The sequence below is a fragment of the Bacteroidota bacterium genome (assembly GCA_036522515.1).
In the GTDB taxonomy this organism is placed as follows: Bacteria; Bacteroidota; Ignavibacteria; order UBA10030; family SZUA-254; genus VBOC01.
Map to the genome: position 1 here is coordinate 230687 of DATDFQ010000056.1, position 57671 is coordinate 288357.

51 protein-coding genes (2 of these 51 running past the window's edge) are annotated in these 57671 nt (G+C 59.2%); 28 read left to right on the forward strand and 23 right to left on the reverse strand.

Going from position 1 to position 57671, the window contains the following annotated elements:
- The 6 genes from VI215_11535 to VI215_11560 form a co-directional block, all read right to left on the reverse strand.
- Positions 1–1615: the 5' portion of a PBP1A family penicillin-binding protein gene (locus VI215_11535; protein ID HEY6192943.1), read on the reverse strand. 608 nt of this gene lie to the left of the window's left edge; the window shows 1615 of its 2223 coding nt (coding positions 1–1615); the start codon lies at positions 1613–1615; its stop codon lies off the left edge, out of view.
- Entirely contained in the window at positions 1612–2349 is a 738-nt protein-coding gene (locus VI215_11540) for a UDP-2,3-diacylglucosamine diphosphatase (GenBank protein ID HEY6192944.1), read from the reverse strand. The genes VI215_11535 and VI215_11540 overlap by 4 nt, the downstream gene beginning before the upstream one ends.
- 6 nt (positions 2350–2355) lie before the next feature.
- Positions 2356–2814, reverse strand: coding sequence for a hypothetical protein (locus VI215_11545; GenBank protein HEY6192945.1), 459 nt, complete (start codon positions 2812–2814; stop codon positions 2356–2358).
- 188 nt (positions 2815–3002) lie between these two features.
- Complete coding sequence (locus VI215_11550; GenBank protein HEY6192946.1) at positions 3003–4274, reverse strand: MFS transporter; 1272 nt, start codon at positions 4272–4274, stop codon at positions 3003–3005.
- Positions 4275–4279: 5 nt separating this feature from the next.
- Entirely contained in the window at positions 4280–4786 is a 507-nt protein-coding gene (gene nusB, locus VI215_11555; GenBank protein HEY6192947.1) for a transcription antitermination factor NusB, read from the reverse strand.
- A 58-nt stretch (positions 4787–4844) separates the two neighbouring features.
- Positions 4845–5963 (reverse strand): Glu/Leu/Phe/Val dehydrogenase, encoded by a 1119-nt coding sequence (locus VI215_11560; GenBank protein ID HEY6192948.1) that lies wholly within the window; start codon positions 5961–5963, stop codon positions 4845–4847.
- Between the two features lie 250 nt (positions 5964–6213).
- Between VI215_11560 and VI215_11565 the strand changes: the two genes are divergently transcribed.
- The 3 genes from VI215_11565 to pgi are packed head-to-tail and all read left to right on the forward strand — an operon-like array spanning position 6214 to position 10827.
- On the forward strand, positions 6214–6837 hold the full coding sequence (locus VI215_11565) for an HAD family hydrolase (protein HEY6192949.1): 624 nt from the start codon (positions 6214–6216) through the stop codon (positions 6835–6837).
- Positions 6838–6877: 40 nt separating this feature from the next.
- Positions 6878–9205: a phosphoketolase family protein gene (locus tag VI215_11570; protein HEY6192950.1), complete on the forward strand. Its 2328-nt coding sequence runs from the start codon at positions 6878–6880 to the stop codon at positions 9203–9205.
- Positions 9190–10827, forward strand: coding sequence for a glucose-6-phosphate isomerase (gene pgi / locus VI215_11575; GenBank protein ID HEY6192951.1), 1638 nt, complete (start codon positions 9190–9192; stop codon positions 10825–10827). Before VI215_11570 ends, pgi begins: the two co-directional genes overlap by 16 nt.
- 1 nt (position 10828) lies before the next feature.
- Here the strand turns inward: pgi and VI215_11580 are convergent, their stop codons facing one another.
- The 4 genes from VI215_11580 to VI215_11595 form a co-directional block, all read right to left on the reverse strand.
- Entirely contained in the window at positions 10829–12220 is a 1392-nt protein-coding gene (locus tag VI215_11580; GenBank protein HEY6192952.1) for a VWA domain-containing protein, read from the reverse strand.
- Positions 12221–12420: 200 nt separating this feature from the next.
- Complete coding sequence (obgE, locus tag VI215_11585) at positions 12421–13419, reverse strand: GTPase ObgE (GenBank protein HEY6192953.1); 999 nt, start codon at positions 13417–13419, stop codon at positions 12421–12423.
- 13 nt (positions 13420–13432) lie between these two features.
- Positions 13433–14542, reverse strand: a complete 1110-nt coding sequence (locus tag VI215_11590) for a hypothetical protein (protein HEY6192954.1) — start codon at positions 14540–14542, stop codon at positions 13433–13435.
- 14 nt (positions 14543–14556) lie between these two features.
- Positions 14557–18201 carry a tetratricopeptide repeat protein gene (locus tag VI215_11595; protein HEY6192955.1) on the reverse strand — a complete coding sequence of 1215 codons (3645 nt, stop codon included), beginning with the start codon at positions 18199–18201 and terminating at the stop codon, positions 14557–14559.
- 179 nt (positions 18202–18380) lie between these two features.
- On the opposite strand from VI215_11595, the gene VI215_11600 reads away from it, so the two are divergent.
- The 4 genes from VI215_11600 (at position 18381) to VI215_11615 (ending at position 26252) form a co-directional block, all read left to right on the forward strand.
- Complete coding sequence (locus VI215_11600; protein HEY6192956.1) at positions 18381–18860, forward strand: hypothetical protein; 480 nt, start codon at positions 18381–18383, stop codon at positions 18858–18860.
- A gap of 24 nt (positions 18861–18884) precedes the next feature.
- Positions 18885–22142: a FlgD immunoglobulin-like domain containing protein gene (locus tag VI215_11605; protein HEY6192957.1), complete on the forward strand. Its 3258-nt coding sequence runs from the start codon at positions 18885–18887 to the stop codon at positions 22140–22142.
- A 70-nt stretch (positions 22143–22212) separates the two neighbouring features.
- Positions 22213–25611 carry a two-component regulator propeller domain-containing protein gene (locus tag VI215_11610; GenBank protein HEY6192958.1) on the forward strand — a complete coding sequence of 1133 codons (3399 nt, stop codon included), beginning with the start codon at positions 22213–22215 and terminating at the stop codon, positions 25609–25611.
- A complete protein-coding gene (locus VI215_11615) occupies positions 25608–26252 on the forward strand; it encodes a response regulator transcription factor (protein ID HEY6192959.1) in 645 nt (214 codons plus the stop codon). Before VI215_11610 ends, VI215_11615 begins: the two co-directional genes overlap by 4 nt.
- Positions 26253–26793: 541 nt before the next feature.
- Here the strand turns inward: VI215_11615 and VI215_11620 are convergent.
- From VI215_11620 to VI215_11680, 13 genes are all read right to left on the reverse strand, one after another.
- Positions 26794–27876: a 3-dehydroquinate synthase family protein gene (locus VI215_11620; protein ID HEY6192960.1), complete on the reverse strand. Its 1083-nt coding sequence runs from the start codon at positions 27874–27876 to the stop codon at positions 26794–26796.
- A 9-nt stretch (positions 27877–27885) separates the two neighbouring features.
- Complete coding sequence (locus VI215_11625; GenBank protein HEY6192961.1) at positions 27886–28437, reverse strand: shikimate kinase; 552 nt, start codon at positions 28435–28437, stop codon at positions 27886–27888.
- 3 nt (positions 28438–28440) lie between these two features.
- Positions 28441–29145: a hypothetical protein gene (locus tag VI215_11630; GenBank protein HEY6192962.1), complete on the reverse strand. Its 705-nt coding sequence runs from the start codon at positions 29143–29145 to the stop codon at positions 28441–28443.
- A 34-nt stretch (positions 29146–29179) separates the two neighbouring features.
- Positions 29180–31276, reverse strand: coding sequence for a peptidylprolyl isomerase (locus VI215_11635; protein ID HEY6192963.1), 2097 nt, complete (start codon positions 31274–31276; stop codon positions 29180–29182).
- Between the two features lie 139 nt (positions 31277–31415).
- Entirely contained in the window at positions 31416–31847 is a 432-nt protein-coding gene (locus tag VI215_11640) for a hypothetical protein (GenBank protein ID HEY6192964.1), read from the reverse strand.
- 288 nt (positions 31848–32135) lie between these two features.
- Complete coding sequence (locus tag VI215_11645) at positions 32136–33494, reverse strand: DUF4340 domain-containing protein (GenBank protein ID HEY6192965.1); 1359 nt, start codon at positions 33492–33494, stop codon at positions 32136–32138.
- A gap of 3 nt (positions 33495–33497) precedes the next feature.
- Positions 33498–35093 (reverse strand): Gldg family protein, encoded by a 1596-nt coding sequence (locus VI215_11650; protein HEY6192966.1) that lies wholly within the window; start codon positions 35091–35093, stop codon positions 33498–33500.
- Positions 35093–35824 (reverse strand): ABC transporter permease subunit, encoded by a 732-nt coding sequence (locus VI215_11655; protein ID HEY6192967.1) that lies wholly within the window; start codon positions 35822–35824, stop codon positions 35093–35095. Before VI215_11655 ends, VI215_11650 begins: the two co-directional genes overlap by 1 nt.
- Positions 35821–36774, reverse strand: a complete 954-nt coding sequence (locus tag VI215_11660) for an ATP-binding cassette domain-containing protein (protein ID HEY6192968.1) — start codon at positions 36772–36774, stop codon at positions 35821–35823. The genes VI215_11655 and VI215_11660 overlap by 4 nt, the downstream gene beginning before the upstream one ends.
- A 95-nt stretch (positions 36775–36869) precedes the next feature.
- Positions 36870–37340, reverse strand: coding sequence for a YbhB/YbcL family Raf kinase inhibitor-like protein (locus VI215_11665; protein HEY6192969.1), 471 nt, complete (start codon positions 37338–37340; stop codon positions 36870–36872).
- A gap of 27 nt (positions 37341–37367) precedes the next feature.
- On the reverse strand, positions 37368–37718 hold the full coding sequence (locus VI215_11670; GenBank protein HEY6192970.1) for an STAS domain-containing protein: 351 nt from the start codon (positions 37716–37718) through the stop codon (positions 37368–37370).
- A 298-nt stretch (positions 37719–38016) separates the two neighbouring features.
- On the reverse strand, positions 38017–39192 hold the full coding sequence (locus VI215_11675; protein ID HEY6192971.1) for a threonine synthase: 1176 nt from the start codon (positions 39190–39192) through the stop codon (positions 38017–38019).
- A gap of 444 nt (positions 39193–39636) precedes the next feature.
- Complete coding sequence (locus VI215_11680) at positions 39637–40503, reverse strand: hypothetical protein (GenBank protein HEY6192972.1); 867 nt, start codon at positions 40501–40503, stop codon at positions 39637–39639.
- A gap of 306 nt (positions 40504–40809) precedes the next feature.
- On the opposite strand from VI215_11680, the gene VI215_11685 reads away from it, so the two are divergent.
- The 21 genes from VI215_11685 to atpE all read left to right on the forward strand — a co-directional run.
- On the forward strand, positions 40810–41589 hold the full coding sequence (locus tag VI215_11685) for an NTP transferase domain-containing protein (protein HEY6192973.1): 780 nt from the start codon (positions 40810–40812) through the stop codon (positions 41587–41589).
- 2 nt (positions 41590–41591) lie between these two features.
- Entirely contained in the window at positions 41592–42377 is a 786-nt protein-coding gene (locus VI215_11690; protein ID HEY6192974.1) for an ABC transporter permease, read from the forward strand.
- Positions 42378–43142 carry an ABC transporter ATP-binding protein gene (locus VI215_11695; protein ID HEY6192975.1) on the forward strand — a complete coding sequence of 255 codons (765 nt, stop codon included), beginning with the start codon at positions 42378–42380 and terminating at the stop codon, positions 43140–43142.
- Positions 43142–44104, forward strand: coding sequence for an MlaD family protein (locus VI215_11700; GenBank protein ID HEY6192976.1), 963 nt, complete (start codon positions 43142–43144; stop codon positions 44102–44104). The genes VI215_11695 and VI215_11700 overlap by 1 nt, the downstream gene beginning before the upstream one ends.
- Before the next feature lie 5 nt (positions 44105–44109).
- Positions 44110–45114, forward strand: a complete 1005-nt coding sequence (locus VI215_11705) for a lysylphosphatidylglycerol synthase transmembrane domain-containing protein (protein ID HEY6192977.1) — start codon at positions 44110–44112, stop codon at positions 45112–45114.
- Positions 45111–45578, forward strand: a complete 468-nt coding sequence (locus VI215_11710) for a hypothetical protein (GenBank protein ID HEY6192978.1) — start codon at positions 45111–45113, stop codon at positions 45576–45578. The genes VI215_11705 and VI215_11710 overlap by 4 nt, the downstream gene beginning before the upstream one ends.
- A gap of 8 nt (positions 45579–45586) precedes the next feature.
- Positions 45587–46228: a CDP-alcohol phosphatidyltransferase family protein gene (locus tag VI215_11715; GenBank protein ID HEY6192979.1), complete on the forward strand. Its 642-nt coding sequence runs from the start codon at positions 45587–45589 to the stop codon at positions 46226–46228.
- A complete protein-coding gene (locus VI215_11720; GenBank protein ID HEY6192980.1) occupies positions 46225–47052 on the forward strand; it encodes a hypothetical protein in 828 nt (275 codons plus the stop codon). The genes VI215_11715 and VI215_11720 overlap by 4 nt, the downstream gene beginning before the upstream one ends.
- Before the next feature lie 180 nt (positions 47053–47232).
- On the forward strand, positions 47233–48591 hold the full coding sequence (locus VI215_11725; protein ID HEY6192981.1) for an aspartate aminotransferase family protein: 1359 nt from the start codon (positions 47233–47235) through the stop codon (positions 48589–48591).
- On the forward strand, positions 48566–49483 hold the full coding sequence (locus VI215_11730; GenBank protein HEY6192982.1) for a CDP-alcohol phosphatidyltransferase family protein: 918 nt from the start codon (positions 48566–48568) through the stop codon (positions 49481–49483). The genes VI215_11725 and VI215_11730 overlap by 26 nt, the downstream gene beginning before the upstream one ends.
- Positions 49483–50499 carry a Gfo/Idh/MocA family oxidoreductase gene (locus tag VI215_11735; protein HEY6192983.1) on the forward strand — a complete coding sequence of 339 codons (1017 nt, stop codon included), beginning with the start codon at positions 49483–49485 and terminating at the stop codon, positions 50497–50499. The genes VI215_11730 and VI215_11735 overlap by 1 nt, the downstream gene beginning before the upstream one ends.
- Positions 50496–51179, forward strand: coding sequence for an HAD family hydrolase (locus VI215_11740; GenBank protein ID HEY6192984.1), 684 nt, complete (start codon positions 50496–50498; stop codon positions 51177–51179). The genes VI215_11735 and VI215_11740 overlap by 4 nt, the downstream gene beginning before the upstream one ends.
- A 20-nt stretch (positions 51180–51199) precedes the next feature.
- Positions 51200–52552: an inositol-3-phosphate synthase gene (locus VI215_11745; protein ID HEY6192985.1), complete on the forward strand. Its 1353-nt coding sequence runs from the start codon at positions 51200–51202 to the stop codon at positions 52550–52552.
- A gap of 12 nt (positions 52553–52564) precedes the next feature.
- On the forward strand, positions 52565–53104 hold the full coding sequence (locus tag VI215_11750; protein HEY6192986.1) for an NUDIX hydrolase: 540 nt from the start codon (positions 52565–52567) through the stop codon (positions 53102–53104).
- The gene (locus VI215_11755; protein ID HEY6192987.1) at positions 53101–54333 is read left to right on the forward strand and encodes a DUF1343 domain-containing protein; all 1233 of its coding nucleotides are present in this window, start codon (positions 53101–53103) and stop codon (positions 54331–54333) included. The genes VI215_11750 and VI215_11755 overlap by 4 nt, the downstream gene beginning before the upstream one ends.
- Positions 54334–54621: 288 nt before the next feature.
- Positions 54622–55530 carry a M23 family metallopeptidase gene (locus VI215_11760; protein ID HEY6192988.1) on the forward strand — a complete coding sequence of 303 codons (909 nt, stop codon included), beginning with the start codon at positions 54622–54624 and terminating at the stop codon, positions 55528–55530.
- A gap of 16 nt (positions 55531–55546) precedes the next feature.
- Positions 55547–55969 (forward strand): polymer-forming cytoskeletal protein, encoded by a 423-nt coding sequence (locus tag VI215_11765; protein HEY6192989.1) that lies wholly within the window; start codon positions 55547–55549, stop codon positions 55967–55969.
- Between the two features lie 6 nt (positions 55970–55975).
- The gene (locus VI215_11770) at positions 55976–56278 is read left to right on the forward strand and encodes an AtpZ/AtpI family protein (protein HEY6192990.1); all 303 of its coding nucleotides are present in this window, start codon (positions 55976–55978) and stop codon (positions 56276–56278) included.
- Complete coding sequence (locus tag VI215_11775; GenBank protein HEY6192991.1) at positions 56275–56658, forward strand: hypothetical protein; 384 nt, start codon at positions 56275–56277, stop codon at positions 56656–56658. Before VI215_11770 ends, VI215_11775 begins: the two co-directional genes overlap by 4 nt.
- 15 nt (positions 56659–56673) lie before the next feature.
- The gene (gene atpB / locus VI215_11780; GenBank protein ID HEY6192992.1) at positions 56674–57582 is read left to right on the forward strand and encodes a F0F1 ATP synthase subunit A; all 909 of its coding nucleotides are present in this window, start codon (positions 56674–56676) and stop codon (positions 57580–57582) included.
- A 25-nt stretch (positions 57583–57607) separates the two neighbouring features.
- A protein-coding gene (gene atpE / locus VI215_11785) for an ATP synthase F0 subunit C (GenBank protein ID HEY6192993.1) crosses the window boundary here: on the forward strand, positions 57608–57671 show its 5' end (the start). The gene runs 164 nt beyond the window's last position; only the first 64 of its 228 coding nucleotides appear in the window; its start codon is at positions 57608–57610; its stop codon lies beyond the right edge, outside the window.

The following is a 57671-nucleotide window of genomic DNA, read 5'->3' on the forward strand; positions in this document are numbered from 1 at the left end:
AGGCGGCGGTGATTTCAAGCGGCTGCACTTCTCCCGTGCCGATGGCAAGCGACTCGTAGGGCGGGAGGTCGGACTTGATCCCCATCCGGCGGGCGTATTCGATCACCTGTTTCACCGGCGCGATTTCCATGATCGCCCTGATCGCGACGAGGTTGATCGACATCTTGATCCCCTCCCGGAGCGTGCTCTTGCCGCCGAAGAGGTGGTCGAAGTTTTCGGGAGTCCACCGTTTGCCGTTCGCCATCACAAGCGTGACCGGCTGATTGAGGAGCTCGAAGCAGGGAGGATAGCCGTTGTCGATCGCCACTGTATAAACGAACGGCTTGAACGCCGACCCCGGCTGGCGGTGGATCTGGGTGACGTGATTCAGGCCGTACTTGAAGTTCTTGACGTTCGCTCCCCCCACCATCGCCACGATATTCCCGTTGTGGTGATCGATCGCGACGAAACCGACTTCAATCCGGGCGGCGGCCTTCTTCACCGAATCGATGAACGCAGGATTTTTTCGAAAAGCGCGCGCAATGCTGTCGCGTTCGCCCGCATCCGCATCCCGGTATTCCTCGGAGGTCCGGATCGCCATCGAGACCGCCTGGTCGGCTTCGGGCTTGTGCGCCTTCCAATCCCATTGCTTGTTGAACGATCCCTGGTACTCCGGGATGTGCTCCCGGACCGCCCGATTGGCGGCCCGTTGCATCCGGCTGTCGAGCGTGGTATAGACCGAGAGCCCGTCCCGGTAGATGTCGAACCCGTATTGGTCCGCCTTCTGGAGGAGCTGCTGCCGAATCCACTCCACGAAGTGGGGGGCGATGCCGGCCGTCAATTCTTCGTCGAAGGGACGGAACTCTATCGCGTCGTCCTTGGCGGCCTGGGCTTTTTCGCTCGTCAGGTAGGAGTATTTCACCATCTGATCCAAGACGGTGTTGCGGCGCTCGATGCATCTCTGGTAATGCCGAAGCGGATCGAACGTCCCCGGGCCTTTCAGCATTCCGATCAGCAACGAGCCCTCGGCAAGCGTCAGGTCGGAGGGATTCTTTCCGAAGTAAATCTGCGCCGCGGAGGCGATGCCATAGGCGCTTCGCCCGAAATAGGCGACGCTCAGGTACATCTCGAGGATTTCCTCCTTCGTGTAGTTTCGTTCGATCTGGATCGCCGTGATGAACTCGCGGATTTTCCGGGTCCCCTTCCCGAAGACCGATTCATTCGGATCCTTGAGGTCGTAGAGATTCCGCGCGAGCTGTTGGGTGATCGTGCTCGCCCCCTCTCTCAACCGGAGCGAGAAGACGTTTTTGACCATCGCGCGGACGAACCGGGGCAGATCGACACCCCAGTGGTCGTAGAAGTTCTTGTCCTCGGTCGCCACGAGCGCATCGATCAGCTCCTTGGGGAGGTCCTTGTAGGCGACGCGGGTCCGGTTCTTGATGAAGAACTGATCGAGGATTTCACCGTCGCTCGAATAGACCTTGGTCGCCAGTTCTGGCTTCGGATGTTCGAGCTGCTCCAGCGAAGGGAGGCCCGAAATCAGGAACGCGGTGTAGATCCCGAGAAGCCCGATCAGCACCAGCCACCCGCCGAGAAGGAGTTTTCGCCTGTTTTTAAAGATGCCCTGTGTTGTCATACCGGTTGCCCCTGTCTCCACTGCTTCAGTTCGATTCTTCCCCCGGCCATCGCCGCATAGGTATTATGCCCGATCCAGTCGCCGAGGTTGACATACACGCCGCTGCCGATTTCCACGCAAACCGGGGAATGCCGGTGCCCCATCACCACGATATCGAATCCTTCCCCGATCTTCTTCCGGGCGAAGGCCAGCATGCCGTCTTCCTCGCCGTATTCCTTGCCCGACGTGTGCTGCCGGCTCTTCCGGGACGAGGAGCGGGCGATACTGACGCCGATGTCGGGATGCACCCAGGTAAACAACCAGATGCTTAACGGGTTGTTCAGGATTTTCTTGAGGATTCTGTACCCGGTATCCTTATTCGAGAGCCCGTCGCCGTGATGGATCAGAACCTTCCTCCCGTCGATCAGCGTCTCGATCGGGTGGTGATACGTCTTGATCCCCAATTCTGATTGAAAATAATCCTTCATCCAGTAATCGTGATTCCCCGCAAGATAATGGACGGCGATTCCCCGCTCCGTGCATTCATCCAGCTTTGCGAGAAGCCGGTGGAACCCTTTCAGGATCACCGTCCGGTATTCGAACCAGGCGTCGAAGAGGTCGCCCACGATGAAGAGCTGGTCGGCGTCTTCCTGGATGCCGTCCAGAAAGGCGATGAGCCGGTTCTCCTTCTGCCGTTCTTCTTCCCGCGATCCGAGCCCCAGGTGGGCGTCGGAGATAAAATATGTTCTTCCCATCAAGCTCTACTTTGCCGCCGGTACCGTCAACGAGAACGGCTGTTTGAACTTGCTGCACCACCCTTCGGAATCCGAGCAATAAAAGTAAGTGAGAGTTCCCTTGATCGTGAGACCGGTGGGCTTGGACGGCCCGGCCCTATTGAGGAGCTTGTACTTCTGCACGATCGCCTTCGAGGTGTCGAGATAGGGAAATTTCTCCATCGCAGGCGTTTCAAGCGTGTCCGCCGCTTCGACCCGTGCGGAGGAATCGAACGTGACGCTCATCGGCGGGGTCAGGTTGATATGGATCCCTTTCCTGGGGCGCAGGTTGAACAAGATCGCCCCGGATGAGCCGTCGCGCGGGGTCGCTTTCCTGAGGGCGGCCGAAAAAGTGACGTAGATGTTCGCGTTTGTCGGGCTGACGCCCGTGCTCGCATGGGGGCTGACAAGCAGAAGGGAAAAAATTATTACGGCGGCGATTCTCATACTTTCTCTACCCTAATATAAGCATTTTGAGGAACCATTTCCCTGCTGTTGTGTTTACGGGCACGCGACCTAAAGGTCGGGCCTACCGATGCCGAGGACTTGGTAGCCGCAGCCTTCAGGCTGCGGTCTTTTTCCCGCCATGGCACAGCCCCTCGATCGAAAACCCGCAAGCTAAAGCTTGCGGCTACCTATACCCCGGATATCGTTGCGGCGCGCCTCTCTGGGACTCCCTGCAGAACAATCAGTCCGGCGATGAAAAAGAGCCCGATCGCGAGTGCGGCAAGGCGCTCGTTCGTCAAATCGGCGACCAATCCATAGATAAACGGACCGACGACTGCGGAAGCCTTACCACATAAACCATCGTAAAAACCGAAAAATTCCCCTTCACGCTCCTTCGGCGTCAAGAGGGCCATCATGCTCCTGCTCGCCGATTGAGACGACCCGATCGCTATCCCCGCGCCAAGCGCGACGACGTAAAACACGGCGACCGTCGTTACGAAATACGCCCCGATGCTGATTGCGATCCAGAGGACGAGCGTGATCGAAATGGTTCGTTTGGGCCCGAGCCTGTCTGTGATGAAGCCGAAGACGAGAGAGCCGAGGACGGCGCTCGTTTGGACGACGGCGAAAAAGACGATGATCTCGTCGTCGCTCATCTTGAGGACCTGCGCCGCGAAGATTGCGGCGAAGGCGATAATGGTGAGGATGCCGTCATTATAGACGAAGAATGCGATCAGGAACCTGGCGATCTCCGGATACTCCTTCGTCTTGAACAGCAGGACGAACGTGCGCTTTGCCTGCCTGAAACCCCCGGAGACGTAACCGCGGGCAGAGGCATCCTCTACGGCCCTCCCGGGCTCAGGCACAAAGAGAAACATGGGGAGTGAAAAGAGGAAGAAAAAGGCGGCGGCGATGACGAACGACAAACGGACATAGAACAGGTAGTCTGCGTCTTCCGCGCCGGGAAGGACCGCCCGCACGATCAGAAGGACGGCGAGGGCTCCCGCGTACCCCATGGCGAATCCGTATCCGGAGACTCTGCCGTACGAGTGTTCGGAGGTGAGCGAGGGGAGGAAGGCGTCGTAGAAGACGAGGCCTCCTTCGAACCCGATATTGGCGAGGATAAAGAGGAGGAGCCCGGCGAGCACCATTCCCTCGCCGACGAAGAACAACAGCGCGGTGCAGACGACGGAACCCGCGGTGAAGATGAAAAGAAAACGCTTCTTATTGTGCGAAGAGTCTGCCGCGGCGCCCAGAGGCGGCGAGATCGCCGCGGCGCAAATCATCGAAAGGCTGACGGCCAGGCCCCATAACCAGTGTCTTCCGCCGGCGACATGGGATGTAAAGTACCGCGAATAGATGACGGTGACGATGATGACCGAGAACGCGGTGTTGGCGAAATCGAAAAGCGACCACGCGAAAATGACGGCCCGCTTCCCGGCGGCCGGTTGATTCGGCATGAGCTTCAGGCGGCTGGGTCGGGCGGGGGTCCGGTCCGGCCCGATTTCTGTGAGGCGTTTTCGTTGATGAGCCCCCGCCCGGTCTTCTTGAGGCCGCTATTCTTCTTCAGCTCGTCGAGGATGGCGTCAAGAATGCCGTTCACAAATTTTCCGCTCTGTTCGGTGCTGAAGGTTTTCGCGACCTCGATCAGTTCGTTGATCGTGACCTTGGGGGGAATATCGGGGAAATAGAGGAACTCGCAGATGCCCATCTGGAGGAGCAGTTTGTCGATGACGGCGATCCGGTTATACTCCCAGTGTGACACCTTCGCCCGGATCCGGACCTCGATTTCCTCCTGGTGGCTGACGACCTGGTCGATCAGCTTCTTCGCAAAGTCGAAACTCTCCCTGTCGCCCCGGATGTCACCGAGCACATTCTCCACCACGGAAGAGATCGGCTCTTTGGAGATCTCGTAGGCGTAGAGCGTCTGGAGGACTTTTTCGCGGGTGATCCGGCGCTTATAGACCGTCATCTCGCTTCGCCGCCCCCGCGGGGGCGGCGCTCAGCCGATTTATGCCGTCCGGACACGTTCATCCCTTCGCGTGGTCGAGGTCTCCCATTCTGCCCGAATACACCGAGTTCCCGGCATAGAGGTTGCGAATATGGGTGATGCTCGCGATGCGCTCCTCGGCGAGATGGTTGGAGGCTTCGTAGGGGGGGATCTTTTGCTGCTTTGCGATGTCGAAGATTTTCGTCATCGTGCCGTAAATCCCCTCCGCCTGTTTCAACGCGCGTTCGCGCGGGTAGCCTTCGAGTTCATTCGCGACGCTCATGAGGCCTCCGCCGTTGATCGCATAATCGGGGGCGTAGAGAATTCCCCGGTCGATCAGCATCCGCCCATGTTTCGTTTCGTCGGCGAGCTGGTTGTTGGCGCCGCCCGCGACGATCTTCACCTTCAACCGGGGTATCGTCTTGTCGTTGATGATCGCACCGAGGGCGCAGGGGCAGAAAATGTCGGCTGGGACGTCGTAAATCCTCTCCGCCTCGACAAAATTGCCGCCTGTCTTTTCGGCGAGGGTCTTTGCCTTCGCCTCGTAGAGGTCGCTGATAAAGAGCTTTGCTCCCTCCTCGGCGAGAAAACCGCAGAGAAAGCTGGAAACGTGGCCGGCCCCCTGGACGGCGATCTGTTTTCCCTTCAGCGAATCGCTCCCCGTCACTTCCTGGAGGCAGGCTTTGATCCCGTGGTAGACGCCGACGGCGGTAACGGGGGACGGGTCGCCTCCGCCTCCGAGCGCCCGGTCGATTCCGGTCACATACTTCGTCTCCATCCTCACCCATTCCATGTCCTGCACGCTCGTGCCGACATCTTCGGCGGTGATATACCGTCCGCCGAGGCCCTCGACAAAGCGGCCGTAGGTCCGGAAGAGGGCTTCGGTCTTGTCCTTGTTGGGATCGCCGAGGATCACCGCCTTGCCTCCCCCGAGGTTCAGTCCGGCGACCGCCGCCTTATAGGTCATCCCGCGAGAGAGACGGAGCGCATCGATCAACGCCTCCTGATCCGAGGCATACGTCCACATCCTCGCACCCCCCAATGCTGGCCCGAGTGCGGTGTTGTGTATCGCGATGATTGCGCTGAGGCCGGATTCCTTGTCCGCGCAGTATACCACCTGTTCGTGGTTCCTCTTGCCAATTTCCTTCAGGATGTCCATAGGAGAAGGGACCCGGATGAGTGTGATGGATTGCTCTGAAAAAGCAGTCCTAATGTAGACAAATTCCCATAGGAAGGCAAGGAGACGGAGTGAGGGCATTGGCTCCCTTTCCAAGGATATGTCATCCTGAGCGCAGCGAAGGATCTCTAGCGCTCGATCGCGAAGATCCTTCGGTCGCTTCGCTCCCTCAGGATGACAATGCGCCACCCCCAAAAGAATTCAATCCGAATTATTTGTAAATTAGACGCCTATGAAGAGAGGTCAGGCAGTCACTACGCTCTTCCTCGACATCGGGGGGGTCCTCCTTACAAACGGGTGGGATCACCAGGCCAGAAAACGGGCGGCGAAGGCGTTCAGGATCGATCTAGATGAGATGACCGGTCGCCATGAACTGATCTTCGGTCCGTTCGAAAAGGGGGAGCTCACTCTGAATGAATACCTGCGCCGGGTTGTGTTTTACCGGGCACGGCCCTTTACACAAGAGCGCTTCCGGGCATTCATGTTCGCGCAATCCAGGGCGTATCCCCGCATGATCGGGCTCGTCAGCGCGCTCAAAGCGCGGTTCGCCTTGAAAATCGCCGTGGTGAGCAATGAGTCGAGGGAGTTGAACGCCTACAGGATTCGAACGTTCGGGCTCGACCGGTTCGTCGATTTTTTCATTTCCTCCTGTTATGTCCATCTCAGGAAGCCCGAGGCGGAGATCTTTCGGATGGCCCTCGACGTTTCCCAGACCCCCGCAAACCGGATCGTTTATATCGACAACACTCCTTCGTTTACGCGGCTTGCGCAGCGACTCGGGATGCGGGGGATCGTTCACACGACGTACGGCTCCACCCGCGCGAAACTTGCCTCCTTCGGATTGAAACTTGACTAGCGCGCCGAAAAGTCCGTTATCCCCGGACGAACTCAGAAAGATGAACGCCTACTGGCGGGCAGCAAATTACCTCTCGGTGGGGCAGATTTATCTGTACGACAATCCGCTTCTCCGGGTGCCGCTCAAGCCGTCACACGTGAAACCGACATTGCTCGGGCATTGGGGCACAACGCCGGGTCAGAACTTCGTCTATGTGCACCTGAACCGGGTCATCAAGAAACACGACCTGAATATGATCTACATCTCCGGCCCGGGTCACGGCGGGCCGGCGCTGGTGGCGAACACCTATCTCGAGGGAACGTACAGCGAGGTCTATCCTCATATCACCCGTGACGAAGATGGCCTCAAGAAACTCTTTACGCAATTTTCCTTTCCCGGCGGAATCCCGAGCCATGTCTCCCCGGAGTGTCCGGGGTCGATTCACGAAGGGGGGGAGCTTGGATATTCCCTCAGCCACGCGTTCGGGGCGGTGTTCGACAATCCGGACCTGGTTGCGGCCTGCGTCGTGGGAGACGGGGAGGCGGAAACGGGGCCCCTGGCGACAGCCTGGCACTCGAATAAATTTTTGAACCCAGTCACGGACGGAGCGGTCCTCCCGATCCTCCACCTGAACGGGTATAAGATCGCCAACCCCACCATTCTTGCGCGCATCAGCCGGGAGGAACTCGAATACTTCTTTCGAGGCTGCGGATGGATGCCGTACGTCGTCGAGGGGGAGGAGCCGGAGAGCATGCACCAGAGCATGGCCGCCGCCCTCGAGAAGGCGGTCGGGGAGATCAGGCAAATCCAGGCCGGCGCCCGGAAGAACAACGACACGAAGCGGCCGGCATGGCCGATGATCGTTTTGATATCCCCGAAGGGCTGGACCGGCCCGAAAGAGGTCGACGGAGCGCAAGTGGAAGGGACCTACCGCTCGCACCAGGTTCCGCTTCAGGTTGATGCGGGCCATCCGGGACATCTCGAGCGGCTCGAATCCTGGATGAGAAGCTACAAGCCCGAAGAACTCTTCGACGAACGCGGAAGATTCCTATCTGAATTGGCAGAACTCGCCCCCACGGGCGAGCGGAGGATGGGCGCAAACCCTCACGCCAACGGGGGAATCCTGTTGCGGGATCTGCGCATGCCCGATCTGTCCCTCCACGCGGTGAATGTCCCCTCGCCGGGCTCGGTCCAGGCCGCCGACACGCAAGTACTCGGAAAATTTTTGCGCGACATCGTGACGCTCAACCGGGAAGGGAAAAACTTCAGGATCTTCGGGCCGGATGAGACCCTCTCGAACAGGTTAAGCGCGGTCTTTGAAGTGACCAATCGCCAATGGCTCGCCGGGGAGGTCCGGAGCGACGAATTTCTTGCCCCCGAGGGCCGCGTGATGGAAATGCTGAGCGAGCACCAATGCGAAGGCTGGCTGGAAGGGTATCTCCTCACGGGGCGGCACGGCCTTTTCAATAGTTATGAGGCTTTCATTCATATTATCGATTCGATGTTCAACCAGCACGCCAAGTGGCTGAAGGTCACCCTCGGTTTGCCCTGGCGCCGGAAGATCGCCTCCCTGAACTATCTGCTTGCCTCCCACGTCTGGCAACAGGCCCACAACGGCTTTACCCACCAGGACCCCGGGTTCATCGACCACGTGGTGAATAAGAAGGCTGAGGTGGTGCGCGTCTATCTTCCACCTGATGCCAACTGTCTCCTTTCGGTCTGGGATCATTGCCTCAGGAGCCGGCACTATGTGAATGTGGTCGTCGCGGGGAAGTACCCGTCCTACCAGTGGCTGACGATGGGGGCGGCGATCCAGCATTGCGCGCGCGGGATTGGCATCTGGCGGTGGGCCGGCACCGGCGGAGACGCCGAGCCGGATGTGGTGATGGCCTGCTGCGGGGATGTACCCACCCTGGAAGTTCTCGCCGCGGTTTCGATCCTCCGTGCTCATCTGCCGGAGCTCAAGATCCGCGTGATTAATGTCGTCGACCTGATGAAGCTGCAACCGGGCACTGAACATCCCCACGGCCTGAGCGACGGGGAGTTCGACGCGCTTTTTACCAAAGACAAGCCGATCGTGTTCGCGTTCCACGGTTACCCGTGGCTCATCCACCGGTTGACGTACCGCAGGACGAATCATGGGAATTTACACGTGCGGGGGTATAAGGAAGAGGGAACGATTACGACGACGTTCGACATGACGGTCCTGAACGACCTCGACCGGTTCCATCTCGTCCAGGATGTGATCGACCGGCTGCCGCAACTGGGCGCCGATGGGGCGAGGCTGAAGCAGATCGCCGGGGAACGGCTCGTGGCGCACAAGAAGTACATCGTGAAGCACGGGCTCGACCTCCCTGAAATCCGTAACTGGAAATGGAACCTCTCCTAACCCGGACACCCCTCACGGATCTTCCCGCATGGATGGCCCTCCGGGCGCATCTTCCGGAAATCCGCCGACTGCATCTTCGGACACTCTTCGCCGACGATCCAACGAGGGGCGGGCAGATGGCGGCGGAAGCCGCCGGCGTTTACCTCGACTACTCGAAACAGCTTGTCACAGCTCAAACACTCAAACTTCTCCTGGACCTTGCACGCGAGTCGGACCTGCGGACGAGGATCGAGGCGATGTTTCGCGGGGAAAAGATCAATACGACGGAGAACAGGGCGGTGTTGCATGTGGCGCTGCGCTCCCCGAAGGGCGGATCGTTCATGGTCGACGGCGAAAACGTCGTTCCGAAGGTCCACGCCGTCCTCGACAAGATGGCCGGTTTTTCAGACCGGATCAGAAATGGCGAGTGGAAGGGGTACACGGGCAAGCCGATCCGGAACGTCATCAATATCGGCATCGGAGGGTCCGACCTGGGGCCGGTGATGGCGTACGAGGCACTGCGCCATTACAGCGACCGCGGCCTCACAGTCCGGTTCGTCTCCAATGTCGACGGAACCGACATCGCGGAAGCCACCCGCGACCTGAACCCCGCGGAGACACTCTGCATCGTCTCCTCGAAGACCTTCACGACGCTCGAAACGATGACCAACGCGGTGAGCGCGCGCGACTGGGTTCTCAAGGCGTTGAACGACCCGTCCGCAGTCGCGCGGCATTTCGTCGCTGTCTCCACCAACGCGCCGGAAGTGGCCCGGTTCGGAATCGACACCGGAAATATGTTCGGGTTCTGGGATTGGGTCGGAGGGCGATACTCGATGGACTCTGCGATCGGGCTTTCGACGATGATCGCCGTCGGCCCGGCACGATATCGCGAGATGCTCGACGGATTTCACGCGATGGACGAGCATTTCAGGACTGCCCCGTTCGAAGGCAACCTGCCTGTGCTCCTGGGTTTGCTCGGCATCTGGAACACCGATTTCCTCGGCGCAGAGACAGCGGCGGTGCTTCCCTACGAGCAGTATCTGAAGCGATTCCCCGCCTACCTTCAGCAATTGACGATGGAGAGTAACGGCAAGCATGTGACGATCGACGGGAATGCCGCGGAATACGAAACGGGGCCGGTCTATTGGGGTGAGCCGGGAACCAACGGCCAGCATTCCTTCTACCAGTTGATTCATCAGGGAACCAGGCTCGTTCCGTGCGACTTTATCGGCTTCGCGCGGCCGTTGAACGAGCTGGGGCGCCACCATGACCTGCTCCTCGCCAACATGTTCGCCCAGGCCGAGGCGCTCGCGTTCGGCAAAACTCCGGGCGAAGTCGAAGCCGAAGGGACGCCGGCCTGGCTGGTGCCCCACCGGACATTCGAGGGGAACCGGCCCTCGACGACGATCCTCCTGGAAAAGTTGACCCCCCGGGCGCTCGGCGCACTCGTGGCTCTCTACGAACATTGTGTCTTCACGCAGGGGGTGATCTGGCGGCTTGATTCGTTCGATCAATGGGGAGTCGAGCTGGGGAAGGTGTTCGCAGGCAAGATCATCTCTGAACTTGAGAGCAAACCCGATCCCCGTCTCGATCACGATAGCTCGACGAACAACCTCATCCGGCGTTACCGGAAGTTGAGGTAGCTCACTTCTTCTGGCGCTGTGTCCGGTAATTCTGGTACTGCACCGATTTCTTCACGCGCCGCAAGTCCGATTTTTCGTCCTTCACGCTGTCGGAGTACGATTCAAGCTGCCGGAGTTGTTCCTGGATCATCGGCGCAGCCACCGCGCTCATGCTCGCCGCTTCCGAGCCTCCCAGGGCGGCCTTCGCCTGATTGAGTTCCCGGCGGGCATCGTCCCGGCGGCCTTCGTCGAGCGCACGCATGGCTTTCTCGACTGTCCGTGTCGAAACGGCGAGGTCGGCCTTACCCTGCGCGTCCCAGTCCCTGCCCCTTAAGAGCTCCGCCGCGTCGTCGCTATAGTGCACATCGACGGAAAAGCGGGGCGGATATTCTCGCGACTTCCGGCGCCCGCCGTCGTACGTCAGGACCCCGCGCGCCGCACAGAGAGTCCCGGCGCTTTCGGGAATGTTCATCTCCAGCGTGTACTCGCGGCGGTCGTTCGAATAGAGATCGCCGAGGTTCATGATCCATCGATCGCCCTCGTGACGCCAGGAGCACCCGATGACGTCCCGGATCTCGACGCCTCTTCCCGGTGTGATTTCGATGGATGCGTGTTGCGCGATCACCGAGGTCAGTCCGCTGAATTCATGCTCGAAAATGGAGGCGAGCTGGCGGGGGGTCTCCACATAATAGTAGTTGCCTCCCCCGTGTTCCGCGAGGCCGAGCATCAGGTTTTCGTTGTACGAGAGGCCGACCCCGATCGTGCTGAGTGAAATGGCGTTGCTGGCGTAGCGGCTCGAAATGTCGTTCAGTTCCGAAGGATTTGTCGTTCCCCTGTTCGCGAGCCCGTCGGAGAGAAGGAGGACGCGATTGACGCACTCAGGCCGGAAATTTCGCTGGATCTGCCGGAATCCTTCGACCATCCCTCCGCCCAGGTTTGTCGATCCGCGGGGGTAAATCCCGCGGAGAAGGTCCTTGATCCGGTCCCTGTCCCGGACCTGCCGCAGGGGGAGGAGCGTTTCGATCTGGTCGTCATAGATGATGATCGAAAGGTAATCCTCTCCCGAGAGCTGGTCCAGAAGCGAGCAGATCGCCTGTTTGGCATACTCCAGCTTGTTGTCGTCCGCCATCGATCCGCTCCGGTCGAGAACGACGGCGAGGTTCATCTGGCGCCGCACGTGCGAGGGCCGCTCGTCGGGGCCTGTCGCGAGCTGGATCTGCAGATAGACGGTTCCGCCGTTGTGCGGAACGCAGGCGGTGTTGAGATGCCCTTCGAGAACGATCCCTCCCCCGGGAGGCGGAATAGGCGGAGAAGACATGGCCGGCGACGACTCTATCGCCAGAGTCAGCAAGAGGGGAAGCAGGAGCCATAGAAGGGCAGGTGCGGCCGTGCCGCGAAATCTGATGGGATACATGGGAACCTCCGTTTAGTGAGTACAATGGGTCTATGCGTTGTACTCACCGAAAGGCGGGAATGTTCCCGTGTTGTTGTCATCCTGAGCACATTCGCCTCGCTCAGTGTAAACTCCGCGAAGGATCTTGCCCTGTGGAAGGGAAGATTCTTCGCTTCACTTCGTTTCGCTCAGAATGACAATAGGGTTTTGGGTGGGTTCCTTTACGCCTTCGGTTTCCGCAGATGCAGTTTCTTCCACATCGCATCGGCGAGGTCGTCCAGGCCCTCGCCGGTGACGGCGGAAATCGGGATGACCGGGATGCTTTTCTTGAACCCGATCTTCGCGACGCTCCGCTTCAGGGACGCGTCGGCCAGGTCCATCTTCGTGAGGGCGATGATCTGCGGTTTCTTTGCCAGCGCCGGATCGAACGAATGAAGTTCGTTCAGCAGCACCTTGTACCGTTCCTTCGGCTCATCGTCCGTGCATTCGATCAGGAACACAAGAACCCGTGTCCGCTCGATGTGGCGCAGGAATTCTATCCCGAGCCCTTTCCCTTCATGCGCTCCCTTGATGAGCCCGGGCATGTCCGCCACGACGAAGCTCTGGAATTCCCGGTACCGGACGAGTCCGAGGTTCGGGATGAGCGTCGTGAACGGATAGTCCGCGATCTTCGGCTTGGCGGCGGAAATGCGGGAGATCAGCGTCGACTTCCCCGCATTCGGAAATCCGACCAGCCCCACGTCTGCGAGGAGCTTCAGCTCGAGCTGTATCGCCCGTTCCTCCCCCGGGGTCCCCTTCGTGGCGGTCCGGGGGGCCTGATTGGTCGATGTCGCAAACTCCGAATTCCCCCTTCCCCCTCTCCCGGCTTTCGCGATGACGATCTCGTCGTCCAGATCGACGAGGTCCGCGAGGATCTCGCCCGTCGCCGCATCTTTAATGATGGTTCCCGGCGGCACCCTGAGGACGATATCGTCCCCGCTCTTCCCCGTTCTGTTCGCTCCGCTTCCGTGGCGCCCGTACCCCGCGGTGTAGGTCCTCCGGTAGCGGTAATCCATCAGGGTCGTCAGCTGCACATCGGTCCTGATGACGACATTGCCTCCGTCCCCGCCGTTCCCGCCGTCGGGGCCCCCCTTCGGGATATACTTTTCCCTCCGGAAGCTGACGACGCCGTTCCCGCCGTCGCCGGCCTTGACGGTGATGGTTGCCTGATCAATGAACATGAACTCTCCGGTTCTACCTCTTCGGTTGGAATTGTTGGGAGATGAGCGTAACGAACCGCTCCGCCTCCGGGGAATAGGGGTCGACGTCGTTCCTGATCAGAATCTGGTCGATGAACTTTGAAGCGTCCTTCCACGAAGTGAGCGCGCCGATCGAATCGACCGCGGAATCGAACATCGATTCGTCCTGATTGAATATTTTCCGGACGAACCGGCGCCGTTCCCCCTCGCTGATCGAATCCATGATCGCGAGCCTGCGCTTCCCCGCATCGTGCTGGATCGCAAGCGCTTCCGGCCCGGTTGCCGCGGCCGCCTGCGCGTCCGGCTCTGTTTTTGCCTCCCATTTTTCGACCTCGAACGCACCCGAAGTTCTCCGCACCTCCTCGAGAAGTTCCCCCAGGGCGCGGAGCGTCAGCTCCTGTTTCCCCTGGCTCGCTTCCCCCTCCAGCCGTGTCGTGACGGAACTCAACCCCTTGTCCTCGAAGTAGCGGATCAGCCCCTTGACGGGGAACGGCTTGGAGCCCGTATTCTTCGGAAAGTCGAAGAAATCGTAAATCGGCGACATCACCCGCGCCATCTCGTCTCCCGCTTTTCTCCGGATATACTCTCCGTCCATCCTCGAGACGAGGCTTGAGAAGTCGGCCTTCGTGAACGACGCCACATTCTTATCCTGGACGTAATGCGTGATCAGGTTCCTGAGATACTCGTAGGGGCCGAAATGCTTCAGGAGTCTGGCGAGCTTCGTCGAGGAGATCGTCCCGTCCTGCTCGAAGAGGGCGTTCGCGAGGGTCCACTGGGGACGGATCAGAAAATTCCCCAGCATGTGCACGGCTTCGTCGAGGCGCTGCAGGTATTCGGCCCGGCGGTACGAATAGTGAAGGACGAGAACGGATTCGATCTGGTTCTGGAGACTCTGGATCTCCGGATGCCCGTAATTGAAGCGGCTTCCCTTGCGGTAGCTCCGGAGCTCTTCCGCGAGCATCGCCTCCACGTCGGCGCGGAAAAACGTCTTGACGGGGTAGGGGATATCCGCCGCGAGAATGTCTTTCACGAAGACAGATTCGGCGCCGGCGATGGTACGCTGGCTGACGGTGCTGATGATGGCGTTGGTTTCCTGTTCCAGCATGGCGCGTGTGGCTCCTATTTGATCAGCTGCTTGACGCGGTCGATCTCTTTCTTCGCCGCGCCCTTGAAGGTGGCGTCGATCCCGGGACGATCGATGATCTGTTTGTACATTCCGAGGGCCTCGTCGTACTTCGACATTTTTTCATACGACTGCCCCGCCATGTAAAATGACGTGGCCGTCCAGTTCACTTTCCCCTGCCTCGAAACAAGATAGGGGACTTTCAGGAACTCCAAAATCGCCTGCTGATAATCTCCCTTGTAGTAGTAGGCCTCCCCGATGTCGTACCGCAGCTCCGCTTCGAGCAGGCTCCCGGCTTCGCCGATCAGATTCTGAAACTGAAGGATGGCCTGGTCGTAGTACCCCAGTTTGGTATAGAGAGAACCGATCTTGATTTTCTTATCGAGGATGCTCTCGTCGTTCGGATACCGCTCGATAAAGTCACGGGCGCTTTTCATGGCGGCGTCGTAGAGCTTCGTCGATTCGTAGGCGTCGATCAGGTTGTTGAGCGCGTAGGGGAGGATGTCGCCCGCGCTCCCGGGGGAGGCGGCGATCTTCTGGTAGTACCGGATCGCGTCTTCGTACCGCTCGGCGTTGAAGTGCATATTCCCGAGAGAGAGCTCGGCCCGCGGAACGACGTCCGAAGCGGGGAAATTTTTCAGGATTTCCATATATCCCTTCGCGGCATCGTCCAGTTTATTCGTCACTTCCGAAATCTTCGCGAGGTAGTAATACCCCCACGGGCCGAACCGCGTCTCCTTATAGTCGCCTGCGATCCTCTTGAAAATCTTCCCCGCGGTCTGATAATCCTCTTTCCTGTAGCAAGCCGATCCGCGTTCGTATTCAAATTCCGCGCGGTAGGGGTGGTCGTCTCCGAACTCTTTGCCGAAGGTCTCGATGAGCTTGTCCGCCTCCTGAAGCCTGCTCTGTCGCAGCGTTGCGACGATCACCTTCGCCCGGTACGTTTCCTTCACGCCCGTGCTGTCCGATGTTTGAGCCAGTTGTCCGTACTGCTTCGCCGCCTCGGCGTATTGTTCGGTCTGAAAGAGCAGATCCGCAATGTCCTTTGAGGCCAGGGCAACCCCGCCGATGGATGCGGCTTCCTTGAAATACGACGACGCGGCCTGGGCCCTCCCCTCGAGGCGGGCCAGAATGCCGAGCGCATAGAACGCCCTCCCTGCGAGTTCGCCCGTCCGGTTCGTCTGGAGATAATGCGTGTAGGAACGGATCGCCGATTGGCGTTCTCCTTTTTTGTCATACGCTTCCGCCAGGTAGAAGAGGTTACTCTCGTCGGCCGAATCCGGGTACGGCGAGGTTTCAACTTCCCGGCGGAGGGCGTCGTACTGAGTGATTGCCCCGGCGAGATCTCCCGCCTGCACCTCTGCCCGGGGAAGGAGGGTCGCGGCGCGATCCGCGAACTCCGTGTAGAAAAACTCTCCCGAAATCCTTTTGAGGAGAGGGACTGTGAGTGTGTCGTTTCTTCGCCGGGAGAGATCCGCAAGAAGCCAGAGCGCTTCAACAGTGGAGCGGTCGACCTCCGGCCGCGCAATCGCCCGCCTCCAGCAAACGGTTGCCGAATCCTCGTCCGACCCGCCAAAGGCCTTTCCCCGCTCAACAAGGGCCCGGCCCGCGATCTGCGAAGACGGGGTTGCCTCCAGCAGCGAGCCGAGTGTCCGGAGCGCCTCCGCCGTATCATGCGAGGCAAGAGCGGCAATTCCAAGCTCGAGGAGAACCGTGTCCCGGTACCGGGATACCGGGTACTGCTTCACGAAACTTCGTGCGTTCGTCAGGATGCCCGCAGGGAGCGCCGCGTCGTTCCTGAGCCGGTGGGCATAGTAGGCGGCCTCCTCGGATCGCCGGCTTTTGGGATATTGCCGGACGAACGCCTCATAGGAAGCGAGAGCTGCGGCGGCGGCCGAGGAGTCGGTTTCCGCAAGAAGGTGGGCCGAGCGTGCCTGGAGGAACGAGGCGTTCGCGAGGCTCTCTCCCTGGACGCCTCCCGCGATGGCCGTGGCGAACTGTTTCGCCGCGGTTTTGTAATCCTTGAAATCGTTAAAATAGATGTCTCCCATCTCGAGCGCGATCTCTGCCTTCGATTTATCGGTGATCGATTCGCCGACAACCCGGGCCAGTTTTTCCATCCCCCCGTCGCGGTTCTTGATGTAATGATTCTCGATATATTCGATCCTGCGATCCACGATCCCGCTCTGGTCGCTCGCCGGAAACCGGTCCCGGAGATCGCGGTATGCGATCAGAGCGCCCTCGTAATCGCCGAGTTTTTCGCGGCACTCGGCAGTCCTGATCATCACATCGGTGATACGGCGCGACTGGGGGAATTTCTCCGCGATCCTGTCGAGGACAGCGCTTGCCTTCCGGTATTCCCCCTGGCCGGAGTAATAAAGGTCTGCCAGCTCGAGGAGAGCATCCGGGATGTGAGAATCCCAGCTGTAGTTTTCCCCGTACGTTTCATAAAACTTGGAGGCGTCGGCGAACCGCCGCAGACCGGCAGAAGCGCGGGCGCCGAGCAGGATCACCTTTCCCCTCCAGAAGGAGGGAGTCTGGCCGATCATGGTTCGTGCGATCCCGATCGTCTTTCCGAAATCTTTCTTCGCATACGCGGCCCGCGCGGCTCCCAGCGACGCCTCCTGGCTGTGTGCCCAGAGGGGAGTCCTGACGGGATGCTCGAACGACTCGAGAGCCGCCCCGTACTCGCCCAGCGCAAAATAGCATTTCCCGGCCTCGTACGTGGCGTCGTCCTTCAAGAACCGGGTCGTGTCTTCCGACGAGACGACCTGCTTGAAATATTCAATCGCATTCTTATAACGGCGCGCGTTTTGTTCGAGCATCCCCATCTCATACGCGACGCTCGCGCGGATGAGCGGCTGAAGCTGTTTCCGGGCCAGCAGGGAACCGAACGTCGTCGAAGCGTCGTCAAACAGCGCTTCCTTCGCCTGCAATCTTCCAAGCGAGAAGAGAGCGGAAGCCTTGATCCCTTCGGGGGCATCGCCCTCGCTGACACGCCGGGCTTCCTGTTCCGCCAGCTCCATTTGCCCGTCGTCGGCGTAGATGTCGGCAATTGCGAGCCGGGCCCTCAGCAGGCTCTTGCTGGAAGGATAATCCTGAATGATCGAGCGGAGTGCCTGTTTTGCGCTCTCCTTTTTACCGGTTCTGCGGTAGATCTCCGCTGCCTTCAACAGGGCTTCCGGGACCAGGGGGCTCTTGGGGTGGAACACCCTCACCCGCTCGTATGCGGAAGCCGCCTCGTCGTCGTTCTGCATGGCAAGAAAGGCCTCTCCGACGTTAAACCAGGCCTCCGGCGCCTTCGGATGATCCACGTACGCGAGCGCGAAGTTCTGAAACGTGATCCTTGCGTCGTCGTACTTCATCAACTTCATCTGGGTCAGCCCCAGGTAGAACCGGGCTTCGATTCCGTCCGCGGTATTGGGATATGCGGCGACGAAATTCTTGAATTGCTGGAGGGCCAGATCGAACATCCCGTCTCGGAAGAGGCCCAGGGCCATCTTGAATTCGGGATTCTCCTTGGTTTCCTGGGCTCTGGCGCGAGAGGGGAGAGAAAAAAGGAGCACAAATCCGAACAGCACCGCTCCGGTTGCGATTACGCGATGAATCCCTGCTATCGTATCAGGCCTGCGCCGATTCATTGTCCTGAAATGAGACTCCTAGGAAGAAATGCCGGGATGGGTTGAGAGCGGCTCGCGATCCTCGATCCAATGCCGACGAAAGATAGGATTAATTTGTGAGTTGTGCAAGGTTTCGGGGGTTTGAGCTTTCCCGATTCTATTGCATTTCAACGTAATACTCCGCATATTGAACCATTGTCATGAAGATTCTTTTCGCTCTCATGCTGATACCCCTCGTCTCAAGCGGTCCGGGATGCTGTAGCCGGGAGACGGCCCAAAAAGCGCCCCAGGAATCAGATGCGGCGGGCCCGGCCGGCCGCGAAGCGATCGTCCGTGACCCGCACCCACCCCCCCCGGAAGAAACAACTCTCAAGCGAAACGGAGCCTCCGTCTCTGCTCTCGTGGAATCCGTTTCAGTCCTCGGGGACGACATGTATACTCTTTTTGTCCGGCTCGATTCGGCCGTCGCGATCGAAGGGATGGATTCTCCCGCGGTTCAGGGGCAATGGCTCACTCTCTCACCCGGTTACGTGCTCGATGAGAAGGGACAGATCGACCGGTCGAACGAGCGGAACAAGAGGTTGATGAGCCTCCGGTCCTTGAAACAGGGGGATCAGTTCAAAGGCAGGATCACCCTGGAGAAGAAGAACGGCTGGGTGCTTGTGGATGTTGAGCAGTAACTATTCCAACTCGATCAAATACTTATGAAATCGAAGATTCTTTCACTCATTGTAGTTTTCATTGCATTCCTGACGGGGTTTCAGGCGGTCGTCCAGTACGGTTCGCGGCGGGCCTCCGGAACGATCGATCCGGCCGGGAAGGAACAGCTTGAAGCGACACATGCCTGGCAGGCGCTGAGATGGTACAACGACCAGCGTGCCTATCCCACGGGGCGAATTCCGGCCGATTGGCGGGAAAAGGCGCTCGTTCACGTCGCGGGGAATAACCTGATGAAGACATTTTCCGAGAATTCGGTCTCCTGGACCAATGTGGGGCCGACAGCGATTGGCGGACGGGTCCGATCGATCGTGATCAATCCTCTCAATCCGAATACGATCTATTGCGGGTCCGTGAGCGGAGGAATCTGGAAGAGCACCAATGCCGGAGGATCGTGGTTTCCGACGAGCGACGCCGCGGCGAATCTTGTCATCGGCACCATGGTGATTGATCCGACCGACACAAACACGATCTACGCGGGGACAGGCGAAGGGTATTTCAACGTCGATGCCCTCCGCGGCGCCGGCGTGCTGAAATCGACCGACGGCGGCGCACATTGGAGCCTCCTCACCAATTTTGCGGGCGCGACCTCCCCGAATTTTTACTATTACATCAATAAACTTGTCATCCGGTCCGACGCGCACAACACGCTCTACGCCGCCCTCCTCGGCGGGATCTGGAAAACGACCGACGGCGGGACCAGCTGGACAAAACTGACGATCGCAACGGCTTCGACCGGATGCATGGACCTCGTCATCAATCCCGTCGATAACAATACGCTCTACGCGGCCTTCGGATTGTTCGTTTCCGACGGGGTGTACAAGACCACGAACGGGGGAACCTCGTGGTCGAAGCTTACCAACGGCTTTCCCTCAACTGCGACGAAGTTCGGCAGGATCAGCCTGTCGATCTCAAAGCTCAATCCATCCACCCTCTATGCGTGTCTCGCGGATTCGAATTACTACACGCACAGCATCCAGAAAACGACCAACGCCGGAGCTTCCTGGTTCCCGATCGCGACCCCGTTCGATAATTCGGGCGCGGTGAACGGGACACACCTCGGCGGCCAGGGATGGTATAATAATTACATCGCCGTGAGCCCCATCGATTCGAACACGGTCTTTACCGGGGGAATCAATATTTTCAGATCGACAAACGGCGGGGCGGCTTGGACCAGGGTCAGCGACGGGTATGGGAACCCTTATGTCCACGTCGATCAGCATGCGATCGCGTTCGATCCGAATGTTTCCTCCGTCGTTTACTTCGGGAACGACGGGGGAGTGTTCTGGACCGCGAACGGAGGAGCCTCGTTCGCTCCGATCAACAACAATCTGGCGATCACGCAGTTTTACAGCGGGGCCGTGCATCCGACCTCGGAAATCTATTACGGGGGGACGCAGGATAACGGCACCCTGAGGACCACTTCGCCCCCGACGTGGAGCGTCGCAGTGACGGGGGACGGCGGAGCGACGGCAGTCGATTTCACGACCCCGACGACGGTCTACTCTGAATATGTCTATTTGAGTATCCTTAAATCGACCAGCTCGGGGAGTCCGAATTCATGGGCGAAAGCGATGAACGGAATACCGACAACGGGGTCCAATTTATCGGACGGGACGTCCGACCGGTGCGAGTTTATCGCCCCGCTCGTCATGGATCCCACAAACTCTCTGACGCTGGTGGCCGGCACGTACCGGATATTCCGGACGACCAACGGGGGAGCGAACTGGAGCGCCATCAGCGTCGACCTGACCGGCGACGGTTCGGGGAGCGTCGGCTCTTCCGGCTCCGTCGTTACCGCCCTTGCGGTCGCCAAATCCGCGTCGTCGACGATTTACATCGGGACGAGCGGTAGCGCGGGAACGGCCTCGCGGGTATGCGTCACGACGAACACGGGTAATTCGTGGTCCGACGTCACGAAAGCGCCGCTGCCGAATCTCTACGTGAAATCGGTCGCAGTCGACCCCGCCAACAGCAGCCGCGCGATCGTCACCTATTCCGGATATGGGGCGGGACATGTCTTCCTGACGACGAACCGCGGCTCGTCATGGACGAATATCAGCGGGGACCTGCCCGATCTTCCCGTCAACACGATCGTGATCGATCCGAGCAATACCGGCCACTGGGTCATCGGCACCGATCTGGGCGTCTTTGAGTCGAATAACGGAGGCTCAAACTGGATTCAGCAGAATAGCGGGCTGGCAAATGTTTCAGTCTCGGACCTGGATCTTCGCGGCGATCTCTATCTCTTCGCCGCCACCCACGGCCGCGGGATGTTCAAGACGACGGCTCCGATCAACGTCGCTGCGCGTGTCCATCTGACGCTCTCCGTCCACCAGAACCCGGCCCTCTCCCAGTATCTGGACATCTACGTTCTTTCGGATACCGCCCTCCAGGGCCCCCCGGCCCTTGCGGTGGGCGGCAACACTCTCACCGTTGCGCAGACATCGGCGGGTGTCTACCGGGGGAGCTATCAGTTGACCGCGAGTGGAACCGTTACGATCACGGCCTCGGCGCTTGATCCGGGCGGAAACACGCTCTCCGCACAACGAACATTCCAGGCGACGTTACTGAAGCAGGGGGTGGCGCAGACGATATCGAGTCCCGAGGGAGATGCTTCCGTCTCCGTGCCCGCCGGAGCGCTTACAGAAGATACATGGTTCACGGTCGTCCCCGGCGAGAACGCCGGCGGCGATATACGCAGCCGCGTCTTCACGGTCGGTCCGGCTCGCGAATTCCAATCACCGCTCACCGTTTCGATGCGTTACGATCCGGCATGGGTGGCGGAAGGCCGTGAGGGGTCGCTCAACATCGTCCGGTCCGACGGCTCGGGCTGGGTGCCCCTCGAGAGTCGGGTGGATGTACAGCACCGGAGTGTCAACGCGCATGTGAGCTCGCTGGGAACGTTTGCGGTGGCGGTGAACGGAAATGCGGGTGCGGGAATCACCCCGGAGACGTTCCGGCTGGCCCAGAATTATCCGAATCCGTTTAATCCCGTCACGTCGATCGAATACACGCTCCGGGAACCTGCACACGCCCTGCTCCGCGTCTTTGATGTCGCGGGCCGGGAAGTGGCGACGCTCGCAGACGGGAACGAACCGGCAGGGAATTATCGCATCTCCTGGGACGGCCGCGGCCGGGGGGGTGAAGCGATGGCCAGCGGCGTCTATTTTTACCGGTTGAGCATTCTCCAGTCTGGCAGGACCACCTACACGTCGACAAAGAAGATGTTGCTCGCGCGGTAAGCGTTTTGTAGTTCACACGAAAACAGGGGAGGGGGGGGCGCAAGACATGGACTGTTTAATCCGGGGGCGAATGAACTATTCCCTGTTCACGATTTCCTCTCTGGTCTCCTTCTTCATTTCTTCCATTTCCTTTGTCGTCGCACAGGAGCCCCGGATCGAGTTCGAACGCGTCTCCATCACGCAGGGATTATCACAATCGGAGGTGAACTGCATCCTCCGCGACCGGCAGGGCTTCATGTGGTTCGGGACCCAGGATGGATTGAACAGATACGACGGCTACACCTTCACCGTTTACCGCCACAACCCCTCCGATTCAAATTCCATATCCGACAACTATGTGACGGCGCTCGCCGAAGACCGCGGGGGAAACCTATGGATCGGGACGCAAAACGGGCTGAACGAGTTCGACCCGGGACGGGGCCGGTTTCGGACGTTTGTTCCACCCCCCGGCTCCGGCGGCGGTCCGGCGGGCAAGTTTATTTCCTCGATCTGCGAAGATTCGGACGGGGGCCTGTTCGTCGGATCGCTTGGCGGAGAGTTGTACCGTCTTGAGACCGCCCGGGGGAGGTGGTCGCCGGTGCGGTGGGATTCTGCCGCCGGAGGGGGGACGGGTTCCGCGGCTGTGCTTGCGATCGCGGGGGACAGGGAAGGAAAGGTCTGGGTCGGCACGCGGGGAGAAGGGCTCGCGGAGCTCGACCGGTCGGGTGGAATCCGGGCCAGGTACCGGCACACCCCCGGGCTTGAGACCAGCCTGAGCCATGAAATTGTCCAGTGCGTGCTGGAAGACCGGCGGGGGAATTTCTGGGTCGGGACCAGCCACGGACTCAACAGGCTCGACCGCCGGTCGGGGAAATTCAAGCGCTACGCGTTCGGCCGCGATCCCCGGAGCGTCTACGCGAACTATATTTTCTGCATCTTCGAGGATCAGACAGGCGCCCTCTGGGCGGGGACCGACGAGGGAGTGCAACTTTATGACGCGGAACAGGATCGCTTCCGGCACATCGAGAGCAGGCCCGAGGACCCGGAGGCGTTGAGCGACGACGCGATCATGTCGATCTATGATGCGGGAGGGGTCGTCTGGTTCGGCACGAAACGGGGATTGAACAAGTATTGCCGTTACAGGAAGAAATTTCAGAATTACAGACATCGTCCCGGGGAACAGAATTCGCTCAGCGATAACAAGGTCTGGTCCGTCTACTCCGACCGCGAGGGTGTCCTCTGGGTCGGTTCGAACGGCGGGCTCGACGCGATCGACAGGAAATCAGGCCGGACGGTCCATTATCGCCACAACCCCTCCGATCCGGCGAGCCTGAGCAATAACAGCGTCATGTCGATTCTCGAAGACGAGTCGGGGGTGATGTGGCTCGGGACCTGGGGAGGGGGGCTGAACAGGTTCGATCGAAAGACGGGAACCTTCAAGCGCTTCATCCGCCGTGCAAGCGATTCGCTCTACTCCAGCGATAACACCGTCGTCTCGATGGCCGAGGACAAGAACCGGACCCTCTGGCTGGCAACGTACGGGGGGATGGCCGCGTTCGACATCGGGGAAGAAAGATTTCGGAGCCCCGGGAAGACGGCCCCCGGGTGCGCAGAATTGTTTCACGATCCGGTTCGGGTGGTGAGGGCGGATTTGCATGATAGAATCTGGGCGGGAACGTCACAGGGACTCCTGGCGTTGGATCTTCGCTCGGGGTCGTGCACGGCGTTCCGGCACCATCTCCCCGATCCCTCAACGCTGAGCGACGACCGGGTCCTGTCGATGGGGGGATCCGGGGACGACCGGCTCCTTGTCGGGACGGAAGAGGGCCTGAACCTCTTTAGCCCCTCGAGCGGCGCGTCCATCCGTTTCACCGTGGCAAACGGATTGCCGAACGACGTGATCTGCGGAATTCTCGAGGATGCCCGCGGCAATCTCTGGATCAGCACCAACAAGGGGTTGGCGATGCTCAATCCCGCGACGGGGAAAGTCAGGACCTATGACATGGCCGACGGACTGCAAAGCAACGAATTCAACGAATGGGCCTCGTACAGGAGCGCCTCGGGAGAACTCTTCTTCGGCGGCGTGAACGGCCTGACCGGCTTTTTCCCGGACAGTCTGGGGGAGAATCCACTGATCCCGCCCGTCGTCGTGACCTCTCTGAACGTCGGCGGCCGCGAGGCCGGATCGGGACAACCGGTCTCCGACACGAACGGGCTTGATCTGTCGTACAGGGAGAACAGCCTCTCGTTTGAGTTTGCGGCGCTCGATTACACGAAACCCGAAAAAAATCAGTACGCATACATGCTCGAAGGATTCGATCAGGATTGGATTTATTCCGGGACGAGGCGTTACGCGAGTTATACGAACCTCGATCCGGGAACCTACCGGCTGCGCCTCAAAGGGAGCAACAACGACGGGGTCTGGAACGACGGAGGATTCTCGCTCCGTCTCACGATCGCCCCGCCGTTCTGGCGCACATGGTGGTTCCGGGCGACCGCGATTCTCTCTCTCCTCTGGCTCTCCGGCGCCGGGGTCCGGGCCCGGCTGAAGACAATTCGAATGCGGAACGAACTCCTGGAGGTGAAGATCGCCGAGCGGACGGAGGAGCTGGCACAGATCAACCGCGCGCTCCAGGCGGAAGTCGGCGAACGCAAGCGGACGGAGGCCGAGCTCCGCAGGTTGCAGCAGCATCTCGAGCACCAGGTTCGGGAAAGGACCGCGGAGCTCTCCAACACAGTCTCATCCCTCGAACAGCAGGCCGCAGCCCGCGGGATCGCGGAACAGAATCTGCTCGCGTATCAGGAAAAACTACGCTCGCTCGCATCCGATCTCTCGATGACCGAGGAACGGGAGCGCCGCCGGCTCTCGAGCGTCCTCCACGATTCGATCGGACAAACCCTCGCATTCTGCAAAATCAAACTCGGATCGGTCCAGCGCTCCGCGCGTCTCGCCGGTTCGGACAAACGGTTGAGGGAGGTCCTCGGGATGATCGAACAGTCGATCTCCGACACCCGCCGACTGACGCTGGAGCTGAGCCCCCCGATACTCCACGAGCTGGGTCTCGTCCCGGCGATCGATTGGCTCTGCGCCCGCATCGCTGAACAACACGGCTTGCGCTTCGACGTGGAGGACGAAGCGGGCTCCCCGGAGCCCGAACCGGACATACGGATCCTGCTCTTCCATGCCGTGCGCGAGGTGATCGTCAACGCCGTCAAGCATGCGAAGGCGAGCCACGGAAGCATCCGGATCTTCCGCGCGGACGGTTCCTTCAGCGTTCAGGTGGAAGACGACGGAGGCGGCTTCGATGCGTCGCTCCTCCAGGATCACCGGACGGGGCACGACGGATTCGGGCTGTTCCACATCCGGGAGAGGCTTCACTCCCAGGGGGGGACTCTGGAAATCGCCTCGGCGCCCGGCCGGGGTACAAGAGTGTGCCTGACCGTCCCGCTCCGCCGCGGCGTCGAACAGGGGAGGGGATTCACCGCATGAGCATCCGCGTCCTCATCGCAGACGACCATAAGATCGTGCGGGAAGGGCTCCGGAGCATCCTGCAGCACGATTTGAAGATGGATGTTGTCGGGCAGGCGGAAAACGGGAGGAAGACGATTGAGCTCGCGCGGGAGTTGAAGCCCGATGTCGTGATCATGGATATCAGCATGCCGGACCTGAACGGGATGGAGGCCACCAGGCTGATCCTCGAAGAGAGTTCGTCGATCAAGGTCGTCGCCCTCTCGATGCACTCCGACGAGCGCTTCGTCTCGGAAATGCTGAAGGCGGGAGCTTCCGGATACCTCCTGAAGGATTGCGCGCTGGACGAACTGGACCGCGCGATACGCACAGTCCTGAAGAATCAAACGTATATCAGTCCCGCGATCGCCGGCACCGTCGTCAAGGAGTACGTCCACCGGCTCGCCGCCCGGCGGCCGTCGGTTCTGACGTCGAGGGAACGTGAAGTGCTCCAAATGATCGCGGAGGGGAAATCCGCCAAACAAATCGCCTATCAGCTCAAGGTCAGCATCAAGACGGTCGAGGCCCATCGAAAACATATCATGGAAAAACTCGATATCTACAGCGTCGCTGAACTGACGAAGTACGCCATCCGGGCAGGCGTCACCTTCCTGGAGAGATAACCCCCCAACTGTCATCCTGAACAAACAGATGTGTCATCCTGAGCGAAGCGAAGGATCTGCTTTTTCATGGACGGGGATCCTTCGGTCGCTTCTCTCCCTCAGGATGACAATGTGGTTTTTACCTTAGCTCGGTGAAAGATATTGCGTTTTTGTAGGGGCGAGGCATGCCTCGCCCGTGCTCGGGTTTTACCACTGTCCTGATACTATCGGTAGCCGCAGCCTTCAGGCTGCGGGCTTCACCCCGCGATGGATCTCAGGTTTTTCGAACCATCGATTCAGGTTTTCCCCTATTGAACTCCCTCCCGTAGTATCGTATCTTGGACATGTAATCAGAATGAACGCCGGCGCCTGAACGAAGCGGCTCAAGTTCAACGAGAGTGATTCTAACCGTGAGTGCTGCGGGTCTGTGGCTACCACGGGAGGCGAAGGCGGATGTGAGGGGCACGCGTCCGCCTTGCAGTCAAAATGTCCCGGTGAGCAATCGCCGGGGCATTTTATTTTTTTTTTGGTCCGGGCGTGATGCCGTAACTCTGATTGATCTTTATCGTGCGGGAACAAGGCTCTTCAACACCGACCGCACCAGACGGGGCTGGAGCGAGTCGGTGGTGGTCACCTTTCCCAGTCCCGCTGGAAGCACAAACCTTGCTTTCCCTTCCCGCCCGAAGATGGCCCCGATCAGGGAGTCCATCCGGATGAACCCGAGATCGGGCCGGAATGCGATCCGTTCCAGCAACCGGTTGATTTCTTCCCAGGCCGGTTTGTCGATGACTCCCGCCGCCCTGGCGATCGCGAGCTCCCACCGGAGCCCGACGACGACCGCCTCGCCGTGGTGCAGCCTGAAATTCGACAATTCCTCGAGGACATGGCCGATCCTGTGTCCGAGGTTCAACACCATCCTCCCCCCTTCGGGACGCGTCTCCCGCTCGTCTTCAGAAATCATCGCGGCCTTCAGCATGTTGCAGCGCACGACTGTCTCCTCGAGGATCTCCGGATCCAGCCGCACGATCGAATCGAGATGCGCGTCGATGAACGCATAGATCCCGGCGTCGAGAATTGCGTACTTCAACACCTCCCCCAATCCGCAGATGAGCTCCCGGGGGGTAAGCGTCAACAGGAGATCGATGTCGGAGAAGACAAACTTCGGCTGGTAGAACGTTCCGACGGCGTTTTTCGCAAGGGGATGGTTGACGCCCACTTTCCCCCCGAGCGCGCTCTCCACCTGGCCGAGGAGCGTGGTGGGGATCTGCACGAACGGCGTGCCGCGCCGGTAGTTTGCTGCAACAAATCCGGCCACGTCGCCGACCACCCCTCCGCCGAAGGCCGCGATAGCGGAACCTCGCCGGTGGCCCGCCCCGAGGAGTTGCGTGGTCATCGTGTTGAAACGGGAGAGCGACTTCTGCCGCTCACCGGCGGGCATGAGGAGGGGGATGAACGGGATTCCGGAACGCCGCAGGATGCCGGATAACCGCTTCAGGTGCCGGGAGGCGACGTTTCTGTCGGACACAATCGCGATCCTGGACGAAAGTTTGTGCGAGGAGAATTTCCCGGGAAGATCGGTCAGAATCCCCCGCCCGACGTAGATCGGGTAGCTCCGCTCGCCGAGCTCGACCGTGATCGTGCGCATGAGCGGCCGCTACTCCACAAGCTGGTTGATCGCCCGCACGATCTTGTCGACCGTGAGCCCGACCGGCTGGTCGCCCGTCACGATCGTGAGATCGGCCTGCTCATAGTAGGGCGCGCGCTCGGTCATCAGGAACGAGATCCTCTCGCGGAGGTCCGATTCGCTCAGGCGCTCTCCCTCCGGCGTCAGGAGGAGGGGCCTGTTGGTCTTATGCCTGACCCGCCGCAGGATTTGATCCACGCTCGCCATGAGATAGACGAGTACGCCGGAAGACTTCACGATCTGGAGGTTCGCCGTGTTTGCGATGGTTCCGCCGCCGAGGGAAACAATGCAGCCCTCCAATCTGCTCGACTCCCGGAGGAGCCTCTGCTCGGTTTCGCGAAAGTATGTTTCACCGTGGTCCGTGAAAATATCCGACACTTTCTTCCCGGTGACCTGTTCGATTTCCGCGTCGATATCGCGGGAGGTGTACCCGAGCGTGTTGGCGAGGATGGGCGCGATGGTGCTTTTACCGCTCCCCATAAAGCCCGTCAGGTAGATGAGGTTCTTCCTGCGCCTGGTCATGCCTCAGAAATGAACGACAATCCCGAGGGTCACCGTCATGCCGTCGATGCTGACCCGGGATTGAAGGGGCGCCTGGTCGAGGAGGATGGTCCTGCCGAGATAGGTGGTGGTGAGGGTTTCGAACCGGTTGACCGTTTCGAACTGAACGTCCCGGAATTTCAGGTCGCTCCGGAGAGAGACCGCCGGCCTCAGCCAGTACTCGATTCCGCTGAGCACATGAATGCCGTAGCCGGTGTTTCGTTCGACCGTGGGCGCTTCGGCTCCGCCCAGGCGGTAACTCCGGGTCCCGAGATAAATTCCGCCGCCGCCCCCCATGTAAATTTGAAGCTTCGAGTCTCCGAGGGGAATCAGAAAGTACCCGGAGAGCTCTATCGGGATTGCGGTGAAGCCGTCCTGGGCGGGGATCGACGTCGTGGAGGTGACGGGGATGGAGACGGTTCCGTTCTTGGAGATGTACTCTGCGCTGAGCCCGACCTGCACGCGGAACTGGTCGAAATTCCGGCGCAGATCGATGCCGGCGCTGAAGATGTCGTCGAGGGGAAGGAACTGGCTCCGGATGATCTGATCGGGATCCTCGGGGTGATGGAACAGCTTTGAGGAGGAAATGAAGGTCCCGAACAGAGCGATGCTATAGGGTTGTTCCTGCGTGAACGCGGCCGCCGGGGTGAGAAGAAGGGCACAGAGGGCGGCGATCCCGGGGTGGCGCACAGGAAATCTCCTTCATCCGGATTTTGGGAAGGTCCTACTTGTAAAACTGGTCGCGGTTGTCGACGATATCCGCGCTTTTCTTCAACTGGTCCGACCAGTCGGTCAGGAACCGGGTTCTCTTGTCCGTCATCAGTTGGCTGCGGATCGCATCCTTCTGGCTCTTGTAGAGCGTGGAATCGAACGGGGTCTTGTTCACGATCCTCGCCAGATACACGCCCCGCTGCCCTTCGATCGGTTTTGAAATCTCACCGGGCTTCAGCTCGGAGATCCCGCCGATGAAACCAAGGTCGCGGCCGAGACCCGGAATAAAGCTCCCCATCGCGAAGGGGGGGAGGTGCTGCACGCTGAGACCGGGCTTTTTTTGCGCAATCTTCTGCAGGCTGTCCGCGCCGGAGGCCGACTGGCGCAACTCAAGCGCCATCGCCTTCAGTTTCTCCATCTTCTTCTCGTGACGGAGCTGGGTCTCGATCGAAGTTTTCAGTTCGTCGAACGGGCGGATTCCGGCTTCTTTGACTTCCGAGATCATGAACACGGCGGTCCCGGTCTGGACGCTGAGAGGATCGCTGATCGCGCCGGCCTTTCCGCTGAACGCAAACTTGTTGACCGCGGAATTCATACCGACGCCCGGAATGATTCCGTTCTTGACGAAGGGAGGAGTCTCGTTGATGGAATACTTGTTCTTCTCCGCCTCCTTCGTGAAATCACCCTGCTGCGAGAAATAGGAGAGTTCCTGCGCGTGCTGCTGGAGGTCGCTCTTTGTCTTGGAGCTGACCGCGATCGCCATATGGAGGTCCGCGATCTTCACCTCCCGGTTATCCCTCGCGACCACCTGGATGATGTGGTATCCGAACTGCGTGCGGACGGGCCCGATGATCTGTCCCGTGCGCGCCTTGAATGCCGCCTCGTCGAACTGTTTCACCATGCGGCCCTTGCCGAACCATCCGAGATCTCCCCCGCGGGCTCCCGAGCCGGCGTCCTTGGAATATTTCTTGGCGAGGGCGGAGAAATCCTCCCCGCGCTTCGCTCTCGCGTACAAATCCTTCGCGGTCTTCAGGGCCGCCACGCTGTCGTTGTTCTCGATGTTGACCAGGATGTGACGCGCGTTGATATAGTCGTCCTTCCCCGCGCGGATGTCGAGCACTTTGATGAGATGGTATCCGTCGCCCTCAAGTGTGGGGCCGATCAGGTCTCCAGCCTTCGCGCCGAAGACCGCCGTGTTTCTCGGTTCGGAAAGTTCGCCGCGCTTGAAGTACGTCTCGGAGATCGGTGTTTCCGAGTAGGTCTTTGCGAGGTCCAAAAAGTCCGCCCCGGAATTCGTCCGTTTGACGATGTCCTTCATTTCCGCCAGCACGCCGTCGGAATCGGCGCGCGACGCCTGCTCGAAGAACAGGACGTACTTGAGCCGTCTCGAGGCATCGACTTTGTATTCGCCCGTATGATCGTTGTAGTACCGCCGGAGCTCGTCGTCGGAAACCTTGACTTCGTCGTCCTTCACGAGGACCGCCGGGTCGAAGAGGATGTAATCGGCTTCGCACCTGATGTTCTGGTCCGTGAACCGCTGGAGTATCTCGTCGTCGGTGACCCGCACGCTCGCGAGAACCGTGCTCTGCAGCTTTTCCCGCAATCTCTGTTTCCGGAGAAAGTCTTCGACGGTCAGCAACTGCTTCTTGTTGCGGGGATCGAGGAGGGCGGACTCGTAGCGCTGCCGGTCGAAGGTGCCCGTGGAATCGACGAATTGCGACCGGAGGAAGTCGGGAGGATTATCGCCCCGGACCCAGTCGATCAGTTCCTGGTCGGTGACGCTGATATTAAATTGTTTTGCCTGTTCGTCAAAAAGACGCTGCTCGACGAGCTGGTTCCAGACCTGGTCCCGGATGTTTCTCAACTGGTTTTCATCCGGCTCGGTGCCTGTCTGGGTCTTCTGATTATCCGACATCTGTCGGACGATTTCGGAGAAATCCTTGTAGGAAACCGGATCACCGTCGATTTTTCCGACTTCGAGGCCGGCCTGGGTTTGCTGGTTATGCCTGCGGCCTGTGATATCCATTCCCCAGTCCAAAACGATGTAGACGACGAAGAGTCCCGCAAAGACGGAGAAAAAGGTCGTCAGTCTTTCTCGTATGCTGGTCATTAACGGCATGAAAAGGGAGTCCTTACGTGAACGATGGTCGATTCTAGCACAAAATATACGAGAAAAATGGCTTAGAAGCAAAAAAACCCCATCCATCTCTGGACGGGGTCCTCTCGCCAAGCCTCAAAAAGCGGGTTCTTCAGTTCCCCGCCGCAGGTTTCGCTTCCTCCACCTTTGAAATCATGATCCCCCGGACGCCCGCTTTGGTCCTGACAATTCCTGTCGCTTCGACCTGATGGGCGACATGCTCCAGAAGGACCGCGTTGGGTCCCGTGCTATGATCATCCGGGAGGACTGACACATAGAGCTTCCCGTCCTTCGTGAGAATGCCGAGCGGAGTTCCGGCCTTCGCGCACGCCTCGGCGCACGACTTGTGGCCATCCCCCATCCCAGAGTCGCCATGCCTGAGATAACAGGACACGTCCACAACCTCACCCTTGACGGTGGTTTCCTTCTCCTTCGAGGCCATCTTCGCATCGCTTTTTGCCGCCTTCGGAGTCCCCTGCGCGTAAATCAGGCCGACTGCACAGGCGAGAACCAGAACGAGTAGGATTAATGCAGTTCGTCTCATGAAACGCTCCTTGAAATAGTGGTGGATTCGAGTGAGTTGCGGGATATCAATGTGTGTTCCGGAATTCCAGGTTTCTCAAGAATAGGAACGAATCCCCCTCCGGGGAAGTTCCGCACGCAATTGATACAGTGCGACTGCCCGGAAGTATCTCAGTCTGGCCATACTTCAACCCATCTCGTCATGCTGACACGTTGTTGGTCAGCATCTTTAAACGCTTTTAGAAAGATCCCGACCTAAAGCATGTCGGGATGACGAGATAAGGTGAAGGGGAAACCCTACTGGATATCCTTATTTTTTGACATAGATATAGAGTTCCTGACCGGGTTTGACGCCGATCGACTTGAGCAGGTTCCATTTCAGGATCTGTTCAACCGTGACCCCATACTGCTTCGCAATCGTGGTCATCGTCTCGCTTTTTTTGACCGTGTGAACCGTCAGATCACCCTCCTCGTCGGTTGCCGTCCCGGAGGATGAAGTTTTCGGCTGCGCGGCGGGTGCTGTCTCGGTTTTCTGGCCGGCGGGGCTCGGAGACCGGCCCGTTGTGCGTGTTCGCTTCGGCGCCGCGGAGGAGTCCTGCTTCTGCGACTCGGCGGTCTTCTGGTTCTTCACACCGGGGGCGGGCACGTTCTGGCTGGTCTCAGCCGCTTTCCGGGAGGCCGGAACAGGGATGGGGGGTTTTTCATCCTCCGTAATTTGCGGAGGAGCGCTCACCGCCGGTTCCTTCTTCGCGGCGACACTTGGATGCGGTTTTGCGGGGAACGCCGCTTCCTCCACCGGCTTCAGTAATTGCTGCGCCGTCCACTTGCTGACCACGAATAACTGGGGGGTGTTCGAGACCTGGACGTAGTACCTGGACGAGTCGGGAGGCGCCGGGAAGAGACTGATCGTGACGTCCTCGGCCGCATGAATTCCGAGCGCGGCCGGATGCGTCTGCATTTTCATCAGAGAGTCGACAAAGTCGTCGGCGTGTAGGTTCGCGAGCTGGTTGAGCGTGGAACTCATGCCGGCCGCGTCGAGAGTCTTCTCGGCCGATCTCCATCCCGAGCTATCGCGCTGAAACCTGGTTTCCTTGTTCGCCACCGTATAGGTCAGCTGTTTGACCGATTCGGAGGGAATGGAGACGATCGATTTGTCGCGCCATTCTTTCACTTCCTTGTTGATCGTCCAGGTGTCGAGTCCCTCTCCGAGGTAGACGTCCTTCGAGGAAGGGAGGCGGAAGTAAACCTCCGAGAAGGAAGGCCCCATCTTGCCCACGACCAGCGCGACCGGCTTCCCCGAGCGGTCGGTCACAGAGATTCTTGTCCCCGTACTGTCGACCTGGAAGATGTTCTGTTTCTCCGGATTGGAGGAGATCAGGCTCCCCACCCTGAACTTGGAGAGCCCGCTCAGGAGCTGTTTGATCGAGGTCGCGTCCGCGGCATACCGGAGGGGCGAGGTGATCATCCATTTCCCGCCCACATTCTCGATCGTCACGGACTTCCCTTTCTGTTCGATCTCGATCTTGACGACGGAGGCGGAGTCGACCTTCACGTTGAGGTCCGAAGGCTCATAACTCGATTCGTGTTCCTTCTGCGAAGGCAGGAGAAAGTAGGTAACGGCTCCCAGCACGAGCAGGAGGGAGATCAGGATGATCGTTGACTTGTTCATGCGTTACAGTCCTCTCGATTCGAGTCGTTTTCGCTTCGATATCCGCATTCGCCATCTCACGACGCCGACAAGGATCACGAGAAGGGGAGGTACGCCGAGGTTGATTCCCTTCAGCAGGGTTTTGGTTCCTTCGCCGGTCTCGTCGAGCGGCTTGCTGCTGTTGTCGCGGGCGCGAATCGAGGCAAGCCCGATGTCGTCCGCCAGCCAGTCGATGAGATTGCTCGCAAAGATAAAGTTGTCCTTGTTCCCCCCGGAGAGCTGATCCTGAAGAAAATCGCCGTCTCCGACGACCGCTATTTTCGACGCCCTGCCCGCGACGAACCTCCCGGTCGTGTCGATCTGATTCCGCACCGTGCTATCGATGAGGACCGGCTTGCCGGAGAATGCGCTCATGAAGGATCCCTCGACGGTCACGGCCAGAGGGATTCCCGCCTCCTTGAACATGTCCGGCGTCATCTGGACAGTCGGGTTGATGACAAACACGTTCTCGGCCCTGCCGCTGTGGCCCGAGGATTTCAGGAGAACGCGGGGGGTCAGGCTCTTCGGGCGGGCAAGGCTCGTGTCGATCGAACTGGCGAAGTAGAGCGTGACCGACCGCAGGTCCTTGACGACGGGGCTGGTGCGGTCGAACTCGCTCGCATTGGGGAGGTAGTAAAACGGCACCTGGTTCTGCATGACCATGAACCCCGCCTGCTGGCTCACGGTCACGTACGCGCAGTTGACATCCCGGACGAGGTCGGTGTTGACGCGCACCCCGTACGATTCAAGCATGTCGTCGATGTCGAGGTTCAGCGGACGCGCCTGCTGCGCCTGCAGCGTGGCGTTCACCTTGTTGAGGAGGAACGCGATCTTTCCCCCCCGCATGAGATACTGGTCGATGAGGAATTTCTCCCAGCTCTTGAACGGCTTGTCCGGTGCGACGACGGCGAGCACCGAAAGGTCGGCGGGGATCGCCTTGCCGCCGGAGAGATCGACGTTCGTCACCGAATACTGTTTCGAGAGCATCTCCTGAAGACGGCTCATCTGTTGCAGGGAGGGCTCGCCGTGGCCGGAGAGGAATCCGACCTTCTTCAGTTCCTTCGAGGTGAGCTTCTTCATCGCGGAACTGATCTCGTATTCCAGGTTGGAGGTCGATTGGACGACCGGCAGGTGCTCCTGCTTGTCCCCGAAAAGGAACACGAGCCCCATGTACGCCTCCTGGACCTGCAGCCGGTCCTCCTTAAGGACCTGGATCTGTACCGGCGGGACGCCGTAGCGCTGGGCTTCCTGCTTCAGCTCCTCTTTCTTGCTGGGGTCGATGAACTCATATTGAAAATTCCCCCCCGCGTAGGCCCGGTATTCGTCGAGCTGGTCGTTGAGGTAGCGCTTGTTGTTCTGGTATTCCGGAGGGAGGTCCGAGCTGAAATAGACTTTCACGAGAAACTTGTCGTCGAGCGATTTGGCGAGGTTTCTGCTGGCGTCCGAGAGCGTGTAAATCTTGTCCTGGGTCAGGTCGATCCGCTTGAACAAACGGAGCCCGGCGACGTTGAGGACCACGATCACCCCGAGGGCGAGCAGGAGACGGAGGATCGCCTCGCGGCGGTTCACAGGCGATTTCATCACGCCCACCTCCGTTTCTGAAGCACCACGGTCGCAAGCAGCAGGGAGAAGCCGACCGCGGAGGCGTAATAGACCAGATCGCGGGAGTCGATGACTCCCCGCGCGATGTTCGAAAAGTGATAGTCGATGCTGATGAATTGCAGGATGCTCCCGATCGGGATGATCCCGACAGACGTGGGGAGGTAAAAGAGCACCTTGTCCAGCATGAAGAGGACAAACACGATGAAGAGGCTGACGATAAACGCCACCACCTGGTTTTCGGTCACCGAGGAGCCGAAGACGCTGATCGCAAGAAACACGCCGCCGACGAGCAGAAGTCCGAGATATCCCCCGATCACGGAGCCGGCGTCGAGGCTGCCGACCGCCGCGACGGTCCCGTAGTAGCAGAGCGTCGGGAGGAGGGTGAAGAAGTAGAGCGCCCATGCCGCGAGGAACTTCCCGGCGATGATTTCGCCTTCCTGGATGGGTTTCGTGATCAGGAGCTCCAGCGTGCCGGATTTCTTCTCCTCCGAGATCAGACGCATGGTCATCGCGGGGGCGAAGAAGAGGAGGAGGAACGGCGTCATCTCGAACACCGTGCGGAGGGTGGCGAGATTGCTGATGAAGAGGTTGCTCGTGAAGAACCACCCGAGGATCACGAGATAGACGACGATAACGATGTACGCGACCGGTGAATTAAAAAAAGAGCGGAGCTCCTTCAGAAAAATGTACTTGATGTTGTGAAAATTCATTTGGCCGGATCGGAAGTAAGTTGACGGAAAATATCCTCGAGGCTGGTCTGTTCGCGGTGGAGCTCGAGGAGTCCCCATCCCCTCTGGACACAGAGCAGGAAGAGGTCTTTCCGGATATCCACCGCCCGGGAGGTCGCAATGCTCATTTTCTTCACCCCGTTCCGCTCCTCGAGCAGCGAAACGGTCTCGATGGCGGGGATCGCCTTGACCTGCATGGAAACCAGATCGAACGGCTCGCCGTCGGCGACTTCGACCTCGAACACCACCTTCTCGCCGCCGTGCAGGCTGCGCTGCAGGTCCTCGATCGGTCCGTCCGCGACGATTTTTCCCCGGTTGATGATCACGACCCGGTTGCAGGTCGCCTGAACCTCCGGGAGGATGTGGGTCGAGAGGACGACGGTTTTTTCCTTCCCGAGGTCCTGGATCAGCTTCCGGATCTCCACGATCTGATTCGGATCCAGCCCGCTCGTCGGTTCGTCCAGGATCAGGACCCGGGGATCGTGGATCATGGCAGCCGCGAGCCCGACTCTCTGGCGATACCCTTTGGAAAGCTGGCTGATATCTTTGTGAATCATTTCCCCGAGGCCGCAGATCTGCACCATTTCCTTCAGGCGCCGGGGCACCATGGCCTTCCCGACTCCGAGCAGTTGCGCCGAGTACTCGAGGTATTCGAGCACGTTCATATCCAGATAGAGGGGGTTTTGCTCGGGCAGGTAACCGACGAGGCGGCGGACCGCCAGGGATTCAGCCACGACATCCATCCCCTCGACCTGAACGGAGCCCGAGCTGGGCATGAGATAACTCGTGATGATCCGCATCGAAGTCGTTTTCCCCGCGCCGTTCGGACCGAGGAAACCGAGGATCTCGCCGGAGTGAACCTCGAAGGAAATATCGTCGACCGCCTTCGCGTCGCCGTAATACTTCGAGAGATTGCTTACGAGAATAGACATCGTACTTGCGTGATGTTAGCGAAAAAGAAAAGAAACAGATCGGGGTTCAATCGAGACGAAAATATGATTAAATTTCCAGAAAGAAGCAAAAAAACCTACCGTTCGTAGATCCCCGTCATCTTCGCGGATGCGATGATTTTCCCTTCGAGGGCCTTCCCAAACGCCGAAAGGGAGATGTTTGCCGCGAGATCCAGCGACTCCACGTTGAGCGCGTGGAGAGTCACTATATAGGGATGGGGACCCGAGCCCTTTGGTGGCTCCGGCCCGCCGTATCCTAACATTCCATAGGTATTATAGAGTTCCTTCGAACCGGGGGGCATTGAGGCGCCGGAAGCTCCCTCGGCCAGCCCTGAGGCAGACCGTGGTATGTTCACGGCAATCCAATGCACCCAGTTGTTTGCAACGGGATGGGGATCTACAATCGACAACGCGAACGATTTTGCCTCCGGGGGAACATCAGTCCACGCCAGGGGGAGGGAGATATTCTTTCCGCCTGTCACGCCCGGGTGGGCGTATTTGGTGGGAATTGGTTTTCCGTCTTGAAATGCGGATGAGGAGATGCGCATCGAATTCACCCCCCGCGAAGAACTCCCTTAGGGTTTCCCCGTTTTGAAACTCGCAAGAGCCCGGTCGACCGTCTCGTAGGTGTCAAAGACTTTTACAAGCTGGGTCATGACGAAGAGGTTCTGGACTTTCCCCTCCACGCGCGCAAGGCGCAAATCGCCTCCGGAGTTCCGAACCGTCGTCAGCGCGGCAATCAAGGTTCCGAGGCCGGAACTGTTCATATAATTAACCCCGCCCAGATCGAGAACGACCTGCTTCACCTGGTCGCTGCAAAGGCTATGGATCTTCTCGCGAATAGTCGTCGTGTCGGGCTCGCCAAGCAGGTCGCCCTTCAAGCTCAGGATCGCGACATTATTCTCGATTTTTTCTTTGATCTGCATACTATTCCCTGGATGGTTTCAAATGAAAACACGACAATGAGAGATCAATCATACAAAAACCCTGACATAAAGTCAACTTGGCGATGGGGCAGGCAATGCCGTGCTTTCCTCATTCCCACGCTCTGCGTGGGAACGCCGTTCTGCGGCGCTCTGCGCCGCAACCAGGTCGGGACGCAGAGCGTCCCGGTATGCATTCCGCCGCGGAGCGGCGGAACGAGTAGATGACGTAGGGGCGGGGCTTGCCCCGCCCGGACCGACAGATGATCCGTAATCAGCCCGGGCGACGCATGCGTCGCCCCTACTTCGTAAACAGCTCCACATACTTGTACCCGGAGCCGGTATTGAAAACGACCACCCGGTCGGAGGGCGCGATGAACCCCTGCTGCCTCAATTTCCGGGCCGCAGCCACGCCGGCTGCCCCTTCCGGACAAAGGAAGATTCCCTCGAGAGCCGCAACCCGCGCCATCTCGGAGAGAAGGTCCGAATCCGGCACCGCAACGGCGCAGCCCTTGCTCTCGTAGATCGCCGCGAGGATCATCGCATCCGCAAAAGCCTTCGGGACCCGTAGTCCCGATGCGACCGTTTGAGCTCCGTCCCAGAACGCGGATTCAACCTTCCGTTCGTCGAAAGCGCGGACGACCGGGGCGCAGCCGGCGGCCTGGACGGAGACCATCTTTGGCCGTTTGGAAGAAATCCACCCGAGCGTTTCCAGTTCGTTAAACGCCTTCCACATTCCGATCAATCCTGTCCCCCCGCCGGTAGGGTAGATAATCACCTCCGGCAGATCCCACTCGAATTGTTCGGCGAGCTCGAAGCCCATCGTCTTTTTTCCCTCGAGCCGGTACGGTTCCTTCATCGTCGACATATCGAACCAGTTTGTCCCCGGCCGGAGTTCGTTCATACGCTTTGCCGCGTCGCTGATGACGCCCTGGACGAGCTCGACGCGGGCGCCGAAGAACGAGGCCTCCCGGACATTCACAAGAGGCGTATCCCTGGGCATGAAGATGTGGGCCGCGATCCCCGCCTTCGCCGCATAGGCGGCGAGCGCGCCGCCGGCGTTTCCGGCGGAAGGCATCGCGACCTCCCTGATTCCGAGTTCCTTCGCCCGCGAAACCGCCAGCGAAATTCCTCTCGCTTTGAACGAGCCGGTGGGGTTGAGGCCCTCCTCCTTGATGAAGAGCCGGTCCAACTCCAGTTCCGTTCCCAGCCTCGCGGTCCGGAGCACGGGGGTCGATCCCTCCCCGAGCGTGATGACAGCCGAGTCGTCGCTCACCGGGAGGAGTTTCCGGTATTTCCACAGGCCCCTCTCATGGGAAGCAAAGTCCCGGCGGGGAAGCTCCTTCCGCGCGGCGGAGAGGTCATACTCCGCAACCAGCGCCTTGCCGCATGCGGGGCAAACCGTCTGAACAATGTCTCCGGGGAGGGTCTTGTTGCAGGCACTGCAGCGGAGATGGGTGAAAAATGTGTTGCGCACGTGAAAAAACCTCAAAATGGTAGGCTAATATAAACCGCCCCTCTCTCAGATGCAAAGGAATTGCCTCCGGGGGGTAGTGACTAAATTTGTCTTTGTCATCCTGAGCGTAGCGAAGGATCTCCCTCCATTTTGAAAGCCAAAAGGCCAGATCCTTCGGTCGCTACGCTCCCTCAGGATGACAAATAACGGGAAAATGCATCGCCACCGCCCTCCGCGGCGGGAACTATCGGCGGGAGGTGCCTGTTCTGGTAGGTGAAACTCATCCTCCTACGTATGGCTAGTGAGATGGTGGATTAGGTACGGTGGATAGGCAGAGGTGAGTTCGAACCGCCACACAGCGTGAAATTCAGATTTTGTGTGGCGGTTTTTTTTATGACCCCGGCGAAACCGGGGCAAAAAAAAGGGCCGCCATGGTTTCATGGCGGCCCTTGTGTTAAAACGGGATTAATCGGTGATGATCACAAGGTACTGATCCTGCCAGAACGCGGTCGGTTCGGCGATCGTGATCATCGACTGGTTGTTATCGACCAGCGTTTTCGTGTAAAACTCGGGGCTTCGTTTCGGAATGACCTCGTCGATCTTTCCGTTCACCTGGATCGTCCGCTCCTCAACCTTGTTGATCGGGGTGAAGTATTTCGGGTCGACGCCACTCGCGAGAATGGTGGACGAACCGAGCAATCCCCAGAGGAAGCCGCCGTCTTTGGCGATGATCCCCTTCTGCTCCAGATCCGAGCGCTTGCCCACCACATAATAGGCGGTGTTGATCTTCGTCGTTTGAGCCGTGATCACGGCTTCCTTCTCCGTCACCACCCGGGTCTTCTCGGCCACATCCGATTCGAGACCGTGCACTTTCGTTTCGAGCGCTGCGATCGACTGCTCGCGGTCTTCGATTGTCTTCTTCAGAGTTGCGACCATCTTCCTGAGTCCGGAGAACTGGGTCCTGTAGGAGGCCATCTTTGCCTGGACATCGGTCAGCTTTTTCCTGTTTGCGGCCATCGACTCATTAATGGTGCTCAACTGGGTAAGGATCCGCTGGCGGACCTCGCGGTTCGTAGCGTGTTTCCCCGTTTCGAGTCCGCTCGTTTCCGACGCGATCATTTTTTCGCCTGCGCGCACCCCCTCCAGATTGGCGTAGATCTCGTTGATCGATTGAGTGACAGTATCGATGTAGGCGTCACGCGATGAAATGTCCGCGGAAAGCTCACTCGACTTATTGCGCAATTCCGCATTCTGTCTCTCGAGTTCGTCGGTTCTCCCGGTGCAGCCCCCGATAATGACCGCAACGACTATGAGCGAAAGATATTTTGTCATCGGTGTTCTCCTTCTCAAATGCGTTAGGTTGATGGACAAGGCTCGGAACAACAATACTTTCGGCCGATGTGTTCCGACCCAGGTTGACTAGTCTCTGGCAACATAGTACAAATAGAAGGAGTCAGTGTCCAGTTAAAAATAGTTCATACTGGGCGCTCTGCTAGGAGCTTGTTAATCCGGTGAATTTTTGCTATCTTTCATCCCATTTTAAAAAAAAATTAACTTTGCATCATTCAAAATTGTCCGGAATGGTGCAATTTGTTTTGGATCTGAAGCACTTTTTTCGAACAGCACGGACCGACACTATTGAAAGCGGGGATCATCGCGGCCGGAGACGGGAGCCGCCTCAAGTCTGAAGGAGTTTTGTCCCTGAAGCCGCTGGTGGAAGTGCAGGGCGTCCCCCTGATCGAGCGGCTGATCCGGTCGTACATCGGATCCGGCGTCGAGGAAATCGTTTGCATCGTCAACGAGTCATCCCTGGAGGTGAAGCGGTTCGTGGAGTCGAAGGGCTTCTCCGCCCCCGTGAAGTTTGTGGTTCAAACGACCCCGAGTTCGATGCACAGCCTGTTCGCCCTCGCGCCGCACCTCGAGGGCGGGAGGTTTCTCCTCTCGACGGTCGATTCCATCTTTAACGCGGGCGAATTCGGCAGGTTTTTGGAATACGCCCGGTCCCCCGGGGCGGCGGAAGGAGTCCTTGCGGTCACAAATTTTGTGGATGACGAAAACCCTCTCTATGTTGAGCTCGATCCGTCCTGGAACATTCTCTCCTTTGGACGGAAAAGCGAACAACCCGGCGGGCCTGCCGGCCCTGTCACGCCCCGGGGGCCTGCGGGCGTCTACGGAGGCGGCCGGGGAGCGGCTTCCCTTGATTTCCCCTGGGTCACCGGGGGGCTCTATGTCCTCTCGCCGCGGGTTTTTTCCGAGATGGATGCCGTGTTGAAACTGAACGTCGGCCGCCTGCGAAATTTCCTCGCTCATCTGGTGAACCAGGGATACCGGTTGGAGGGATACCCGTTCTCGAGGATCGTCGACGTCGATCATGCGGACGATATCCGCGCGGCCGAAGAGCTGCTGAGAACCGCCTGATCGTGGCCGGGCTCGCGGGTTACATATCGCCGGTGCAGGGTTTCAAGAGGTCGCTTCTCCGGCTCCAGGAATACTCGCTCTTTCTGTACGAAAACGTCCGCTCCCTCGGCTCCGTCTGGAGGTACCGGCGCGACACGATGGAGCAGATGTACCTCATCGGAGCGCAATCGTTCATGATCGTTTTTCTCGCCGGCCTCTTCATGGGTATCATCATGTCGATCGAGGGGGGCCACCGGCTCGAGACGTTCGGCGCGAAGTTGCTGGTGGGACGAACCACGTCGCTCGCATTGATCCGCGAGCTCGGTCCGGTGATCACCGGGCTCATGCTGGCGGCGAGGACCGGCGCAAAAAACGCCTCCGAGCTGGGGTCGATGCAGGTGAGCGAGCAGATCGACGCGCTGCGCGCCTTCGGAACGAATCCGGTCGAGAAACTCGCGATGCCCCGCCTGGTCGCGGCGCTGATCATGTTTCTTCCTCTCACGCTGGTCGCCGATCTGGTCGGGATCCTCGGGGGGATGTTCGTATCGGATCTCTGGCTTCACGTCGACAAGTCCTTCTACTGGCATTCCGCGATTTACGACCTGAAGCTGAAGGATTTGATCGTCGGCTTCGCCAAGCCCGTCATCTTCTCGTTCTTCATCTCGACGATCAGCTGTTACTACGGCCTCTCCACGACCGGGGGCACGCTGGGAGTCGGAAGAGCCGCCGTGAACGCGGTCGTGGTGGGCTCGATTGTCGTGCTCTTCAACGATTTTATTTTCACCAAGGTCATCTGGTCGATCTTATAAATGATACGTCTCGAACATGTGAGCGTTGAGGTCGAGGGACGCAAGATCCTCGACGATGTCTCGTTCGTCGTGAAGGACGGCGAGACGAAAGTCATTCTGGGCCCGAGCGGAGCGGGAAAAAGCTCGCTTCTCAAGATGATCCTCGGTCTCTGGAAGCCGGACAGCGGGTCGGTGTTCGTCGACGGCACGGAACTGACGCATTTGACCGAGAGGGAGAAGATGCCCGTCAGGCGGCGGATGTCGATGGTGTTTCAGGGGAACGCGCTCTTCGATTCCCTGACCGTGGCGGAAAATGTGGCGTTTTTTCTCCAGGAGCATTCCGACATGCCTCCCGACCAGATCGGGGAGCGGGTGGAGGACTGCCTGGAGTTCGTCAATTTGCCCGAAACGCAGGATCTCCTTCCCGAGGAGCTCAGCGGCGGGATGAAGAAGCGGGTCGCCATCGCCCGGGCGATCGCCTTCAACCCCGAAGTCATTCTCTACGACGAGCCGACGACCGGCCTCGACCCGCTGAATGCGAAACTGATCACGGAGCTGATTATCAGGCTGAAGAAAAAAAGGAACGTGACCTCCGTCGTCGTGACGCACATCCTCCGGGATGCCTTCGCGGTGGGAGACTCGCTCGCCCTGATGAACGACGGGCGGGTCGTCTTCGACGGATCCGCCGAAGATCTTCTCGGGTCGGCCGATTCGTTCGTCCAGAGCTTTCTGTCAGAAATTCGGGAGGAAGCAAACCTGCTATCCCTGCACAAGGAGGGGTCATAATGGATTCCCAGCAACTCCGGTGGTCGAACCTGAAGGTCGGGATCGTCCTGATGATCGGCCTCATCATCTTCGTCTTCATCGTCAGCATCGTGGGCACGGAGCAGAACATTTTCACCTCCACCTACACGGTGAAACTCTTTGTGACGAACGTGCACGGGCTCGTGAACGGCGCGATGGTCACGCTGGGCGGCCTGAAGATCGGATATGTGACGGACCTCCAGTTTCAAACGAGGGACAGCGTGAACGGGGTGGAGGTGACAGCCACGCTCCTGTCGAAGTACCGGGCCTCCGTCACCTCCAGCACGATGGCGCAGATCAAGACCATCGGCCTTCTGGGCGACAAGTACATCGACCTCAGCATCGGGAACCGGAACGAGCCGCCGGTCGCGGAAAATACGTTTATTCCGATCATCGAGTCGTTCGACATCGAAACCGCGGGCCCGCAGTTTAAGTCGGCCCTCGCCGATTTCACCGAATTGATGGGAAGCGCCCGCAGGATCGCCGCGTCCGTTGAAAAAGGGGAGGGGTCTCTCGGAAAACTCGTGAAACGGAACGATGTCGCCCTGGGGATGGAGCGCTTTCTTGCCTCGCTCAACGGGGTGATGAGCGCCGTCGAGAAAAAGAGGGGCCTCCTCGGAGCGCTTGTGTACGACGATTCGCTCTCCCGCGGCGTCTCCGAGGTTTCCTCGAACCTGAGGTCGATCACCGGGCAGATCCGGAAGGGGCAGGGGACCATGGGAAAGCTGATCATGGAGGATGACCTCTACCGCCACCTCTCGTCGTTCACCTCCCGGGCGGATACGCTGATGGCGAAAGCGGCCAGCGACTCGAGCAACGTCTCGAAGTTCATCGGCGACGGAAGATTCTATACCCAGATGAACTCTCTCATGAAGGATCTGAACCTGTTCCTGATCGACCTGAAGGAACACCCGGAACGTTACGTCCACTTTTCGGTCTTTTGATGGGCTTGAAGCTGCCGCTGGCCAAAATCGGTTTCTTTCTCTTCGGTCTTGCAGGATTCGTCTACCTTGTCCTCCATTTCGGCGTCGATCAGATTGCCGCCAACATCAGGCAGGCGGGGTGGAGCCTCTGCTACGTCGTGCTGGTCTGGCTCGTCGTCTACCTCCTGAACGCCTCCGCATGGACGCTGACGCTCGGGGCGGGGGGGTGGAAGATCCCCTTCCTCCGGTTGTTTATCCTGACGGTCTCCGGATTTGCCATCAACTATGTCACCCCGTTTGTGGCCCTCGGCGGGGAGCCCTACAGGGTGAAAGCGCTTTCGCCGCTGCTCGGGACCCAGCAATCGATTTCTGCCGTCATTCTCTACCGGATGGTGCACCTTCTGGGCCACATGCTTGTCCTTCTGTCGGGCATCGTCGTAGCCCTCGCCGTTCTTCCGCTGCCGGTCACGCTCGTCGCCTTGCTGGCATTCGCGGGTCTCCTGATCTGCTGTGTCATTGTCCTGACTGTTCTGGGGCACCGGTATGGCTTCTTCACCAGAGTGCAGTCGTGGCTCGCGAAGACGCCTCTTCTCCGGCGGCTCGCCGGGCTGTTGGGGAAGTACGAGTCCCAGTTGGTCGAAATGGACAGGCGGATCACCGCACCCTACCATCACGCGAGGCCGCGCCTCGTGCTCGCGGTCGCGCTCGAATCCCTCAGCCGGATCTGTATGGGAATCGAAGTCTATTTCATCGTCCGGGGCATCGGGATCGAGATCAGCCTCCCCGAGGCCCTCTTCCTCTATATCGTCTATTCGATCATCATCAATCTTCTCTTTTTTATTCCGTTGAACTTCGGGGCCCGGGAAGGGGGGCTCGCGCTCGGGATGGGAAGCCTCGCGCTGCCGCCTCTGCTGGGAGTCTACATGGGAGTCGTCATGCGCATTCGTGAATTCTTCTGGATCATGCTCGGTTTGCTGTTCATCCTTCTCTCGGGCCACCCCAAGAAGGCCTCGCCGGTGGCTCCCGTATGACGATTCTCCCGCATCTCCTCCTCACGACCGTGGGGGTCCAGGTTCTGGGGCTCGAAGGCAAAGACGTCGCGCTCGCGTACACCTTCGGGTACGGTATCGATCTGGTCGATCATCCGATTAAATTGAAGCTCTATCTCAGGAAGAACGGGAAGAAGAACGAATCGAATTATCACTGGCGGACCCCCCTGCAGGAGCCGGTCGCGCTCCTCTGGATCGTCCCGCTCGGTTTGTATCTGGGGACGTGGGTGCCGGCGCTCTTTTTCGCATCTCATTTTTTTCTGGACTACCTGGTCGGGTATGAAAAACGGCCGTTCTATCCGTTCAGCACTTATTCGACGGAGGGACTGCTCGGCAGATATTCCGACGGAGCGAAGGAGATCTGGACCTGCGCGATCTGCGCTGCGGTGAGTATCGCGCTCGGGTACCAGCAGATTTTGCATTTTGCATCCAACTTGTTTTCCTGAGCGGGCCGATGGGCAGAGAATCAGACGGTTTCCTTAAAATCCCGATTGTCTTCGCGCACGAGAAACTCGGCCTGAGTCCGAACGGAATCTCGACGATCGGCTTCGTGGCCGGGATCGCCGCGGCGGGGCTCGTGGCGGCCGGACTCCTCTTGCCCGGGTTGATCGTGATGGCGGTTTCCCAGATTATTGACGGATTGGACGGGGGGGTGGCCCGCCTTTACAACCTCCAGTCGCCCACAGGCCGGACGCTCGAAACCGTCTACGACCGGTTGAACGAGCTGGCGATCCTGCTCGCCCTCGCCTACACGGGGTATGTCACCTATACGATGGTGGGACTTGCTTTCATCGCGATCCTCCTCGTCACAATGCTGGAGCCGCTCTCCGGATTCGATCCCGGATTCAAGCGCTTCGTCATTTATTTCGGCTATGCGGCGACGCTGCTTTTTCATCTCCGCGGGTTTCAGATTGCGCTGGAAGTCATCTTCTTCGCAAACCTCGCGGGGTTTGCCGTGGGAACGATTCTGGTCGACTACCGCCTCCAGGAGGAAATCGACAGGCAGTCGATGCTCCGGCGCGTACGGGAGGTCGAAGCCGGCATCGCTCAACCCCCCGACGATCCGCCTTCGTTCCTGTCGAGGCTGTTCTCATGAAACTTCGCCTCGCAGGCATTCGAAGGAAAACGGAGTTTTCGCCCAACCATGTGGTGAACGACCTCCTCATCATCAACCAGACGGCCGATGCCCTGAAGGAGATCGGCGCCGAGGTTGCGATGTACGATGAAGGGGTCATTACGCCGGAAACGCTGAAGGAAGACCTGATTTTTTCAATGGCGCAGGGCCCGATCGGGTCGCAGACCCTTCTCAAGATAGCAAAGCGGGGCGCCCTGATCATCAACTCGCCCGAAAGCGTCATGAATTGTTACCGCATCAGCATGATCCGGATTCTGCCGGCTGCCGGGATCCCCTTCCCGAAAAGCGTCGTCGTATCGACGGACTCCGACCTGAATCCACGGCAGGCCGGGTTTACCACCTCCCGGGTGTGGGTCAAGCGGGGCGATGTGCATGCCGTCCATAAGGAGGACGTTTCCCTGGCAAACACCGACGAGGAGGAGCTGACCCTCCTGAAGGAGTTTCACCAGCGCGACATCAGGGAAGCGGTGTTGCAGGAACACCTCGACGGCGACACGGTCAAGTTCTACGGCGTCAACGAGAGCGACCTGTTTCACTGGTACTACCTGAACGGCGTCTACCACACGAAGTTCGACGCGGGGCGTTTGCGCGAACTGGCCTCCGCTTCCGCCGTCGCGCTCGGGCTCTCGGTCTACGGCGGCGACGCGATCATCGGAAGAGACGGCGGCGTCACGGTGATCGATATCAACGACTGGCCGAGCTTTGCTCCCATCCGGGAGGAGGCGAGCCGGCACATCGCGCAATTGATTTATCGAAAGGCGACCGAATTCAAGAAGTCGTCCTGACAACCATTTGTCATCCTGAGGAAGCGTAGCGACCGAAGGATCCCGGTCCACGAAGAGAGAGATCCTTCGCTGCGCTCAGGATGACAATCAAATTTCGGTAGCCGCAAGCTTTAGCTTGCGTGTTTTTAAAAGGATTGAAACATAACTGAGGTTACGGACACAATATGAGAGAATTCAACCATGACAACCACTGAAACACTGCCAAAGAAGGCATCGGTGAAAACCGCGATCCCCGGGCCCAAATCGAAGGAGATTTTCGATTTCGAACAGAAATATATTTCCCCCGGCATTCAGACCATTGCGACCCTCTCCCAGCTCGCGATGGAGAAGGGGGAGGGTTGCGTGATCCAGGACGTGGACGGCAACCGGTACATCGATTTCTTTGCCGGTGTCGCGGTGGCGAGCCTGGGCTACAATCATCCCAAGTACGTAAAGGCTCTCCAGGAGCAGGTCGCCAAAATTCATGTTGGAAGTTTCGCGACGAAAGTCAGGGCTGACCTCTCCAAACTCCTTTCCGATCATGCGGTGGGCGACCTGCGCCGGACGCAATACTACAGCGGCGGTTCCGAAGCGGTGGAGGCGGCCCTGCGGCTTGCGAAGTCGTACACGAAAAAGAGCGAGGTGATCGGATTCTGGGGGGGGTTCCACGGAAAAACGCTCGGAGTCGTCGGCCTGATCGGGGACGATTTCAAGCAGCATCTCGGCCCGCTCCCCTTCGGGATCTATAATACGCCCTATGCCGATTGCCGCCGGTGCCCGTTGAACCACACGTTCCCGGAGTGCGAATGGGCCTGCGTGGATTTCATCAAGCTCAAAATGAAGGCGGAGACGACCAACAACGTCGCTGCGATCATCGTCGAGCCGATCCAGGGAACGAACGGGAATGTGGTGCCTCCCGCAGGGTTTCTGAACCAGCTCCGGCGGCTCTGCGACGAGATCGGCGCCCTTCTGATCGTCGACGAGATGATCACCGGTTTCGGCCGGACAGGCCGGTTGTTCGCCTGCCAGCATGACGAGGTCGTCCCCGACATCATCACGATCGGCAAGAGCTTCGGCGGAGGGTATCCGATGACCGGGCTCATGTCCCGCGAGGAGGTGATCTTCTCGAAGCCGTTCGCGAATCCGAGCGGCAGTTCGTCGAGCTACGGAGGAAATCCCCTCGCCTCGGCCGCGGCCTATGTCACCGTCAAGACGATTCTGGACGAGGGGCTCGTGGAGAATTCCGAAAAGGTGGGCCGCTTCATGCTCGAGCGGCTGATGACGTTCAAGGAAAAATTTCCCTTCGTGGGGGACGTCAGGGGCCGCGGGCTTCTCATCGGCGTCGAGCTGGTGAAGAACAGGAAGACGAAGGAGAAACTCGACAAGGAAACGTGCCGGACCATCTTTAAAGAGTGCCTGAAACGCGGGCTCATCGTCATGGGGTACAATCCCGATATCCGGATCAACCCCCCGCTTGTCATCGATGAAGCCACCGCGGAAGAGGGAATCGATATCATGGAAGAGGTCTTTACGCATGTCGCGGATCGAAGCAACTTATAAAGCGCGCGACGTCGAAGAGACGATCGACATCTATTTTTACCGGCCCATAGGGTATCTGCTCGCCCTGGGGTGCCGGGCGTTGCGGATCAGCCCGAACGTCGTCACGATCGTCAGCATTTTCATCGGCGTTGCCGGGGGTCATCTCCTCTACTACCGCGACGCTGTCCTGAATGTCTGGGGGATGATCCTCTGGGTCCTCGCGGACACACTCGACAGCGTGGACGGGCAGCTTGCCCGCATGACAGACCACAAATCGCGGTTCGGCAGGATTCTGGATGGCCTCGGGGGAAATATCATATTTATGAGCATCTATGGACATCTGTTCGCACGGCTCGTCGTCACGACCGATGTCTGGTGGCCGCTCCTCGTTCTTTTCGTGATTGTCAGCGCGATGAGCCATTCGGTGCAAAGCGCCCTCGCGGATTATTACCGGAATGCCTACATCAAATTCGTGATCGATCCCGCCAAATCGGAGCTTGACGATTCGGTTGAGGTCCGGAAGGAATTGGAGAGCCTCTCCTTCCGGAAGAACCCTGTCAGGAAATTCATGATGCGCGTCTACCTGAACTATACGGTGGAGCAGGAGGCGTTCTCGAAGAATTTCCAGAAACTCCGCCGCCGTGTGGATCAGGAGTACGGCAGGGAGATCCCGGGATGGTTCGCCGACCGCTACCGCGCGCTCAATAAGCCGTTGATGAAGTACTATGCGATCCTGACCACGAACATCCGCATGATCATCATGGCCGTCTGCGTTGTTCTCGACCGCGTTCCGCTCTTTTTCGCCATCGAGATCGTCGGCATCAACCTCGTCATGATCGCGGTGACGATGTACCAGGAACGGCTCAGCGCCCGCCTCCTCGGGGAAATCGATCAACACGGCCACTCCTCCTGATGCTCGAAGGGGCGATTATCGGTTTTGGAAATATCGTCGTGCGGGGCCACATCCCGGCGTATCTCTCGGACGAAGGCCTCCGCAGCCGGGTGCGGATCAGGGCGGTGCTGGACGTATCGGAGCAATCGCGTCCGGCCGCGAGGGAGCTCCTTCCCGATGCGGCGTTCTATACGGACGCCGGGTCGTTGCTGGAAAACGAGAAACTCGATTTTGTGGACATCTGCACGCCTCCGTCGACGCATGCGGGTTTCCTGAAAGAGTTTGCCGCAAGAGGGATCCACATCCTCTGCGAAAAACCGCTCGCCGAGAGTTATGCGGCAGCCCTGGAAGCGTCGCGGCACATCCGCGAACAGAAGGTGGTGTTCGTGCCCTGCCACCAGTATAAGTATTCGCCTCTCTGGAGATCGATTCATCAGATCATCTCGTCGGGAGGGATCGGCAGCGTGGTGCTTGCCCAGTGCAATGTGTTCCGCATGCAGGCCGATACCGGCACCGCCGGCTGGAATCCGCGCTGGCGGACGGACAAAGCGCACGGAGGAGGGGGAATCCTCGTGGATACCGGCGCCCACTACTTCTATCTTGCCCAGTACCTGTTCGGAGTTCCGGACTCGGTTTCGGCGGTGCTCAGGACCCTCAAACACAGGGAATACGGCGTGGAAGACACCGCCCTCGTCACGCTGGAGTACGGCGGGATGATCATGCAATTGAATCTCACCTGGGCCGCCGCCCTGCGCGCGAACAGCGTGACGGTCGTCGGAACCACCGGGAGTTTGACCTACGACGGTTCAAGGCTGGTGCACGTCGACCAGGCCGGATCCCGCGAGATCCCAATGCCGGACGTGTCGGACAAGAACCAGTATGTCGGCTGGTACGCCTCGCTGCTGAAGGAGTTCCTCGACAGGGTGGAACAGGGAAACCGTTCGGAGGACCTCCTGGATGAGGCCGTGACCGTCATGCAGCTCTTGGATCTGAGCGCGGGCGCCTCCCTGAAGGGGTGCGCGGTGAAGATCGCATGAGGGCCGTCCTCTTTGATTTCGGCGGGACGCTCGACACCGGCGGAGTTCATTGGAGTGAGGTGTACCGGGAATTATACAGGCGCTTTGGAGCCGGAGTCACGGACGGGGATGTGGACCGCGCGTTTCTCTGGTCGGAGCAGCAGCTCCTGCTCGACGCCGGGATCCCGGCTGCCACGTTCCGGCAGACGCTCGGGAAGCAACTCTCCCTCCAATTCGCTTTTCTGCATCTTGAAGGCAAGGACGGCCTTCGCGAGACGATGCTCGATCAATGTTACCGCGATGTGCTTGCCGTCGCCGCGAAGTCGGCCGGCGTGCTCGCGGCGGCGCGTCCCGGGTTCAAGCTCGGGGTCGTTTCCAATTTTTACGGGAATCTCCCGATCGTCTGTAACGAGCTTGGCCTCGGGGCCTTTCTCGACGTCATGGTCGATTCGGCACTGGTGGGTCTCAGGAAGCCCGACCCGGAGATATTCCGGTTTGCCGCCGCCCGGCTTTCCGTGGCGCCCGAAGAGACATACGTGGTGGGCGATTCGTACGAGCGGGATATCGCTCCGGCGAAACTCATCGGGTGCCGGACAATCTGGTTGAGGGGCCCAAGCTGGACGACCCCTTCCTCCACCGCGTCCGCCGACTGGACGATCAGGAATCTCGAAGAGGTCACAACGATTCTATCATCTCACTGAAAATGCGAAAGGAAACCTGAATGAAATCTGTAAAATCCGCCAAATCCGTCTCCTCCCGGAGCGCCGCACAACCGATTCGCAAGCCGAAAGGGAAACTCGGCGTCCTGATCGTCGGATTGAACGGGGCCGTTTCGACGACGTTTCTCGCCGGTGTGATGGCGGCGAGGAAAGGGATCGCAAAGCCGATCGGTTCCCTGACACAGATGGGCACGATCCGGCTCGGGAAACGGACCGAACACCGGTCGCCCCTGATCCGGAAATTTATCGAGCTCGCGAAGCTCGAGGACCTCGTGTTCGGAGGGTGGGATATTCGGGACGAGAATTGCTATCAATCGGCGGTGCACGCCGGAGTCCTCCAGCGCGAGCACCTCGATCTGGTGAAAAAGGAGCTCGAATCGGTGCGCCCGATGCGGGGCGTGTTCGACCAGTACTACGTCAAGCGGCTGAAGGGCTCCCACGTCAAGAAGGCGAAGACAAAATTCGAGCTGATGGAACAACTGCGCGCGGATATCCGGGCGTTCAAGCAACAGAGCGGGTCAGACCGGTGCCTGATCGTCTGGTGCGGCAGCACGGAAATCTTCATCACTCCCAAGGGCGTGCACAACACGCTCAAGAAGTTCGAGGAGGGGATGCGGAAGAACGATGTCGACATCTCCCCCAGCATGCTCTACGCCTACGCCGGATTGATGGAAGGCGTCCCGTTCGCAAACGGCGCCCCGAATCTGACGCTGGATACCCCCGCACTGATGAAGCTGGCGAACGACCGGGGAGTTCCGGTTTCGGGAAAAGATTTCAAAACCGGACAAACCCTCCTGAAGACCGTGATTGCCCCGATGCTGAAGGCTCGCCTCATCGGCCTGAACGGATGGTTTTCCAGCAACATACTCGGAAACAGGGACGGGGAGGTGCTCGACGACCCGGAGTCGTTCAAGACGAAGGAGGAGAGCAAACTTTCGGTGCTGGACGGAATACTCCAACCCGAGCTGTATCCCGATCTCTACAAGGATTTCTACCACAAGGTGCGAATCAACTATTATCCCCCCCGCGGAGACAACAAGGAGAGCTGGGACAACATCGACATTTTCGGCTGGATGAACTATCCGATGCAGGTGAAGGTCAATTTTCTCTGCCGCGACTCGATCCTCGCAGCTCCGATTGTGCTTGACCTCGTTCTCTTCATGGACCTCGCCCACCGGGCGGGGATGAAGGGGATCCAGGAATGGCTTTCCTTCTATTTCAAGAGCCCGATGTTTGCGCCCGGGCTCTACCCGGAGCACGATCTGTTCATCCAGCTCATGAAACTGAAGAACACACTCAGATTCATGAGAGGCGAGGAGCTCATCACGCATCTGGGGCGTGAGTACTACGATTGACCGGAGGGCTTCATGCCTCTGAACTCCTGGAAACGATTGCGTCAATCGTTCGAGTTGAAGAACCCCTGGTGGACCTACCGGAAGGACGACGTCCTCCTGCCCTCCGGCAGGCAGGGGGAATATCACTTTGTGCATGTGGAGGGTTCGAGCATGATCGTTCCGGTCCTCCGCGACGGGACGCTGATCCTGGTAAACCAGTATCGATACCTGGCGGACCGGGAAAGTCTCGAGTTTCCCTGCGGGAGCGTCAAGGAAGGATCGACCTACGACGAGACGGCGCGCCACGAATTGGAGGAGGAGACGGGGTTCGGGTCTCAGAATCTCGTCGCGGTGGCGGGGTTCAATCCCTACAACGGCGTGACGGATGAGATGTGCCGCATCTATATCGCGCGCGACCTTCTCCCGGTGGATTCGCGCCCGGACGACACCGAAGAATTTGAACAGCTCCATCTCACCTGCTCCGAACTTGACCGCAAGATCCGTTCGGGCGAGGTCTGGGACGGCATGACGCTCGCCGCCTGGGCCCTCATCCGGCATCTGGTAATCCCATGAAGCGGCTGCTCCTTCTCGTCTGCCTACTCGCCCTGGCTGCCTCCGGCGGCCTGGGCCAGCGGGTCCGCATCGGCGCGGAGGTGTTGCTCGAAAAACATTCCGGCCTGATCCGGGGCAAGGGGCTCGGCGTCGTTTGCAACCAGACTTCCGTTTTTCCGGACGGAACGCATCTCGTGGACTCCCTTCTGCGTCTCGGGATGAGCGTCAAGGCATTGTTCAGTCCCGAGCACGGGATACGGGGGGATGCCGCCGCCGGGGCGGGCGTTTCGAACCAGACCGATTCTCTCACCGGGTTGAGGGTCTATTCATTGTACGGAAAAACGCTGAAGCCGACACCGGACATGCTCCGCGGGGTCGACGTCCTCCTCGTCGATCTCCAGGACGTGGGTGCGCGTTTTTACACCTATGCGAGCACGATGGCGAAGGTGATGGAGGCCGCGCGGGATGAAGGGAAGAAGGTCATCATACTCGACAGGCCCAACCCGATCAATGGAATCGATATCGAAGGGCCGGTCCTCGACATGTCGCTGATCTCGTTCCTGGGGCTTTTTCCGCTTCCGGTGCGCCACGGCCTGACCCTGGGCGAGCTCGCGCAGACGATCGTGGGCGAGGGGTGGTTGAACTACAATTCGAATGTCGATCTCACGGTGGTGCCGATGGAAGGCTGGAAGCGGTCGATGTGGTACGACGAAACCGGCCTGCCCTGGAAGGCGCCTTCGCCGAACATGAAGACGCTCGCGACGGCGACGGTCTATCCGGGAACCTGCTTTTTCGAGGCGACGAACGTATCGGAAGGGCGCGGCACGCCGAAACCGTTCGAAACGATAGGCGCCCCGAACCTGAACGGAGGAAAAGCCGCTTCCCGGTTGAATGCCCTTCACCTTCCCGGTGTGGCATTCAGGGCCGTCACTTTCACCCCGCAGGCCGACCCGGTCGCCGCTCCGGATCCCAAGTATAAGAATCGCCCCTGCAGCGGCGTCTCCATCCGGGTGACCAACCGCAAGAAGTTCCGTCCTGTCCTTACCGGGGTGATGCTGCTCTCCGTCATCCGGAGCCTTGCTCCCGGGAAGTTCGAGCTGATGCAGGGCCGGCTCGACCGGCTGGCCGGCGATACGATCATCGGAGACAAACTGATGAAGGGGGCGGCCGGAAAGAATATCCTCGACGTGTTCGACACCCAGTTGGATCAGTTCAGGCGCCTTCGGGCGAAATACCTTCTCTATCCGTAGCACCGCTTCCCCCCATCCAAAACGGTTCCTGCTCCTTCCTGGATCCCTCTGCCGATACCTTTAATAATCCGCCGCACTCCCCATGTCGATAGCCGCAGCCTTTAGGCTGCGGTCTTTTTCCTGCCTTGGCACAGCTCCTCGATCAAAAACCCGCAAGCTAAAGCTTGCGGCTACCGATGCCTCGGGCTTTCTCGTTCCCGCGCTCTGCGCCCCCATTTCATTGACATTCAGGCAGATTCTTCCTATATTGAGCACGATTTTTATGAGCCTGATCCGTGAAGATAACCCATGCCACCTGATGATCTACCCGATCGCGCATCGGAGGGTCGTTTTGCAGTCGTTTCGTTCCCGGCCGGCCGTTCGGGGAACCCCCGCACATTTACGTTTAACGGTTGGGGCTTCTCGTTTGCCATCGCCTCCTTCATTCTTGTCGTCGTCGCTCTAACCATCGCCGTACTCGTTTACACTCCCGTGGGCAGCAGTCTACCGATAGCCGATCAGGAACTGGAGAGGCAGTACGGGCGACAAATTGCGGGAATACAGGGGCAGTTGCAGCAGCTCGCGCAGGAAATGAACAGTTTGACAGTCTATAACCTTCGGCTGCGCAAGATTCTCGGCGAGCGAATTTCGGGGAAAGACAGCGTTTTGGAAGCGACCGCGGTTGAGCCGCCCGATTCGGGTTTGCATGCGGTTGAGGGCGCCGGCAAAGCCCTGGTCGACTCGAGGAAAGCAGGGGGTAACCTCACTGCCGGAGAGGCAGCCGGGGTGCCGGGACCGCAAATTTCACGGCGGGATGAGCAGGGACATGCGGAGACGGCCCTTCAGTTGCCTCTCACGATGCCTGCAGAGGGCTACTTCTCGAAGAGTTTTGAACCCGGTGAATTCCATTACGGGATGGACATCGCCGGGAAGGAGGGGAGCGGGATATTCGCAGCCGCCGACGGGCATGTCGTTTTTTCCGGATGGACGTACGATGACGGCTATACCCTTTTGATCGCCCATGCTGAAGGATTTGTGACGGTCTATAAGCACAACCAATCGCTCCTGAAGATCACGGGCGCGACCGTGAAGCGGGGGGACCTGGTTGCGCTGATGGGAAACACGGGCCGGACGAGCTCGGGTCCTCATCTTCACTTTGAAGTGTGGAAGAACGGGATTGCGGATAACCCACAACAGTACTTTTTGACCACACCATAAAGGAGATCAGATCCCAGTGAAAACAGAACCAGGCAACGACGTGTCAAGTATCATCACGGCCGGAACCATCTGTGAGGGGAAGCTCAGGAGTCCGGGGAGTATCCGTGTCGAAGGCCGGATCGTCGGAGAGATCGTCGCGGGGGCGGGCATCTCGATCGGCGGGACGGGTGAGGTGGACGGAAACGTTTCGGCGAAACTCGTGACGATCGGCGGCAAGATCACCGGAAGTGTGCTCGCGCAGGAGAAGCTGGTGTTTGAATCGAAAGCGATCGTTCGCGGCGACATCCGTGCGGCGAAGCTCGTCATCGAGGAAGGGGCCGTATTCGACGGGAAGTGCATCATGTCCGACTCCAAAGCCATGCCGCCGCAGCCGGGCCCGGAAATGAAACAGGATGCGAGGCCGGGGGATCCCCAGGTCAGGCGGCCCGATCAGAAGTAGCCGGCATTGGAACTCCCGCGCGGCGAACACGATGATCCGGAAACCGCGAAGCAGGCGGGGAATCCGGAAGAGAATCGCGGAAGCGCTCTCCGGAACGTCGGGCTCCTCTTCGGCTCCGGAACCCAGCTTGCCATCTCCGTCGCGGTGATGTTTTTCCTGGGACGGTGGGCTGACGAGAAGCTTCACACTGCTCCCTGGCTCCTCATCGGAGGAGTCCTGGTGGGAGTCGGAGCGGGCCTCGCCTCGTTTATCAGGACGGCGATGAGCCTGGATGACCGGGCAAAGCAAGACGACCATCCGGCGAAATGAGAGGCACCGACTGGTCGTTCCCGCGCCAGGTGCTCATCACGCTCCTGGTCGTCGCCTGCGGCGCCGCCTACCCGCTCATGAAGTACGGAACGGCGGAAATCCTGAGGGCTGTCCTGGCGGGCGCGGCGATCACGACGATGAATGTGCTCGCCGGCTACGCGGCGATAGAATATTCGCACGGCAAATCCGCCTCGACATTTCTGAAATACGTCCTCGGCGGAATGGGAGTGCGGCTGATGGCGGTTGCCGCGGTTCTCGTGGCGTTGATCAGGGTGTTCGGGTTTGAGGTCTCAGCCCTGGTCTGGTCCATGGTCTTCTTTTACGTTATTTTCTTAATCCTGGAACTCATGTTCATACAGAAGAAATTCGGAAACAGATGAAATCGTTCACCCGTCGTGCCGTTTAATAGCATGGTTACTGCAGGCCTCCAGGAGCAGGCCGTCGCGGACACCTCCAGGGCGGCAGCCGGGTCCGGAGGGGCCGGCGGCGAGATTTTCGGAGAGCTGCTCAAGCACGTCCGGGATTCGCATGAGCTGGATACGCCGTTCGGAGAGATTCCGCTCCCCCATTTTCACATCGTGACGATCGCGGGCATCCCCGTCGATTTTTCGATCACCAAGCACGTCCTCTTCGTCTGGCTTGCCGCGGCCGTCCTGGCGGCGGTCGCCATCTCCGCGGCACGGAAGAACAGGAACCGGCCCGTCCCGACCGGTATCGGCAACCTCGTCGAAGCGATGCTGGTTTTCGTGCGAGACGAAATCGCGGTTCCGAATATGGGCAGGGGGGGAGTCGTATATATGCCCTATCTCGTCACCACGTTTCTCTTCATCCTCGTCATGAACCTGCTCGGGATCCTCCCCTACGGTTCGAGCGCGACGGGGAATATCAGCGTCACGGCGGGGCTGGCGATCATCGCGTTTGTGGTGATCCAGGTTTCCGCGATACGGACGCAGGGATTCGGACACTACCTGGCCCATCTTACCGGCGGGGTTCACTGGGGGCTCTGGCCCATCATGGTCCCGATCGAAATCCTGGGCCTCTTCACGAAGAACTTCGCCCTCTGCATGCGTTTGTTCGCAAACATGATCGGAGGCCACATCGTGATTCTTTCCTTCATCGGCCTGATCTTCCTGTTTAAAACATACCTCATCGCGCCGGCCTCGATCGCGTTCGCGCTCGGAGTCTCGATGCTCGAACTGTTCGTCGCTTTTCTGCAGGCGTATATCTTCACAATGCTGACCTCTCTGTTCATGGGCCTCGGAATGCAGGCTGGCCACGTCGAACAGGAGGAGCATCGGTCATAAACCACACATCATAAGGAGCAACAGAATGGATCCAAAAACACTCGGTTTTCTTGCCGCCGGAATCGGCGCCGGTATTACGGTGATCGGTG

Coding starts and splice junctions, on each gene's coding strand:
- VI215_11540 (HEY6192944.1), bottom strand. CDS start 2,349: ATGGGAAGAACATATTTTATCTCCGACGCCCACCTGGGGCTCGGATCG.
- VI215_11545 (HEY6192945.1), bottom strand. CDS start 2,814: ATGAGAATCGCCGCCGTAATAATTTTTTCCCTTCTGCTTGTCAGCCCC.
- VI215_11550 (HEY6192946.1), bottom strand. CDS start 4,274: ATGCCGAATCAACCGGCCGCCGGGAAGCGGGCCGTCATTTTCGCGTGG.
- nusB (HEY6192947.1), bottom strand. CDS start 4,786: ATGACGGTCTATAAGCGCCGGATCACCCGCGAAAAAGTCCTCCAGACG.
- VI215_11560 (HEY6192948.1), bottom strand. CDS start 5,963: ATGGACATCCTGAAGGAAATTGGCAAGAGGAACCACGAACAGGTGGTA.
- VI215_11565 (HEY6192949.1), top strand. CDS start 6,214: ATGAAGAGAGGTCAGGCAGTCACTACGCTCTTCCTCGACATCGGGGGG.
- VI215_11570 (HEY6192950.1), top strand. CDS start 6,878: ATGAACGCCTACTGGCGGGCAGCAAATTACCTCTCGGTGGGGCAGATT.
- pgi (HEY6192951.1), top strand. CDS start 9,190: ATGGAACCTCTCCTAACCCGGACACCCCTCACGGATCTTCCCGCATGG.
- VI215_11580 (HEY6192952.1), bottom strand. CDS start 12,220: ATGTATCCCATCAGATTTCGCGGCACGGCCGCACCTGCCCTTCTATGG.
- obgE (HEY6192953.1), bottom strand. CDS start 13,419: ATGTTCATTGATCAGGCAACCATCACCGTCAAGGCCGGCGACGGCGGG.
- VI215_11590 (HEY6192954.1), bottom strand. CDS start 14,542: ATGCTGGAACAGGAAACCAACGCCATCATCAGCACCGTCAGCCAGCGT.
- VI215_11595 (HEY6192955.1), bottom strand. CDS start 18,201: ATGAATCGGCGCAGGCCTGATACGATAGCAGGGATTCATCGCGTAATC.
- VI215_11600 (HEY6192956.1), top strand. CDS start 18,381: ATGAAGATTCTTTTCGCTCTCATGCTGATACCCCTCGTCTCAAGCGGT.
- VI215_11605 (HEY6192957.1), top strand. CDS start 18,885: ATGAAATCGAAGATTCTTTCACTCATTGTAGTTTTCATTGCATTCCTG.
- VI215_11610 (HEY6192958.1), top strand. CDS start 22,213: ATGAACTATTCCCTGTTCACGATTTCCTCTCTGGTCTCCTTCTTCATT.
- VI215_11615 (HEY6192959.1), top strand. CDS start 25,608: ATGAGCATCCGCGTCCTCATCGCAGACGACCATAAGATCGTGCGGGAA.
- VI215_11620 (HEY6192960.1), bottom strand. CDS start 27,876: ATGCGCACGATCACGGTCGAGCTCGGCGAGCGGAGCTACCCGATCTAC.
- VI215_11625 (HEY6192961.1), bottom strand. CDS start 28,437: ATGACCAGGCGCAGGAAGAACCTCATCTACCTGACGGGCTTTATGGGG.
- VI215_11635 (HEY6192963.1), bottom strand. CDS start 31,276: ATGACCAGCATACGAGAAAGACTGACGACCTTTTTCTCCGTCTTTGCG.
- VI215_11640 (HEY6192964.1), bottom strand. CDS start 31,847: ATGAGACGAACTGCATTAATCCTACTCGTTCTGGTTCTCGCCTGTGCA.
- VI215_11645 (HEY6192965.1), bottom strand. CDS start 33,494: ATGAACAAGTCAACGATCATCCTGATCTCCCTCCTGCTCGTGCTGGGA.
- VI215_11650 (HEY6192966.1), bottom strand. CDS start 35,093: ATGAAATCGCCTGTGAACCGCCGCGAGGCGATCCTCCGTCTCCTGCTC.
- VI215_11655 (HEY6192967.1), bottom strand. CDS start 35,824: ATGAATTTTCACAACATCAAGTACATTTTTCTGAAGGAGCTCCGCTCT.
- VI215_11660 (HEY6192968.1), bottom strand. CDS start 36,774: ATGTCTATTCTCGTAAGCAATCTCTCGAAGTATTACGGCGACGCGAAG.
- VI215_11665 (HEY6192969.1), bottom strand. CDS start 37,340: ATGCGCATCTCCTCATCCGCATTTCAAGACGGAAAACCAATTCCCACC.
- VI215_11670 (HEY6192970.1), bottom strand. CDS start 37,718: ATGCAGATCAAAGAAAAAATCGAGAATAATGTCGCGATCCTGAGCTTG.
- VI215_11680 (HEY6192972.1), bottom strand. CDS start 40,503: ATGACAAAATATCTTTCGCTCATAGTCGTTGCGGTCATTATCGGGGGC.
- VI215_11695 (HEY6192975.1), top strand. CDS start 42,378: ATGATACGTCTCGAACATGTGAGCGTTGAGGTCGAGGGACGCAAGATC.
- VI215_11700 (HEY6192976.1), top strand. CDS start 43,142: ATGGATTCCCAGCAACTCCGGTGGTCGAACCTGAAGGTCGGGATCGTC.
- VI215_11710 (HEY6192978.1), top strand. CDS start 45,111: ATGACGATTCTCCCGCATCTCCTCCTCACGACCGTGGGGGTCCAGGTT.
- VI215_11715 (HEY6192979.1), top strand. CDS start 45,587: ATGGGCAGAGAATCAGACGGTTTCCTTAAAATCCCGATTGTCTTCGCG.
- VI215_11720 (HEY6192980.1), top strand. CDS start 46,225: ATGAAACTTCGCCTCGCAGGCATTCGAAGGAAAACGGAGTTTTCGCCC.
- VI215_11725 (HEY6192981.1), top strand. CDS start 47,233: ATGACAACCACTGAAACACTGCCAAAGAAGGCATCGGTGAAAACCGCG.
- VI215_11730 (HEY6192982.1), top strand. CDS start 48,566: ATGTCGCGGATCGAAGCAACTTATAAAGCGCGCGACGTCGAAGAGACG.
- VI215_11735 (HEY6192983.1), top strand. CDS start 49,483: ATGCTCGAAGGGGCGATTATCGGTTTTGGAAATATCGTCGTGCGGGGC.
- VI215_11740 (HEY6192984.1), top strand. CDS start 50,496: ATGAGGGCCGTCCTCTTTGATTTCGGCGGGACGCTCGACACCGGCGGA.
- VI215_11745 (HEY6192985.1), top strand. CDS start 51,200: ATGAAATCTGTAAAATCCGCCAAATCCGTCTCCTCCCGGAGCGCCGCA.
- VI215_11750 (HEY6192986.1), top strand. CDS start 52,565: ATGCCTCTGAACTCCTGGAAACGATTGCGTCAATCGTTCGAGTTGAAG.
- VI215_11755 (HEY6192987.1), top strand. CDS start 53,101: ATGAAGCGGCTGCTCCTTCTCGTCTGCCTACTCGCCCTGGCTGCCTCC.
- VI215_11760 (HEY6192988.1), top strand. CDS start 54,622: ATGCCACCTGATGATCTACCCGATCGCGCATCGGAGGGTCGTTTTGCA.
- VI215_11775 (HEY6192991.1), top strand. CDS start 56,275: ATGAGAGGCACCGACTGGTCGTTCCCGCGCCAGGTGCTCATCACGCTC.